Genomic DNA, 57541 nt, shown 5'->3' on the forward strand with positions numbered 1-57541 from the left:
CGCAGCGAAGAAAGCCGCCGCACCGGCGAAGAAAGCCGCTGTGAAGAAGGTTGCCGCGAAGAAGGTCGTGGCTAAGAAGGCTCCGGCAAAGAAGGTCGCGGCAAAGAAGGTTGCGGTGAAGAAGGTTGCTGCGAAGAAGGTTGCTGCGAAGAAGGTCGCGGCTAAGAAGGTTGCCACGAAGAAGGTCGCGGTGAAGAAGGTTGCCGCGAAGAAGGTCGCGGCTAAAAAGGCGCCGGCAAAGAAGGTCGCAGCGAAGAAAGTCGCGGTGAAGAAAGTGGCGGCTAAGAAGGTTGCCGCGAAGAAGGTCGCGGTGAAGAAGGTTGCTGCGAAGAAGGTTGCTGCGAAGAAGGCGGCGCCGGCGAAGAAGGCTGCACCGGCGAAGAAGGCCGCTCCCGCTGCGAAGAAGGCTGCGCCTGCTGCGAAGAAAGCCGCGCCGGCGAAGAAGGCTGCGAAAAAGGCGGTCGTGAAGAAGGCTGCGCCGGCGACCACTGCGTCGACGGCATCGGTTGCTCCGGCATCGGGCGTGAAGACGGCGCTCAACCCGGCAGCGGCGTGGCCGTTCCCGACCGGCAGCCGTCCGTAACACCTGCTGCGCTAAATCGGACACACTCGTTGTGTCTTGCTGGATCGAGTAAGGCTACTCGATCAAAACCCGCCACAGGCTCCGCCGGTGGCGGGTTTTTTATTGGCCGGTTGCCCAGCCGCGAAGGCGAGCACACGCAAAAAAACGCATGCGCGTTAAGCGCATGCGTTTTCAGCCGGATTGCCGCCCTGGCGCTTGCCGCGGCAGGACGTGACGCAGGCCCCCGTCAGTGTGTGACGCGGGTGACGCCGCTGCTCGACAGCAGACGCACGCGGTCGCCCGCGCGGAACACCTCGGCCGTCGCAGCCTGCGTGATCGAGCGCAGATCGCCGTTATCGAGGCGCACTGTGATTTCGACACCGTTCGCATTGCTCATGCCCTGGCCGATTGCGTTGCCCGCGACGGCACCCGCGAGGCCGCCCGCGATGGCGGTGAGGATAGAGCCCTTGCCGCCGCCGATCGCGCTGCCTGCCACGGCGCCGAGCGCGCCGCCGCCCACCGTGCCGAGCGCCGAACCGCCGCCGTCGCCCTGAATCCGAACCGCGCGCACGCTCTCGATCGTACCCATCCGGACGGTTTGTTCCCGTTGCGCCTGGCCGGCGCTATACACATCGGCGGAACCCGGTGTGTAGCAGCCCGCGAGCGTTACCGCAGCAGTCAGCATCGCGGCGAGCGTGAGGTTTTTCCTGGTCAACATGTTTCATCTTCTCCAAACGAATTTCACTTCAGGCTATAGCCGAACGCAGCCGCGAAGCGTGCATTGATTTCCTCGCGGGTCGGCGTATAAGTCTGTGGGCCCTGATGGGCGATTTTCAGCGAGCCCATCAAGCTGGCGAGGCGCCCCGTCGTTGCCCAATCGAAGCCTTGCTCGATGCCGTACAGCAAGCCGCCGCGGAATGCGTCACCGCAGCCCGTCGGATCGACGATACGCTCGGCAGGAACGGAGGGAATCTGCTCTTCGCCATCGCGATGGCGGATCGTTGAGCCATGCTCGCCGCGCGTGATGATGAGCGCCTGGACCCGGCTGGCGATTTCGTCTTCGGACCAGCCTGTTTTGTCGGACACCAGCTTGGCTTCGTAATCGTTGACAGCGACATACGTCGCAAGTTCAATGCTGCGACGCAGCGTCGCACCGTCAAAAAGGGGCAAACCCTGGCCTGGATCGAAGATGAACGGCACGCCGGCCTTCGCGAGCTCCTCCGTGTGCTGGACCATTCCTTCGAAGCCGTCCGGTGCGACGATCGCGAGTTTGATGCCGCGCGCTTCGCCGGCGTGGTTCACGTGCGATTGCATCATCGCGCCGGGGTGGAATGCGGCGATCTGGTTGTTGTCGAGATCGGCCGTGATCATCGCCTGAGCGGTGTACGTATCCGGCAGTACCCGGACGTATTCGCGCGACAGACCGAGCGCGTCGAGGCGCTCGAGGTATGGCTGAGCGTCGATCGCGCCGAGCGTGCCCATCATCCGCGCATCGCCGCCCAGCAGGTGCAGCGCATATGCGATGTTGCTCGCGCAGCCGCCGAATTCGCGGCGCATCGTCGGCACGAGAAAGCTCAGGTTGATGAGATGCAACTGGTCGGGCAGGAGGTGCTCGCGAAAGCGCCCCTGGAAGGTCATGATGTTGTCGTAGGCAATCGAGCCGCAGATCAGCGTAGCCAAGTTGGGCGTTCCTGTGAGAGAGGTGGACGGGCGCGGCCGCGCACCGGTGCGCGCAGTGGGCGTGCCGGCGGCGCGTGGCTGTTCGGCGGCGCTTATTTCAGTACGGCGAGTGCCGCGTCGTAGTTCGGCTCGTTCTTGATTTCGCCGACGAGTTCGGCATGCGTGACTTTGTCCTGCTCGTCGAGCACGACGACGGCGCGCGCGGTTAGGCCGTTCAGTGGGCCGCTCGTCACGTCCACGCCGTATGCGTTGGCGAACGCGCGGCCGCCGCGGAACGTCGACGCGGTAACGACGTTCGCGAGGCCTTCAGTCGTGCAGAAGCGGGACGCCGCAAACGGCAGGTCCGCCGAGACGACGATGACGACCGTGTTGTCGAGCTTGCTCGCCGCTTCGTTGAATTTGCGGGTCGACGTCGCGCAAGTCGGCGTGTCGAGGCTCGGGACGATGTTCAGCACCTTGCGCTTGCCGGCGAAGCTCGCCAGCGTCAGATCGGCGAGATCCTTGCCGACCAGCTTGAAGTCGGGCGCTTGCGAGCCGACGGACGGGAACGTGCCGGCGATGTCGATCGGATTGCCACCCAGCGTCACTTTGCTCATGTTCGTACTCCAAATATGTGCGCCGTAGCGGCGCACGGGTTGACGAGTGTCGCGCCGCGAGCGGCGCGCCATGTTGCGTTACGGATAAAAAATCTGCACGCGGAAATTCGATGCGGCCACGCCGGCGGTCTCGATCTTGACGACCATCGTTTGCGTTGCGCCGGCGGGCAGACCCGCTTCGATGGGCGTGCCGGGGCGCGCATAGTCGAGCGGGGAGAGCACGCGGCGCGTGGTGATGTTGTTTGCCTCGTCGAGCAGCGTCAGTTCGATCGACGGATACGCGAGCGCGACCCGGTAACGATTCGTGAGCGGCATTTTCAGCTCGAGCGTCTGGGGGCCGTCGAGTTGGCGCAAGTCCGACGCATCGAGCCGCAAACCGTCGATTGCGCGCGGCGGCGTGACGGCGCAGCCCAACTGTGCGCAGGCCGCGCTGAAGAGCGGCTGCGTCGAGGGCCAGTAGATCATCAGCGTTTCGCGTTGCCACCAGGCGATTTGCGCGACGAGGAGCGCGGCGAGCACGATGGCGGCGGCGACGCCGAGCGCGTGCGCGAAGCCGCCGCGCATCGCGCCGGCGCGCGTTTCGCGGGTGAGCGCGAAGTGCTCGCGGTTGTCGGGTTCGGGCGATGCCGCGAACGGTTCAGCCGTTGCGGCGGCGGGTGCGCTGAAATGCGGCTCGTGGCCAGGATGCGCGCTGGCTGGTGCGGACGACGCCGATGCCGCGGCGGAAGATACGAGCACAGGCTCGATCGAGTGTGGGCGCTGGGTGTCGGAGGCGTCGGCGGGCGTGGTGTGCAAAGCAGCGGTGGAGGCGGGGGGGCGGGACGGCTCGCGCGCATCGGCGGATGTATTGTCGTCCGCGCGGCGCTCCGGCGGTGCCGGTGCAGTTTCGTTGGTGGTGGCGTGATTGGCCGTCTCACCGCTACCCATTGCCTGGCGGTTTGAAGCAGAACCGTTCGTGGCGCAGAGACTCGATGCCGAGCGGTTCGATTCAAGGTGGTCTGCCGGCGAAGCGCTTGCAGTCGCAGTGCCGCTTGCCGCCGGATCGCCGGTCGCCAAGCCGCAAGCGGCTTCGGATGCGCGATTCGCGATGGCCGCGCCGGGCGGCGCGCCCTGGATGTTCGGGATCGGACCGTTTGCCGTCGTACTGCCCGCAGCTTCCCCTTTTGCAACCACGCGGCTCGCCGCCGCACCGATGCTCGCGCTCGTTACCTGCAACTCCGGTTCGACGTTGCCGTCGAGCCACGGCGCGCGCATGTCCCACGCGTGTGGCGCGAAGTCGCGATGACCGGCTTCGAGCAGTACGTGCCCGGGCGACGTGGCGGCAAAGAGGCGAGGCGGCTTGGCGGGCGCCGCGCCGCGCTCGGCTTCGGCCGCCAGCGCGGCGGCGACGGCCGGTTCGTCGGACACGAGCGAGCACGTCGCGTCGAACACCTGCTGGCAATGCCCGCAACGCACCAAGCCGCCGCGCAGCGCGAGCTGTTCGCGCTGTAGCCGGAAGACGGTTTCGCAATGAGGGCAGCGCGCCGCGAGGCGCGCGTGCGCCGGCGTCTGGCTGCCCCAAGCGCGCCGACTGTCTTCTTCGGGGGACGACGAACGAAGTGAGTTCATGTTAGCCGGGCCGCCAGCTAAGCCGTTAGGGTTGGACTGCGCCTATTCTAATGGCTTTCGCGCCGTGTTCCGGCGAGGCAGACCCAACCTTCGTGTTCGCGCCAGACGGCGATGTCGAGATAGCGCGCATAGGCGCTCGCGACTTCGTCCGCTTGCCGCGCGAGCACGCCAGACAGCGCGAGCCGTCCGCCCGGCTTCACTTTCGACGCGAGCATCGATGCCATCAGCTTCAGCGGATTCGACAGGATATTCGCGACGACGATATCGAATTCGCTGTCGGGGCAAGCGTTGGGCAGGCCATAGACGACCTCGGCGCGGTTGCGCGCGCTGTTCTGGCGCGCGGCTTCGACAGCTTGAGGGTCGATGTCGATGCCGGTCACGCTGCCCGCGCCGCATTTCTTCGCGAGAATCGCGAGGATGCCGGAGCCGCAGCCGTAATCGAGGACCGACTGCCCCGGTTGCACCGTTTGTTCGAGCCACTCCATGCAGAGACGCGTCGTCGGGTGGCTGCCCGTGCCGAATGCGAGGCCGGGATCGAGTTCGAGTACGAGCGCTTCGGGTTCTGGCGCATCATGCCAAGACGGCACGACCCAGATTCGTTCGCCGATATGGATCGGATCGAATTGCGATTGCGTCAGCCGTACCCAATCCTGATCCTCGACGTCGCGCACGTCGAAGCGCGGCGTCTTGGCGAGGCCGATTTCATTCGCGGCGGCGGCAAGCAGCACGGCGGGGTCGTGCGTCGCGTCGACGAGCGCGACCACGCGCGAGCGCTGCCACGCGGTGCGCTCCGGCACGAGGCCCGGCTCGCCGAAGAGCGGCTGTTCATCCGGCGTATCGGCGTCGGCGTCCTCGACGGACACCGACAGCGCTCCCAGCTCGACGAGCGCGTCGGACAACGCCTCCGCGTGCTCGCGCGGCAGCTCGACGACGAGTTCCCGGTAACTCATGACGCTGCTTCTTCCGGCGCGTGCTGCTGCCGCTGCGCGAGGCGGTGCTCGAGATAATGGATGCTGGTGCCGCCTTCGACGAACTTCGAGTCGAGCATCAATTCGCGATGCAGCGGGATGTTGGTCTGGATGCCTTCGACCACCATTTCCGACAGCGCGATCCGCATCCGGTTGATTGCCTGCTCGCGCGTCGCGCCGTAGGCGATCAGCTTGCCGATCATCGAATCGTAATTGGGCGGCACGAAGTAGCCGTTGTACACGTGCGAATCGACACGGATGCCGGGGCCGCCCGGGGTATGCCACGACGTGATCCGGCCTGGCGACGGCGTGAATTTGAACGGGTCCTCGGCGTTGATCCGGCATTCGATTGCGTGGCCGCGGAACTGGATATCGCGCTGGCGGATCGACAGCTTTTCACCGGCCGCGATCTTGATCTGCTCCTGCACGATGTCGACGCCGGTGATCAGCTCCGTCACCGGATGCTCGACCTGCACGCGCGTGTTCATCTCGATGAAGTAGAACTCGTTGTTTTCGTACAGGAATTCGAACGTGCCCGCGCCGAGGTAACCCATCTTCTTGCACGCGTCCGCGCAGCGGTCACCGATCCGGTCGATCAGGCGGCGCGGGATGCCGGGCGCGGGGGCTTCCTCGATCACCTTCTGGTGGCGGCGCTGCATCGAGCAGTCGCGCTCGCCCAGCCACAGCGCGTTGCGGTGCGAGTCCGACAGCACTTGAATCTCGATGTGGCGCGGGTTTTCGAGGAACTTCTCCATATAGACCTGCGGATTGCCGAACGCGCGGCCCGCTTCCTCGCGCGTCATGTTGACCGCGTTGACGAGCGCCGCCTCGGTGTGGACGACGCGCATCCCGCGCCCGCCGCCGCCGCCCGCCGCCTTGATGATCACCGGATAGCCGATCGAGCGCGCGATCTTCACGATCTCCTTCGGATCGTCCGGCAGTGCGCCGTCCGAGCCCGGCACGCACGGCACGCCGGTCTTGATCATCGTCTGCTTCGCGGTGACCTTGTCGCCCATCATCCGGATCGTGTCCGGGCGCGGGCCGATGAACGTGAAGCCCGATTGCTCGACGCGCTCGGCGAAATCGGCATTTTCCGACAGGAAGCCGTAGCCGGGGTGAATCGCTTCGGCGTCCGTCACTTCGGCCGCGCTGATGAGGGCCGGCATGTTCAGATAGCTGAGGTTCGACGGGGCCGGCCCAATGCAGACCGCTTCGTCGGCGAGCCTCACATACTTGGCTTCCTTGTCGGCCTCGGAATAGACGACCACCGTCTTGACGCCGAGCTCGCGGCACGCGCGCTGGATGCGCAACGCGATTTCCCCGCGATTGGCAATGAGGATTTTTTCAAACATAGCGAGTATTCGTCTCTTCGATGGGCACGCGCTGCGCGTGCCTTGAGGAGCAGGGCGGCGGCGCTCTCGACGCGCGCGCCGCGCGGGCAGACGTTAGCCGATCACGAAAAGCGGTTGGCCGTATTCGACGGCCTGGCCGTTCTCGGCAAGGATTTCCTTGATGACGCCGGCTTTGTCCGATTCGATTTCGTTCAGCAGCTTCATTGCTTCGATGATGCAAAGCGTCTGGCCTTCCTTGACCGTGTCGCCGACCTGGACGAACGGATCGGCGCCCGGTGACGGCGCGCGGTAGAACGTGCCGACCATCGGCGACGTGACGACGTGGCCTTGCGGCGCGGCCGGCGCGACCGCAGCGGCGGCCGGCGCGCTTGTGCTTTCGGGCTGCGCCGTGACGGCGGGGGCAGGGGCGCTCACATGCGGCGCAAAGCCGCCCGATTGCTGGACGTAGACCGGCGGCGCGTTCTTGACGATGCGAACCTTGCCTTCGCCTTCGGTGACTTCCAGCTCGGAGATGCCGGATTCGGAGACGAGGTCGATCAAAGTTTTCAGCTTACGAAGGTCCATCGGGAATTCCCCTTTCAATACGTGAAACGCCGGTTCGGAACCGGCGCTGAATCGAGTTCTTGTAAATCTCAGCCGCGCGCCGCCTGTTGCAGCTTGTCGAGCGCGTATTCGAGTGCGTACAGATAGCCTTTCCAGCCAAGGCCGCAAATCACGCCTTCGGCCTGATCGGAAAAATAAGAGTGATGCCGGAACGGTTCGCGCCGGTGCACATTCGACAGATGGATCTCGACAAACGGGATGCCGACCCCCGCGAGCGCATCCCGAATCGCGACGCTCGTATGCGTATACGCAGCGGGATTGATCAGAATGAATGCGGTGCCGTCGGTTCTTGCCGCCTGGATGCGATCAACCAGCGCACCCTCATGATTGCTTTGAAACGACTCGAGTGCCGCGCCCGCCTGTTGCGCGCGCGCAGCCAGCGCTTGATCGATCTGCTCGAGCGTGACGCGGCCGTACACCTCCGGTTCCCGGGTGCCGAGAAGGTTGAGATTAGGGCCGTGGAGCACCAGCAATCGAGTCATGGTCGCTTCTTTTTCTGCGCAATTGCGCGAACTTTATCGCCAATTAGAGAAATTTGTCTAGTTTCGCCGAATGGCTGGCGGCGCCGGCGCGTCGGCGGAGGCGTGCCACCAGGCTCAGAATCGGCTAATTTCAGGCAATTTTGCTTCAATCTACTCGAAATTGCTCGTAATGTGCCGAGAATCAGTTCGACTCGTCAGAGCGTGTCGAGGAGGCGTCTGAGCTCGTCCACATGAATTTGCCCGAGCTTCGTCATACGGATCTTGCCGCTTGCGTCGATCACGACTGTAAACGGTAATGCGCCCGCAGTATTGCCAAAATTTCGGGCCAGATCTGCGCCCGTATAGCCACTGACGAAGATCGGATAGTCGACCGGCACTTTCTTCAGGAAGTTTTTTACGTTTTGTTCCGAATCGACGCCTATTCCGACGAAATGGATGTCTTTTTTCGCGTATTCATGGGACAGGCTGACGAGTTCGGGCATTTCCGCCACGCATGGGCCGCACCAGGATGCCCAGAAATTGACGACAGTATTCTTGCCCTTATATGCAGCGAGCGCGTGCGATTTGCCGTCGACGCCGGGGAACGACGCAGCCCATAGTGCGTCGACGGGAGCGCCGGGCGCCGCGTTTACAGACGGCGTGGCCGCTTGGGCGTCTTCGTTGCCCGCGCTGCCGCGCCACCAATGGCCGGCGGCCAAGCCGCCGGCGGCCGCAATGGCCGCAACCGCGACGGCCGTGAAAATCCGTTTGCTGTTCGTCATCGATTCGGGTCGGTCGGTGAGGAGGGCGTGGCGTCGAGCAAGGCGCGCAAGGCCGGCGCATCGGCCCGGGCAAGCCGGCCGCGGGCATCCGCCTTCAGGGCGCCGCGCAGGTCGTTGCTCGTATAGAGGGTCAAATGGATGCCGACGGGCGTTTCGCCGCGCGTTCCGCGCCACAAGAAGCTGAGCGTTTCGACGTCGCCGCGTCCCGCGAAATGGCGGGTCTCGGAAACGTCGTATTGAACGTTCTGATTTAGCAGATAAATTGCGACATCTTTCTGATTATCGCAAAAGATCTGCAAATAAATATCGGAATGTGCGTTAGCGGTGCCGTTCAACACCGCGCCGGCGATGTACGGGTTAAACGGAGCGAGCCGCTCCATCCACGCGAGGGCGATCGTGCGCAGCCGCCTCAACTCGGCGGGCTGGGTGTCAGCCTGGAACAGGGCCAGATACTCGTGCAGTTCTTCTTCGATCTGGTCGTTATCCGGCAGCCATTCTCCGGCTATCCGGCTGTCGCCGCCCAGCACCTGTCGGGCGGCCTTGCGTTTTGCGCCAGCGTAATCGAGCCCATCTTCGGCGATCAGGCGCGCCGCCGCTAGCGCGATTTCGTCGCGCACGCGTTGCGGATCGAGTAGGGTTTTGCGAGACATGATCCGATAATCATACTAGAACGGCATGACGCGGCGGCCGCGCCTTGGCGGAGCCCCTGGTGACGTCAGTTACAATAGTGCGCTTTGGGCGGCGGCGCGAGCGCCCGCTCATGCGCGTATTCCCGGCAACCGGCGCACGTCGCGGCCGGCCTTCGGTTCGATTCGACGCCCATGCGGCGCAAAAAGCTCTATGCATATCCACATTCTTGGCATCTGCGGCACCTTCATGGGTGGTCTTGCCGTGCTCGCCCGCGCGGCCGGCCATACGGTGACCGGATGCGATGCGGGCGTCTACCCGCCGATGAGCACGCAACTCGAAGCGCAGGGCATTCAGTTGATCGAAGGTTATGGCGCCGAGCAGGTTGATCTGAAGCCCGATCTGTTCGTGATCGGCAATGTCGTGTCACGCGGCAATCCGCTGATGGAGGCGATTCTCGATCGCGGGCTGCCTTATGTATCGGGGCCACAATGGCTCGGCGAACACGTGCTCGCGGGCAAGTGGGTGCTCGCTGTCGCCGGCACGCATGGCAAGACGACGACGAGTTCGATGCTCGCATGGCTTCTCGAAGACGCGGGCCTGAACCCAGGCTTTCTGATTGGCGGCGTGCCGTTGAATTTCGGCGTATCCGCGCGACTTACCGATTCGACTTTCTTCGTGATCGAAGCCGACGAGTACGATACCGCTTTCTTCGACAAGCGCTCGAAATTTGTCCATTACCGGCCGCGTACCGCGATTCTCAATAATCTCGAGTTCGATCACGCTGACATTTTTCCTGATCTTGCCGCGATCGAGACGCAATTCCATCATCTGGTTCGCACCGTGCCGAGCATCGGCAGGCTGGTGACGAACGGCCGCGACGACGCGCTCGAGCGTGTGCTGGCACGTGGATGCTGGAGCGAGGTCGAGCGCTTCGGCGTCGACGGCGGCTGGCAGGCGTTGTCCGCGGATGACGGCGTGCCTGTCGACGAGCGCTTTGCCGTCTACTCGCGCAGCGAGCGTGTCGGCGTCGTCGAGTGGCAGGTGCAGGGCGAGCACAACCGAATGAATGCGCTCGCCGCGATCGCGGCCGCGCGCCATGTCGGCGTGCCGCCGCTGCGTGCCGCCGCCGCGCTTGCCACATTCCGTAACGTGAAACGCCGGATGGAGGTGCGCGGCAGCGTCGACGGCGTGACGGTCTATGACGACTTCGCGCATCATCCGACTGCGATCGAAACCACGATCGCCGGCCTTCGTGCGCGTATCGGCCGGGAAAATGGTCGCATCCTCGCCGTGCTCGAACCGCGCTCGAACACTATGAAACTCGGCGTGATGAAGGCGCAACTGCCGGCGAGCCTTGCCGACGCCGATCTCGTGTTCGGCTATGGCGCCTCCACGGGCCGCGACGCGCTCGGCTGGCATCTTGCGGATACGCTTGCGCCGCTTGGCGACAACGCGCGCGCGTTCGACGATCTGCATGCGCTCGTGAACGCGGTGACGCAGGCGGCGCGGCCGGGCGATCACGTGCTCGTGATGAGCAACGGCGGCTTCGGCGGAGTTCATCAGAAGCTCCTGGATGCGCTCGCCGCGCGCAGCCGGAGCGGCGCGTGATTCTCTATCTGCACGGCTTCCGCTCGTCGCCGCAGTCGTTCAAGGCGCGTGCGCTGGCCGCGCGGCTTGCCGAGCTGGGCCGTTTGGGTGAGTGGCGCTGCCCGGCGCTGCCGGTCGCACCGATCGATGCGGTTGCGGTTGCCGAAGCGCAGGCCGCAGGCGTGCCGGCGCACGAAGTGACCGTGATAGGCAGTTCGCTCGGCGGCTACTACGCGACCTGGCTTGCGCAGAAGCACGGCTGGCGCGCGGTGCTGCTGAATCCTGCGACGCAGCCGCAGCGCGACTTGCAGCGTTATCTCGGCGAGCAGCCGCTTTGGCACGGCGGCGGTACGATCGTTGTCGAGCCGCATCATCTGGACGAGTTGAATGCGTTGCGCGTGCCGGCGATCACGCGGCCGCAGCGCTACTATCTATTCGCGGCGACGGGCGACGAGGTGCTCGATTACCGCGAGATGCTGGCGCACTACCCCGGCGCACGGACTCGCGTCATCGACGGCAGCGATCATGGGATCAGCGAATTTGCCGACTATATCGACGACGTTCTTGCATTTTGCGATGCCGGATAAGCAGCGCCGGATACGAAGCCGGCGTTCGAAACCGTGACACAACACATGGCGCCGCTTCCGGCCGGAGCGCGGCGCACGACAGTCTGAACGAAAGACGAGAGTATTGAGTGAACGTTTTCTTCGAGGAATCGGGCAGTTTCAAGGCCGGCAGCGTGCTGTCCCGGCAAGGCGACGCGTTTCAGGTCGAGTTGCCGGGCGGCCGGCGCGCGAAGGTGCGCGCGAAGGATGTGCTGATCGAATTCGACAAGCCCGCCGCAGGCGAACTGATGCAGCAGGCGGACGAGGCGGCGCAGCAGATCGACCTGGATTTTCTGTGGGAGTGCGCGCCCGCTGACGAATTCGCGTACTCGACGCTGGCCGATGAATATTTCGGCGCGAATTATGGCCCTGTCGAGCGTGCTGCGCTTGTCCTGCGTCTGCATGGCTCGCCCATTTATTTTCGCCGCAAGGGGCGTGGGCAATATCAGCGCGCGCCGCAAGAGCAGCTCAAGATGGCGCTTGCCGCGCTCGAGCGCAAACGTCAGCAGGCGCTCGTGCAAGCCGGCTATGAGGAAGAGCTGAAGGCGGGGCGGCTGCCCGACGCGTTCGTCGGCCGCGCGCTGAATCTGCTGACGAAGCCGGACAAGAATTCGATCGAATACAAGGCGCTCGAGGCGGCCGCCGCCGCGCGTGGCGTGTCGCCCGCGCGGCTGATGCTCGATTGCGGCGGGATTGCGTCGGCGCGCGCGCTGCATGAGGCGCGTTTTCTTGCCGAGTACTTTCCGCATGGCACGGGCTTTCCGAGCGTGACCGTCGGCAAGCTGCCGGACGATCTGCCGCGCGCGGATGTCAGCGCGTTCTCGATCGACGATATCACGACCACCGAGATCGACGACGCGTTCTCGGTCGAGCATTTGGCGGACGCCCGCGTGCGGATCGGCGTGCATATCGCGGCGCCCGCGCTCGGCATTACGCGCGGCGACCCGATCGACGCGATCGCGCGCGCGCGGCTGTCGACCGTCTATATGCCTGGCGACAAGATCACGATGCTGCCGGACGACGTCGTCGACATCTTCACGCTGAAAGAGGGCGGCTATCGCCCGGCGTTGTCGCTTTACATCATCGTGAACCGCGACACGCAGGAGATCGTCGCGAACGAAACGCGCGCCGAGTTGGTGTATGTGAAAAGCAACCTGCGGCACAACACGCTCGACGAACTGGTGACCGAGGAGTCGCTGGCGGCCGGCACGGGCGACTATCCGCACAAGGACGATATCGCGGTGCTCTGGCCGCTCGCGCAGGCGCTCTTCGAGAAGCGTCAGGTCGCGCGCGCGGGCTATGGGTTGAAGCGCGAGGTGCAGCGCAACACCGATTTCAATTTCTACGTCGAAGGCGAGCATGTGACGATCACGCCGCGCCGGCGCGGCTCGCCGCTCGATCTGATCGTCTCTGAACTCGCGATTCTGGCCAATTCGACGTGGGGCGCGTTCCTGCACGATCATAGCGTGCCGGGAATCTATCGCACGCAGCGCGCGTTCGGCATGCCGAGCGGGCCCAAGCGCACGCGGATGCAGACGAGCGCCGCGCCGCACGAAGGGCTCGGCGTGCCGCAGTATGCATGGAGCACTTCGCCGCTGCGCCGCTACGTCGACCTCGTCAACCAATGGCAACTGCTCGCGTGCGTGCAGCATGGCGTGACGGCGAAGCTTGCCGCGCCGTTCAAGCCGAAGGACGCGGATCTGTACGCGGTCGTGCAGGGGTTTGACGATACGTATGCCGCTTATGCCGACCATCAGCGCCGGATGGAGTATTTCTGGTGTCTGCGCTGGATCAAGCAGGAAGGCCGCAAGCAGGTAAGCGCGACCGTCGTGAAGGGCGATCTCGTGCGGCTGGACGAAGTGCCGCTGCTGCTGCACGTGCCTGCGCTCGGCGTGCATGCGCGCGGCACGCGCGTGCTGCTCGACGTGATGTCGATCGATGAGCTGACGGTCGAGGCGTCGGTGCGGCTCGTGAGCGTGCTTGACGCGCCGACGGTATCGAGCGGCGAGCCCGCCGACGATGACGAGGATACCGAAGCGGCCGGCGATGCGTTGCTCGACGCAGCCGGCGAATCCGCCGAAAGCGACACGCAAGCGCTTGCCGAGGCGGGCAGCGTGGCGGGAGACGGCGGCGCTTCGGCCGACGGTGCGGAGCCCGCGCCGTGAGCCCGACAATTGCCGGACGCGGCGAGCGCGCGCACGACCGCTATGCGGTGATCGGCAATCCGATCGCGCACAGCAAATCGCCGTTCATTCACGCGCGCTTTGCCGAGCAGACCGGCGAGGCGATCGAATACGCGCACCTGCTCGCGCCGCTCGATGGCTTCGTGACGACCGTGCGCGAATTCGCCGCGCAGGGCGGCCGCGGACTAAACGTCACGGTGCCGTTCAAGCTCGACGCGCATGCGCTTGCCGATACGCTGTCGCCGCGCGCCATGGCAGCGGGTGCGGTGAACACGCTGCGCTTCGACGAAACCGGCGTGTTTGGCGACAACACCGACGGCGCCGGCTTGACGCGCGATATCGAGACCAATCTCGGCGTGAGCCTCGCGGGCGCGCGGATCTTGCTGCTTGGCGCCGGAGGCGCGGCGCGCGGCGTCGTGCTGCCGATGCTCGAGCGCAGGCCGGGCGTGCTGACGATCGTCAATCGAACGGCAAACAAGGCGCAAGGGCTCGTCGACCAGTTCGCACCGGCGGCGCGCGACGCGGGCTGCCTGCTTGCGGGCGGCGGCCCCGAGCAGGTGGAGCGCGAGCCTTATGACGTGATCGTCAATGCGACGGCGGGCAGCCTCGATGCGGCATTGCCCGAATGCGACGCCGCCGCGTTCGGACCGGCGACGCTCGCATACGACATGATGTACGGCGCGAGGCCGACCGTCTTCATGGAACACGCGAGCACGCTCGGTGCGCGCGTGGCGGACGGGCTCGGGATGCTAGTCGAGCAGGCAGCGGAATCGTTCCTGGTGTGGCGCGGCGTGCGGCCCGACAGCACACCCGTGCTTGCCGCATTACGCGCTGCGCTGGCGGCGCCGGCGTCGCATTGAGCGCGCGAGGCGGCCCGCAGATGCGCAACGACGCCGTTTCGCCCGTTTCGTCTGCCTCGCCGGTGCCGGAGGCCATGCCAACGGCATACGGAGCGGGCCGCGCGCGCAAGCATGGCCTGGCGCGCTGGCTTGCGTATGCGGGCGGCGTGCTCGGTGGCGCATGGTGTGCGACCCAACTCTATTATTTTGTGCAGATCGCGATCTGGGCGGCGCTCGATCCGGGGTCGAGCGCCTTCATGCGCGCGGACGCGTGGCGTCTGTCGGCCGAGCAGCCGGCGGTGTCGATCCGGCGTCAATGGGTGCCATACGAACGCATTTCGCGCAATCTGAAGCGCGCGGTGATCGCATCCGAAGATGCGGATTTTGCGAACAATTCGGGCTACGAGATTGACGCCATCCTGCAAGCATGGGAGAAGAACCGGGCGCGCGGCCGAATCGTGTCGGGCGGCTCGACGATCTTGCAGCAGCTCGCGCGCAACCTGTTCCTGTCGAGAGAAAAAAGCTATATCCGCAAGGGACAGGAACTCATCATCACGTGGATGCTCGAGACGCTGCTCGACAAGGAGCGCATCTTCGAGATTTATCTGAACTCGGTCGAGTTCGGCCGAGGAGTCTATGGAGCGCAGGCTGCTGCGCAGTACTACTACAGGTTGCCGGCGAGCCGGCTCTCGGCGTGGCAGGCGGCGCGCCTCGCGGTAATGCTGCCTAATCCTAAATATTTCGATGCGCATCGCGGCTCGCCTTATCTCGCGCAGCGCACGGGCGTAATCGTGCGGCGGATGGGCGCTGCGGAGTTGCCTGCATCACCGTGACAGGCTCGGCGGCCTGCCGCATCAAGCTTTCGGTGCCGGCATGCTGTGAATGCGGGTAATCCTTAATTTATTTCGCTTAGCTGATTAATTCGCTTGCGCGCTGCCGATCAGCTATTGAATCGGTAACACGATTACTTCTTTTCAATGCTGTTTCGTTGATAAAACGCGGCATAAAAACCGGTTTGGGATACAGTTTGTCAGAATGAAAAATAAAACTGAAAGAATTAAGTAAGCCTAATTTCTTTGGAAGATCGGGCTGTTTTCCAAATCGAAAGTTGTCGAGTATATTGGCCGTCACCTTGGCTTATCGAGCCGATGTAACAAGGTAGGGGGCGCCTATCCGGCTGCTCGACAAAAACTGAGAGAGAAGGAAAACGACTATGCCAGCACGTCAAGCGAAGCTGCTATTAGCCGCGACGTTCTCCACGCTGTTGCTTGCAGCGTGTAATGGAGACGATGCCGGGCCGAGTGCGAAAATCACCGCGAGTGCGGACGCATCGACGGGCGCCACCAGCATCACCAGCGTCGACCAGCCATATCAGGATCCCAACAGTTATTCTTCCGAGCCCGGCGCGTCGCTGCCGGCGTCAGCGGCGCTTGAGCGCGCCGCGCTCACGCATCATCAAATCACGGTCAACGGCAAGACGATCAGCTATACCGCGACCGCAGGCCATCTGATCGCGCGCAATCCGCAAACGGGCGCTGCCGAGGCGTCGGTTTTCTACGTCGCATATACCGCCGACAATCAGAGCGCCAGCAAGCGTCCCGTCACGTTCTTCTACAACGGCGGCCCCGGCTCGTCGACCGTGTGGCTGCACCTCGGCTCGTTCGGGCCGAAGCGCATCGTCACCGGCGATCCGAACGCGAACAACGCGTCGTTCCCGTTCGTCGAAAACCAGGAAACCTTGCTCGACACGACCGATCTCGTCTTTGTCGACGCAGTCGGCACCGGCTATTCGGAGGCGATCGCGCCGAACACGAACCAAACGTTCTGGGGCGTCGACCAGGACGCCGGCATATTCCGCGATTTCGTGGTCCGCTATCTGGCCGCGAACAAGCGCGGCGATTCGCCGAAATATCTGTTCGGCGAATCTTATGGCACGCCGCGCACCGACGTGCTCGCGAATCTGCTCGAGACCGCTGGCGTGAATCTCGCCGGGATCGTGCTGCAATCGTCGATTCTGAACTACAACAGCAACTGCGACATGGCGAGCACGAACAACGGCACCGTCAACAACAGCGGCAGCAATAGCTATTCGATGCAGGGCACGACGCCGATCAGTTGTGCTGGCTTTGTACCGAGCTACGGCGAGATCGGCGCTTATTACAAGCTCGACAATCCGAATCCTTCCGACATCGTGCAGTACGCGGACCAGATGCGCCTGCTCACGGCGGGCACCTATTCGCCGGCTGTCAATGCGTATCTCGCGAATCACACGCCGCCTGCGCCGACGCTGGTGACACAGATGTCGAATGCGACCGGCGCGTCGAGAGCGTTGTGGAACAAGGATTTCAACCTGCTGCCGACCTATTACGACAATAGCTATCAGATTGCGTTGATTCCGGGCACGCTGATCGGCCGCTACGATGCGCGCGTGAACGCGCCGATCAACAGCCCGCTCGCGGCCGAAGGCGATCCGTCTAGCACTTTCATCACGAAGCCGTTTACCGACACGATCAGCGCCTATTTGCCGAACGAACTGAAGTATTCGGCGCAAACGTCCTACTCGGTGGACAGCAACGCGATCAATACGTGGGACTGGAGCCACGACGGCCTGCCGATGCCCGACACGATTCCGGATTTGGCTGCGGCGCTTACGCTCAATCCTTCTTTGAAGATCCTGTCGTTGAACGGTTACCACGATATCGCGACGCCGTTTTATCAGACGGAACTCGATCTTGCCCGTCTCGGCTTGCAGCCCAATCTGACGATCAAAGATTATCAGGGCGGCCATATGGTCTATCTGGACGATACGTCGCGGCCGCAGGAAAAGCGCGATCTGGTGACGTTCTATAACGCGGCGCCGGCTGCGCGATGATGCCGGCTGGCCCATCGTCCGTCGCGCAAGCGCGCTCGAGCGCCGCGCGCGGCGGGCCACGACGACCCCATTTCTGATCGGAGCTGATATGAACATCCAATCGCTACTCGCCTGGACGGTGCTTGCCGCCGCGGGCTTCGCGCTGACGCAAACCGCTTTCGCCCAGCAGGCGGCAAGTAGCGCGCAACCGGCCCGCCACGGGCAGGCGCAATTGGGCGATCCATACGTGCCGCCCGCCGCACGCAAGCCGACGGCCGGCACGCAAACCACCGGCGACGAACTGCACGCGCAAGTCGTCCGCAAGCTGCAACGCCAGTTCGCGACGGCCGATGCGGGCAATGCCGGCTTGACCGAAGCGCAGGCGAAGGCCGCGGGCCTTGGCTATGTCGCGAAAAACTTCAAGCAGATCGATGTGAACCAGACGGGGCGCGTGTCGTTTTCCGACGTGCAACGCTATCTCCAGTCGCAAAGCGCGACGCGACAATAAGCACACCTAGCGACTGCGCGACGCGCACGAGGCGGGAGATAGGCAAGCGGGCTTGGCCGGACAACCGGCTCAGCCCGTTTTTTCATCCGCGTCCGGTTGTGCAACAGTGTACGAATCTCCCAATATATGAGACAAGCGCTCAAATGTTGGATATCACGACTACCCCCCCCTACAATCCGAAGCACATCGACATGCTTCGGCGGATGCGTGGCCTTCGCGAGATCGAGGGCTTGCCCATCCGGTTTGTCGGAGTTGATCGCATCATGAACAAATTGCCCATGACGCTTGCCCTGAACGACACGCCTGACGCGCATTGCGCGACGCCTGATGCCGCGCTTGCGGACAGCATCGGCGCAACCGGCACGCCGCTCGATCTCGCCGCTCAACAGGCGGGCACGCAGACGCTGCTGCGCGGGCTGGCGATTCTCGAAGCGGTGGCCGGCGGCGCGCGCGACATGCGCGCGATCGCCGCCGCGCTCGGCACGACACGCAGCACGACGCACCGGCTCGTGAGCAGCCTCGCGCAGGCGCGTTATCTGCGCCAGGTGCAGGGCGGCTATTTGCTCGGCCCGAAACTGATCGAGCTTGGTACGATCGCGCTCGAACAGATGCCGCTCACGGCGGTCGCCCGTCCGCATCTCGATGCGCTCGCTCAAGCGACGCTCGACACGATCCACCTGGGTGTGCGCGACGGCGATGACGTGCTCTACATCGACAAAATTCCCGGCACGCGCGGCCTCGAGATGCGCTCACGGATCGGCCATCGGATGCCCCTCGCGTCGACCGGCATCGGCAAGGCGCTGATGCTCGATCTCGATCCCGACATGTGGCGCACGCTGTTCGAAGCGGCAAAGCGTGCCCTATCGGGCGTGAATTTCAAGCCCGACCGCCGGCCCGACGTCGGCACGTTCCTGCAGCGTATGGCCCATTACGCGGCGGGCGGCTATACGTTCGATCTTGAGGAGAACGAAACATCGATTCGCTGCGTCGCGGCGCCCGTGCGCGATGCGTCGGGGGCGATCGTCGCCGGCCTGTCGGTCGCGAGCACGATTCCTTATATGTCGCTTGACCGGATGAACGAGCTGGTGCCGCTCGTGCACCGGACCGCGCGCGCGATTTCGGCCGATCTCGGCTGGAGCGCGCCGCAGGCCACGCGCCGGATCAAGCGATGACGGCGGCCTCGGATACGCCCGCGCTGATCGGGCTCGATTGGGGGACCACGTCGCTGCGCGCGTATCTGTTCGCCATTGACGGCTCCGTGCTCGATACGCGAGCCGATGCGGCGGGCGTGATGAGCCTGCCGGGGGGCGCAGACCGAGCACGAGCGTCGCAGGTGTTCGATGATGCGTTCGAGCGTGTGTGCGGCGCATGGCTCGATCGGATGCCGGACCTGCCGGCGCTCGCATCCGGGATGGTTGGCAGTGCGCAAGGATGGCGCGAGGCGCCGTATGTGCCGGTGCCGGCCGCAGCCGACGGGTTCGCGGCGGGTCTCGTGCGCGTGAAAACCGCGCGCGGCGCAACGCTTGCGATCGTGCCGGGCGCGCTGTCGCCGGGCGATCTGCCGGACGTGATGCGGGGTGAGGAAACGCAGATCGTCGGCACGCTCGCCGCCGAGCCGTCGCTCGCGCTCGCTCGTCCAGGCGCGTTGATCGGCCTGCCCGGCACGCATGCGAAATGGGCGTGGGTGTGCGATGGCCGGATCGAGTGGTTCCGCACTTATATGACGGGCGAGCTGTACGCGGCATTGCGCGAGCACACGATTCTCGGCCGCACGATGCAGCCGTCGGACGCCGCCGATTGGGACGCGTTCGCTCGCGGCGTGCGCACCGCCCGCGGCAAGCGCGACGAGGGCTTGCTCGCGACATTGTTCAGCACGCGCACGCTTGGCTTGACCGGCCGGCTTACGCCGGGCGCGCAAGGCGATTATTTGTCCGGACTGCTGATCGGTCACGAACTGAGCGCGCTCGACGTGCTGCTCGCCAAGCAGGGCGCGTCGCTGGCGTCGCTTGCGCCGCGTATCGTCGGCGCGAGCGCGTTGTGCGAACGCTATCTGCGCGCGCTCGCGGCCTTCGATTGCGACGGCGCGCGCGCTGTCGAGCAGGCCGCCGAGCGCGGCCTGTGGTGCATTGCGACGCGGGCCGGACTTGTCGGTCTGGCGGACGAGCTGCTTCGCCGGCCGTCATAGGCCAGGCCGCACGCGAGCCGATGGACTGGACCGCTGGAGGAAATGTCGCATGATGGATGCTGAAAAATATCGCTTTCCCGCGCCTTACGAGCCGCATCGCGGCTTGATGCGCGCGCTCGCCGAATGTCCACTGGTGGCGATCTTGCGCGGCATCACGCCCGCCGAGGCGGCCGCGCACGGTGCGGCGCTTTACGACGCCGGCTTTCGAATCGTCGAGGTGCCGCTCAATTCGCCCGACCCGTTCGACAGCATCGCCGCCTTGCGCGCGGCGCTGCCCGCCGATGCTATCGTCGGCGCGGGAACCGTGCTGCGCGCCGAGTACGTCGACGAAGTCGCGCGCGCGGGCGGCAACCTGATCGTGATGCCGCATGCGGATGCGCAAGTCGTGCGCCGCGCGAAAGCTCTCGATATCGCGTGCGCGCCCGGCGTCGCGACGCCGACCGAAGCGTTCGCCGCGCTCGCAAGCGGCGCCGACGTATTGAAGATGTTTCCCGCCGAACAGCTCGGGCCGGCGACGCTCAAGGCATGGCGCGCGGTGATTGATGCGCGGGTGCCGATCGTGCCGGTCGGCGGGGTCGCGCCCGACAACATGGGCGCGTATCTCGCGGCTGGTGCAAGCGGCTTCGGGATCGGCTCGGCGCTTTATGCGCCGGGGCAGCCGAGCGCCGTTACCGCGACGCGCGCGCAGGCGTTCGTCAACGGATGGCAGATCGCGCGCAACGGAGCGGTGCGGTGAATAGGCTCGCGGGCAAGGTCGCGCTCGTGACGGGCGCGGGGCGCGGCATCGGCGCGGCGATCGCCCGTGCGTTTGCGCGCGAAGGCGCTGCGGTGGTGCTTGCGGAACTCGATGCCGCGCTTGCTCGCGAGACGGCCGGCGAGATCGAACACGACGTTGCCGGCGCGCGCGTGCTGGCGGTGCAGACCGACGTGACGCGGGCGGAGTCGATAACGGCTGCGTGCGCCGATGCGCAGCGAGTGTTCGGCCCGCTCGACGTGCTCGTCAACAATGCGGGCATCAACGTGTTCGACGATCCGCTCACGCTTGCCGACGACGCGTGGCGCCGCTGCCTTTCGGTCGATCTCGACGGCGTATGGAACGGCTGTCGCGCGGCGTTGCCGGGCATGGTCGAGCGCGGGCGCGGCAGCATTGTCAACATCGCGTCGACGCATGCGTTCAAGATCATCCCGGGATGCTTTCCGTATCCGGTCGCCAAACATGGCGTATTGGGCCTCACGCGCGCGCTCGGCATCGAGTATGCGGCGCGCAACGTGCGCGTGAACGCGATCGCGCCGGGCTACATCGAAACGCAGGCGACGCGCGATTGGTGGGACGCGCAGCCCGATCCGGCGATGGCGCGGCAGCAAACGCTCGCGCTTTCGCCGATGAAGCGGATCGGCCGCCCCGACGAAGTCGCGATGACCGCGGTATTTCTCGCTTCGGACGAGGCGCCGTTCATCAACGCGACTTGCATCACGATCGACGGCGGCCGCGCGACGCTGTATCACGACTGATTCGCTCGCGCACGTTCGCCCCGGCGGACGATGCGCGAACGCGGCGCGCGACGGCTGCACGCGCCGCGTCGGGACAATGAAGCAGCCGGCACTCCGTCGACGGAGACAATCAGGAGACAAGCAATATGAAACGCAGAACGTTCATCACGTTGGCGGCCGCCGCGATGGCCGCGGCTGCAGGCGCGCCCGCGCACGCGGCGGACCCGGTGAAGATCGGCTTTCTCGTCAAGCAACCGGAAGAGCCGTGGTTTCAGGACGAGTGGAAATTCGCCGAGCTTGCCGCGAAAAACAAGGGCTTTACGCTCGTGAAGATCGGTGCGCCTTCCGGCGAAAAGGTGATGAGCGCGATTGACAATCTCGCCGCGCAGAAAGCGCAAGGCTTCATCATCTGCACGCCCGACGTGAAGCTCGGGCCGGGCATCGTCGCTAAAGCGAAGTCGCACAATCTGAAGATGATGACGGTCGATGATCGTCTCGTCGACGGCGGCGGCAAGCCGATCGAATCGGTGCCGCACATGGGCATTTCCGCTTACGACATCGGCAAGCAGGCCGGCAATGGCATTGCGGCCGAGATCAAGAAGCGCGGTTGGAATGTCAACGAAGTCGGTGCGCTCGACATCACGTATGAGCAATTGCCGACCGCGCATGATCGCACGGCGGGCGCGACCGATGCGCTCGTCGCGGCGGGCTTTCCGAAGGCGAACGTGATCGCCGCGCCGCAGGCGAAGACTGATACCGAGAACGCGTTCAATGCGGTGAACATCGCGCTCACGAAGCATCCGCAGTTCAAGCATTGGGTTGCATACGGCTTGAACGACGAAGCGGTGCTCGGCGCGGTGCGCGCGGCCGAAGGGCGCGGCTTCAAGGCGGCCGACATGATCGGCATCGGTATCGGCGGCTCGGACTCGGCGTTGAACGAATTCAAGAAGCCGCAGCCGACGGGCTTTTTCGGCACCGTCATCATCAGCCCAAAGCGGCATGGCGAGGAGACGTCGGAGCTGATGTACGCGTGGATTACGCAAGGCAAGGCGCCGCCGCCGCTCACGCTCACGACCGGCATGCTCGCGACGCGCGATAACGTAGGCCAGGTGCGCGAGACGATGGGACTTGCCGCGAAGTGAGCGCCGCGCGGCGCGTGCGCAGAGGGCGGGCGGCCGCGTGACGCGGTGAGCGTTGCGAACGTGCACGCGCGGCTTGGCGCAGCGGTAATGCACGGGGCAACCCGATTGATTGGATGGCGGCAGACGGAGGCGACGTGGCAGCGGTACTGCGTTTCGACAATATCGGCAAGGTTTTTCCCGGCGTGCGCGCGCTCGACGGTATCTCGTTCGGCGTGCGCGCGGGGCAGGTGCATGGTTTGATGGGCGAGAACGGCGCGGGCAAATCGACGCTGCTCAAGATTCTCGGCGGCGAATATCAGCCGGATTCGGGCAGTGTGCTGGTCGATGGCCGTGCAATGCGCTTTTCGAGCGCGGCGGCGTCGATTGCGGCAGGCATCGCGGTGATTCATCAGGAATTGCAGTACGTGCCCGACCTGACCGTCGCGGAGAACCTGCTGCTTGGCCGATTGCCGCAAACGCTCGGCTGGGTCAAGAAGCGCGATGCTTTGCGCTTCGTGCGCGAGCGGCTCGCGGCGATTGGCGTCGATCTCGATCCGAACGCGAAGCTGCGGCAGTTGTCGATCGGCGCGCGGCAGATGGTCGAGATTTGCAAGGCGCTGCTGCGCAACGCACGCGTGATCGCGCTTGACGAACCAACCAGCTCGCTGTCGCACAGCGAGACCGAGGTGCTGTTCAAACTCGTCGACGATCTGCGTCGCGACGGCCGCGCACTCATCTATATCTCGCACCGGATGGATGAGATCTACCGGCTCTGCGACGCCTGCACGATCTTTCGCGACGGCCGGCAGGTGGCCTCGCATGCGTCGCTCGCCGACGTGCCGCGCGAGACGCTCGTGCGGCAAATGGTCGGCCGCGAGATCAGCGACATCTATCACTATGCGCCGCGCGCGCTCGGTGACGTGCGCCTGTCGGTGAATGCGCTTGCGGGCGGCGCGCTGAGCGCAGGCGCGAACTTCGACGTGCGCGCGGGCGAGATCGTCGGTTTTTTCGGGCTCGTCGGCGCGGGGCGCAGCGAGCTGATGCGCGTGATCTACGGCGCGGATCGCAAGACGGGCGGCACGCTCGCGCTCGACGGCAAGCCGCTCGACATTCGCTCGACGCGCGACGCGATTCGCCACGGGATCGTGCTTTGCCCGGAGGATCGCAAGGAGGAGGGGATCGTCGCGCAGGCGTCGGTTGCCGAGAACATCAATATAAGTTGCCGGCGGCATACGCTGCGCGCGGGCCTGTTTCTCGATCGCAAGCGTGAGGCCGAAACCGCCGAGCGTTTCATCGACATGCTGAAGATCAAGACGCCTAACCGCCGGCAGAAGATCCGATTTTTGTCGGGCGGCAATCAGCAAAAGGCGATTCTCGCGCGCTGGCTTGCCGAGCCGGACCTGAAGGTCGTGATTCTCGACGAGCCGACGCGCGGCATCGACGTCGGCGCGAAGCACGAGATCTACGGCGTGATCTACGCGCTTGCGCAGCGCGGCTGCGCGATCGTGATGGTGTCGTCGGAATTGCCGGAGGTGCTCGGCGTGTCGGACCGGATCGTCGTGATGCGTGAAGGGCGCATTGCGGGCGAGCTGGCGCGCGCGAGCGCCACCGAAGAGGCGGTGCTCAATCTTGCGTTGCCGCAGGGCGGAGCAGCGCGCGTGGCATGACGCGAAATACCGCGATGCGCGGCGCGGCCGGTGAGCCGAATGTAGACAACGGCGGCGAAACTGCCGCCTGCAGAGGAGCAAACGATATGCAAATCAGAGAGAATCTTCAACAAGCCGCGCCGTCCGCGAGCATCGTGCGCGCCGGCGAGCAGCAGCGCTGGCGGCAGCAGATCACCGAATACAGCCTCGTTGCGATCTTCGCGGCGATGTTCGTCGTGATGTCGCTGACGGTCGATCATTTCTTCTCGATCGACAACATGCTTGGCCTTGCACTGTCGATCTCGCAGATCGGCATGGTCGCCTGCACGATGATGTTTTGCCTCGCGTCGCGCGATTTCGATTTGTCGATCGGCTCGACGGTCGCGTTCTCGGGCGTGCTGTGCGCGATCGTGCTCAATGCGACCAACAACACGTTCGTCGCGATTGCCGCGGCCGTGGTCGCGGGTGCGGCAATCGGCTTCGTCAACGGCGCGGTGATCGCGTATTTGCGGATCAACGCGTTGATCACGACGCTCGCGACGATGGAGGTCGTCCGCGGGCTGGGTTTCATCGTGTCGAAAGGGCAGGCGGTGGGGGTATCGTCGGAGACGTTCATCGCGCTCGGCGGGCTCACGTTCGCCGGGATTTCGTTGCCGATCTGGGTGACGCTCGTGTGCTTCGTCGTGTTCGGCGTGTTGCTCAACCAGACCGTCTACGGGCGCAACACGCTTGCGATCGGCGGCAATCCGGAAGCGTCGCGGCTCGCGGGGATCAACGTCGAGCGCACGCGCGTCTATATCTTCCTGATTCAGGGCGCGGTGACGGCGCTCGCCGGCGTGATTCTCGCGTCGCGGATCACGTCCGGCCAGCCCAATGCCGCGCAGGGCTTCGAGCTGAACGTGATTTCCGCGTGCGTGCTGGGCGGTGTGTCGCTCGCGGGCGGGCGCGCGACGATCTCCGGCGTCGTGATCGGTGTGCTGATCATGGGCACGGTCGAAAACGTGATGAACCTGCTCGATATCGATGCGTTTTACCAGTATCTCGTGCGCGGCGCGATTCTGCTTACGGCGGTGCTGCTCGACCAGTTGAAGAATCGCGGCGCACGCGATTGAGCGCCGCGGCACATCATGACGACAAGGATGACGAAATGAATATCGGCCGTTCGGAACCCGAAGCGCACGACGCGGACCATCGGCGTGACGCGAGCTATCCGAGCCTCGCGCAGCGCACGGTGTTGATCACGGGCGGCGCGACCGGAATCGGTGCGTCGTTTGTCGAGCATTTCGTGCGGCAGCGTGCGCGTGTCGCGTTCGTCGATCTCGATGCGCAAGCGGGCGACGCGCTCGCCGCACGGCTTGCGCATGCCGCGCACGCGCCGATGTTCGTCGCGTGCGACGTCACCGACATTGACGCGCTGCGTTATGCGATCGACACGGTCCGCGCGCGCATCGGCCCGATCACGACGCTCGTCAACAATGCGGCGAATGACGCGCGCCATGCGATCGACGCCGTCACGCCCGAGTCGTTCGACGCTGGCATCGCGGTGAATCTGCGCCATCAGTTCTTTGCCGCGCAGGCGGTGATCGACGACATGAAGCGCGCGGGCCGCGGCTCGATTATCAATCTGGGTTCGATCAGCTGGATGCTGAAGAACGGCGGCTATCCGGTCTACGCGATCGCGAAAGCGGCGGTGCAGGGTTTGACACGCGGGCTTGCTCGCGAGCTTGGACCGTTCGGCATTCGCGTCAATACGCTGGTGCCGGGCTGGGTGATGACCGACAAGCAGCGCCGGCTTTGGCTCGACGATGCGGGGCGCGCGGCGATCAAGGCGGGGCAGTGTCTGGACGCTGAGCTGCTGCCCGACGATCTCGCCAGAATGGCGCTCTTTCTTGCCGCCGACGATAGCCGGATGATCACCGCGCAGGACATCGTCGTCGACGGCGGCTGGGCATGACGCTTGCGTTCGGGCGCGCTGCCCGGGGCGAAGCAGGAGAAGCGAATCATGACGTCGACCCACATTCGGCCATCGGCTGACGATGCGATGCAGATCAGGCAGACGCGCCGCGCGCGACGCGCGGCCGTCTCGCATCAGGTGAGCGCAGGGCCGCAGACATCGCAGGTCGCGCGCGGCGCCGGCCTGGGCGCGGCCGACGCGGCCATTGCGACTCTGACGAACGACAAGCTGAGGCTAGACGTCGCGCCGCATCTGGGCGGCGGCATTACGCGTTTCGACTGGAGCGGCGACGGCGTGCTCACGCCGATCTTCCGCCGCTGCGAAGCGCCTGGGCCGCGCACCGATCCGAACGAGCTTGCCTGCTATCCGTTGCTGCCTTACTCGAATCGGATCGGCGCAGGACGTTTCCGGTGCGACGGGCGGCTCGTGCGCGTACCGCGCAATCGCAACACCGAACCACTGCCGATTCACGGCGACGGCTGGCTCGCGCGCTGGCAGCTCGACGATGCGACACCCCGGCAATTGCGGCTATCGCTCGATCTCAGCGACGGCGAACCGTATGCGCTGCGCGCAACGCAAATCTACGCACTCGACGGCGCAACGCTGACGATCGTGCTCACGGTCGAGAATGCCGGGCCGATGCGTCTGCCATTCGGGCTCGGCTTGCATCCGTTCATCGTACGCGATGCGGCCACCGAGATTGCCGCCGCCGCGAGCGGGCTGTGGCTATCGACGCCGGATTGGCTGCCGTCGCGGCATATCGGCGCGCCGGCCGCGTGGCGCTTCGGCATTGCGTATCCGTTGCCGAACACACTCGTCAATCACGCATTTACCGGCTGGGGCGGCGGCGCGACGATCGCCTGGCCGTTACGCCGTCTCGCGCTGACGGTAGCGGCCGACGCCGATTGTTATGTGCTGTACACGCCGCCCGGTCAGGCGTTCTTTTGTTTCGAGCCCGTCGATCATCCGATCGACGCGGTGAATCTGCCGGGCGGCGGCGCCGCGCACGGGATGACGCTGCTTGCGCCTGGCGAGCGGCTCACGCGCCGCTTTCGCTTTACCGTCGCGCGCACCGATGCGCGTGCCGCGCCGGTTGCGCGCCAGACGGCCGCGCGTGCAGACGGCTGACGCGCATCGGCGGTGTGCGGCATGCGCCGCTTGCCGCCGGGCGGCCCGGCTCGGATGGTGCGAGACTGGGGTGAGCCGGCCGTGCTGGCGGGTAGCGCCGCGGCGGGCGGCTGGCGCAGGCTGGATCGGGCCGCATCGAACCGTGGCGAATTGCGGCGACCGCGAAGCGGGCTGGGCCGGATTTTGATGAACCGTGCGTCATGTCGCAAGTCGCAAGTCGCAAGTCGCAAGTCGCAAGTCGCAAGTCGCAAGTCGCAAGTCGCAAGTCGCAAGTCGCAAGTCGTGCGATCGCGGCACATCGCGCTGCACGCGTTGCATTGCCGCCATCGGCCGCACGCGCTCCGTTCCGCGCCACGGCCAGCAAACGGTATCCGGGAACGGCGCAGGTAAAATACGCGGATTTAATCGCCCAGTCGCGAGTGAGCGCCATGTCTTCCACGTCTACCTTCATCGATTCGCTGCGCGCCGCCTGGCAGCGCACGAATTCGCTGCTGTGCGTCGGCCTCGATCCGGAGCCGACGAAGTTTCCCGCGCAGTTCGCGAACCAGTCCGATGCAATCTTCGATTTTTGCCGCGAGATCGTCGATGCGACCGCGCCGTTCGCGAGCGCGTTCAAGCCGCAGATCGCATACTTTGCCGCGCACCGCGCGGAAGATCAGCTCGAGCGGCTGATCGCGCACATCCATCTTCAGCATCCGGGGCTGCCTGTGATCCTCGACGCGAAGCGCGGCGATATCGGCAGCACCGCCGAGCAGTACGCGCGCGAGGCATTCGAGCGCTATCGCGCGGACGCCGTGACGGTCAATCCATACATGGGCTTCGATTCGATCGAGCCGTACCTGGCCTACGACGACAAGGGCGTGATCGTGCTGTGCCGCACGTCGAATCCGGGCGGCTCGGATCTGCAGTTCCTCGACACGGGCGGGCGGCCGCTGTATCAGGTCGTCGCGTCGCTGGCGGCGGACAAATGGAATAAGCGGACGGGGCAGCTCGGGCTCGTCGTCGGCGCGACGTTTCCGAAGGAGATCGAGATCGTGCGCGGGCTCGTCGGCGACATGCCGCTGCTGATTCCCGGCATCGGCGCGCAGGGCGGCGACGTGGCGGCGACCGTCTCGGCGGGCCGCACCGCCGACGGCGCCGGGATGATGATCAATTCGTCGCGCGCGATCCTGTACGCGAGCCGCGAAGACGATTTCGCCGACGCGGCCGCGCATGCCGCGCGCGCGACGCGCGACGCGATCAACGCCCAGCGCTGAGCGCTCAGCGTGCTCGACAGCAGCCTTGCAGTTGGCGGTGCGCGTGCCTCCAAGGCCCGGCGACGAAAAACGGCCCGCCGACGGATGAAGGCTGCGTGCGGTCGGAACGAATCGGCCGCGCGCTGCGCGCAAGCGCGGTTTGCCTGGCGGTGAATCCGCGCGGTGGCCCGTGGCTCATGAGCCGCTACCGGTTCGTGATCGCGCGTGGGGCATTCCAGCAAAGCAATACATTCGAAGCCACGAACCACGGCGCGCTCAGCGCTCCTGCTCGTCGATCAGCTTGATCAGGCCGCGCAGCGCGTGCGCGGCCGCTTGCGTGCGGATCTGTTCGCGATCGCCGGCGAACACGCACGTCTGAACCGACGTGTGCAGCCGGTTGCTCCAGCCGAACGATACCGTGCCGACGGGTTTCAGCTCGGAGCCGCCGCCGGGTCCCGCGATGCCGGTGACGGACAGCGCCACCTGCGCGCGGCTGTTGCGCAGCGCCCCTTCGACCATCGCGCGCGCGACGGGCTCGCTCACCGCGCCGTGCTTGTCGATCAAATCGGCGGGCACGCCGATCATCTCGACCTTCGCGAGATTCGAATACGTGACGAAGCCGCGCTCGAACCAGCCGCTGCTGCCGGCGATGTCGGTGATCGCGGCAGCGATCATCCCGCCCGTGCAGGATTCGGCGGTGGCGAGCGTCAGATGGGTATCGCGCAGCTTGTCGCCGGCGCTGATCGCGAGCTGATGGACGGCGGAATCGGTTGGCATGGCAAGAGATCCGGGCGAGCCGCGGTGAACTGAGCCGCGCGCGGCATTACGGGAAAAACGAGCGCCACAGCGCGATCACGAACAGCGTCATCACCGCGGCGATCAGGTCGTCGAGCATGATGCCGAAGCCGCCTTTCAGATTGCGGTCGAAGTAGCGGATCGGCGGCGGCTTGACCATATCGAAGAAGCGGAACACGACGAACGCCCAAAGCTGCTCGACGAACGTGGCGGGTGTGACGAACAGCATCACGAGCCAGATCGCGATGATTTCGTCCCAGACGGCGGGACCGGGATCGGCGATGCCCATTTTCCTCGCGGTGAAGCCCGTGAGCCAGATGCCGGCGAAGAAGCCAGCGACGATCAGCGCCCACCATTCGGGCACGGTCAGATAGCGGTTCAGCGCGACGAACGAGAGCCAGCCGAACAGCGTGCCGAATGTGCCTGGCATGAACGGCGCGAGGCCGCTGCCGAAGCCGAGCGACACGATATGAACCGGATGCGAGAACATGAAACGCACGGTAGCGCGGCGGCGCGCGATTTTCTGCGCGTCCTGCGGCGCGGGCGTGCTCGTCGGGCGGGCAGACTCGCCGGCATTGTCGGCCGGGCGGGGCGTCGGGTCAATTTGCATCGAAATGATCGAAACCGTGCAACGTGAGCGGAAGCGCCGCGCCCGACGCATCGCGCCATGTGATGGCGGGCGCGTGCGCCGGCGCGGGCAACGCGCGTATTGTACCGATCCGCGTGACGCGGACGCCCGCGCGCGCGCCGGCCGCCTCGATCGCGGTGCGCGCGCTGCGCGCGGCGGTAAAGCATAACTCGTAGTCGTCACCGCCTTCGAGCATGCAGCGACGCTGCACGTCGGCGGGCAGCGTCGCGAGCGCGGCCGAGCGCGGCACCGCATCCACGTCGATATCGGCGCGCACGTTCGAGCGGTGCAGGATGTGCGCGAGGTCGCCCGCGAGTCCGTCGGATACGTCCAGCGCCGCATGCGCGATGCCCGCGAGCGCGATGCCGAGCGCGACGCGCGGCTCAGGACGCTCGAGCGCCGCGCGGAATACGGCGGCCTCGCGCCCGCCGGCCTGCCATTCGCCGCGGATCACGCCGAGGCCGGCGCGCGCGTCGCCGAGCACGCCGGACACCCAGACGTCGTCGCCATCGCGCGCGGCGTCCCGGCGTAGCGCGTCGCTGGCCGCGACGTCGCCGAACACGGTCACGCACAGGTTGAGCGGCCCGCTCGTCGTGTCGCCGCCGACGAGTTCGCAGCCGTGGCGCTCGGCGAGCGCGAACAGTCCGTTGGAGAATGCGTCGAGCCAGCCGGCATCGGCGCGCGGCAGCGCGCAGGCGAGCGTGAATGCGCGCGGCGTCGCGCCCATCGCGGCCAGGTCGGACAAATTGACGGCGAGCGTTTTGTGCCCGAGCGCGTCCGGCTCGACATCGGCGAAGAAATGCCGGCCTTCGACCAGCATGTCCGTCGAAATTGCCAGCATCTTGCCGGGTTGCGGCGCGAGCAGCGCGCAATCGTCACCGATGCCGAGCGCCGCGCGCGTGCCTGGGCGTTGCGCGCGGCGCGCGAAGAAGCGATCGATCAGCGAGAATTCCGACAGAGAAAAGGTGGGCACGGGGGCGTTCGAGTGTTGCGATGACGCACATTGTAGGATGGTTCGAGCCGGCATCCGCAGCGATCGCAGCGGATTCGCCGCATTTCGGTCGCGACTGTCGAACCCTAATCGTCAAATTCGCGCGCGGGATTGGCGATACAATTGTGCCGAACAGATATTCTAATCCGCTTATCCCGCTAAGACTCATGTCCACCACGTCCTCCTCGCCCAAAGCCAAGCTTCGTGAAGCCGCCCTCGATTACCACGAATTCCCCACGCCCGGCAAAGTGGCGATCGCGCCGACCAAGCAGATGATCAACCAGCGCGATCTCGCGCTTGCTTACTCGCCGGGCGTCGCGTTCGCGTGCGAGGAGATCGTCGAGAATCCGCTGAACGCGGCGCGCTTCACCGCACGCAGCAATCTCGTCGGCGTCGTGACGAACGGCACCGCGGTACTTGGGCTCGGCAACATCGGGCCGCTCGCGTCGAAGCCGGTGATGGAGGGCAAGGCCGTCCTGTTTAAGAAGTTCGCGGGTATCGACGTATTCGACATCGAACTCAACGAATCCGACCCGCACAAGCTCGTCGACGTGATCGCCGCGCTCGAGCCGACCTTTGGCGGGATCAATCTCGAGGATATCAAGGCGCCGGATTGCTTCATCGTCGAGCGCGAATGCCGCAAGCGGATGAAGATTCCGGTGTTCCACGATGATCAGCACGGCACCGCGATCGTCGTCGCGGCGGCGGTCACGAACGGGCTGAAGGTCGTCGGCAAGCAGATCAAGGAGGTGAAGCTGGTCGCGTCGGGCGCGGGCGCCGCTGCGCTCGCGTGCCTGGACTTGCTCGTCGATCTGGGCTTGCCGCTGGAGAACATCACCGTCACCGATCTCGCCGGCGTCGTCTACAAGGGGCGCACGGAGCTGATGGACCCGGACAAGGAGCGTTTCGCGCGCGAAACCGACGCGCGCACGCTGTCGGACGTGATCGGCGGCGCGGACATCTTCCTTGGACTGTCGGCGGGCGGCGTGCTGAAGCCGGAGATGGTGAAGGGGATGGCCGAGCGGCCGCTGATTCTCGCGCTCGCGAACCCGACGCCCGAAATTCTGCCGGAAGTCGCGCTCGAAGTGCGTCCGGATGCGGTGCTTGCGACGGGGCGCACCGATTATCCGAATCAGGTCAACAACGTGCTGTGCTTCCCGTTCATCTTTCGCGGCGCGCTCGACGTCGGCGCGACGACGATCACGCGCGAGATGGAAATCGCCGCGGTCAACGCGATCGCCGCGCTCGCGCAGCACGAGCAGAGCGATATCGTCGCGACCGCGTATGGCATCCAGGATTTGTCGTTCGGGCCTGAATACCTGATCCCGAAGCCGTTCGATCCGCGCCTTATCGTGACGATCGCGCCCGCGGTCGCGCAGGCGGCGATGGACGGCGGCGTCGCGACGCGTCCGATCGAGGACATGGACGCATACAAGGTTCATTTGCAGCAGTTCGTCTATCACAGCGGCACGACGATGAAGCCGGTGTTTCAGCTCGCGCGCAGCGCGCCCGCAGAGAGAAAGCGGGTGGTGTTCGCGGAGGGCGAGGAAGAGCGCGTGCTGCGCGCGGTGCAGATCGTCGTCGACGAAAATCTCGCGAAGCCGGTTTTGATCGGCCGTCCGGCCGTGATCGAGCACCGGATTCAGCGCTACGGGCTGCGCCTCACACCGGGCGTCGATTTCACGGTCGTCAACACCGAGCACGACGAGCGTTATCGCGATTTCTGGCAGACCTATTACAAGATGATGGCGCGCAAGGGCATCAGCGAGCAGCTCGCGCGCGTCGAGATGCGCCGCCGCACGACGCTGATCGGCTCGATGCTGGTGAACAAGGGCGAGGCGGACGGAATGATCTGTGGAACGATCAGTACGACGCACCGCCATTTGCATTTCATCGATCAAGTGATCGGCAAGCGTGACGGCTGCAGTGTCTACGGTGCGATGAACGCGCTCGTGCTGCCCGGCCGGCAGATTTTCCTTGTCGATACGCACGTCAACGTCGATCCGAGCCCGGCGCAATTGGCCGAAATCACCATCATGGCGGCCGAAGAGGTGCGTCGCTTTGGCATCGAGCCGAAGGTGGCGTTGCTGTCGCACTCGAATTTCGGCACGAGCAATGCGCCTTCTGCGCAGAAAATGCGCGATACGCTGGCGATCTTGCAAGAACGTGCGCCCGATCTGCATGTCGATGGCGAGATGCACGGCGATGTTGCGCTCGATGCGGCGCTGCGCAAGGAAATCCTGCGCGAGTCGACGCTCGAAGGCGAAGCGAACCTGCTGGTGATGCCGAATATCGACGCGGCGAACATCGCGTACAACCTGCTGAAAACCGCCGCAGGGAACAATATTGCGATCGGGCCGATCTTGCTCGGCGCCGCGAAGCCGGTGCACGTGCTGACCGAGTCGGCTACCGTGCGGCGCATCGTCAACATGACGGCGTTGCTGGTGGCGGACGTAAATGCGTCACGTTGACGCATATTGGCGGCAGTTGAGCGCTTTTGTGCGTGAGTAAGTGCCGATAAAAAAACGGCGCGCCTGCTGCAGGCGCGCCGCCGGGCATGGCAGCAGAGAGGAGCCTTCCCAAATAGGCGACGCCTCCCTTGGGCCGCAAGGGACGGCGAGGAGGCAGAACCCGCCGCAGTGGACGTCGCTGCGCTCATATTACCCTATATGAGTGATTTTTATCTCGATCACGATAAAAAATTTATCGTGATCGCTGTTTTCGCCTTTCAATTTCCTAACTGGCATTGATTCCAGTTGGCATTAGCGCTACGCTTACGCCTTTCTTGGTCGTCAACTTATTGATTTAACAGCGGGAACCTTCGTTTATGGCACGCAAGTGGCTCCGCAACGGCGCGCTCGCGTCCGTCTTCGCGATCGCCGCGATAGGCAATGTCGGCGTCACGCCGGGCAGTCTGGTTTCCGCCGCATACGCACGGGAAGCCGCTCTCCTCAACGGGGCGGCAGCGCAGGTCGATATGATCCCCGCGTCCCAGTTGCCGCGTGAAGCAACGGCCACGCTGAGCCTGATCGCCGCGGGCGGCCCCTATCCGTATGAGAAAGACGGCGTGGTGTTCGGCAATTACGAACGGGCGCTGCCGAAGATGCGGCGTGGCTACTACCACGAATACACGGTGCCAACGCCGAGGGTGCGCAATCGTGGTGCGCGCCGCATTGTTTGCGGCGGCCCGTTGCGGCGTGTCGACAATTGTTATTACACCGACGACCACTACAACAGTTTCAAACGTATCGTTGATTGACTTCGGGATGAGCGGCATGAGCGACAACATCTACGCGCGCGATATGTCTGCTGCGGCGGATCTGTTCGCGGCTGGCGACGGTAACCTGTTTCAGCGTGTCATGCAACTGCGCATGGCGGCGCACGCGGGCCATGCGCCTGGCGGCGCGGCCAGCCCCGGGCTTTCATCCATCGAGGAGCCTATGAGCCTTTTTGCGACCGTGCGACCGAATCTCGTGCAGTCGATCCGCGCATTCCGTGTGCAGGATCTTGCTGACGAAGCGAATCAGCTCGGCCAGCATTTCCTGTATGCGTACTGTGGAAATGCCCAATCGAAGCAGGAAGTGCTGGAGACGATCGCAACCTCGTTCTTGTTTCCCAAGCATTTCGGCAAGAACTATGACGCACTGTATGACTGTTTGACGGATCTCGTGCACAAGGCCGGTTCACAGCCGGGGTTTGTGATCGCGCTCGAAGCGCTACCGATCGCGCATAAATTCGACAAGGAAGGGCGCGAAACGCTGCTCGACGTGTTTCGCGAAGCGGCGGAGTTCTGGGCGGAACGCCGGGTCGCGTTCCGCGTGTTCTACTCGTTCGCGTAATCCCGCACCGCACGATCCGCCGGAAAACCCGCCTTCGCGCGGGTTTTTTGCGTCTGCGGCGATACCGGAAGCGCGGGCGGCGCGCGCGTGCATTTTCCGCGTTTTCTGTCGGCGATGGCTTTTCATCGCGTGTCACCGGGAAAGATGAAGCTCGGCTCGCACGGCGCTTTGCTTTCGCCGGACGACCTTCGATTCGTCGGCGCAAGGCTGTCTTTCGATGCGCTTCATCCGTTTCGCGCGCCGCGCGATTGCGCGGCCCACGTTTTGGTGTGCCCGATCCGTCGCGCGCGTTGGCAGGCTCGTTGCGGCGGCATACGTCGCGCCGCGCCTGCCGGGGCAGACGGCCGACGTCTATCCGGACGTCTTCGTCAACGATGACGCAGCGAAAATCGCGCAATTCAACTAAATAGCGCCCCCCAGCGGTTGTGTCCGTCCCGGGGCGCCGTCCGAAGCCGCCTGCCGCGGCGGCGGCAGGCGGCTGTGCGTCACCAGCCGCCCCAGCGTGCCGCGAGCGCGGCCAGCACCGCCACGCCGGCCGTCTCGGTGCGCAGCACGCGCGGACCTAGCGACAGCGCGGCGAAGCCTCGCGCGCGCGCGGCCTGTTCCTCGTCGGGCGACAGCCCGCCTTCCGGGCCGATCAGCAACGTGATTGCGCCCGTGGGCGGCGTGCCGGGCAGCGATGCGAACGGCACGCTCGCGCGCGGCGACAGCAGCAAGCGCAGCTCGCCATCGGCCGGTGCGGCAGGCAGCGCATTGAGCCATACATCGAAGCCGCGCACCGGCGCGACGTCGGGCACGCGATTGCGGCCGCATTGTTCACACGACGCGCGCACGACGCCGCGCCAGTGAGACACGCGCTTGTCCGCGCGCTCGCCCGACAGCTTGACGACGCCGCGCGCGGTCCTCAGCGGCGCGACCGCCGCGACGCCTAGCTCGACCGCCTTTTCGATCATCCAATCCATTTTGTCGCCGCCGGCAATGCCCTGCGCGAGCGTGACGCGATACGGCGGTTCCGCCTCCGCGGGCTCGAACGCGCCGATCCGCGCGAGCGCGCCGCGCTTGTCGATCTCCACGAGCTGCGCGCGATATTGGCCGCCCGTGCCGTCGAACAGCGCGAGCGCGTCGCCCGGCTGCAGCCGCAGCACCTGGGCGTGACGCGCGACATCGGCCGGCAGCGGCAGTGTGGCATCGATGCGCAACGCCGCATCGACGAAGAAGCGCGGCACCGCCGCGGTCGTGGCGGCGCCGCCGCTCATGCGCCGATCCGCCGCGCGAGCGCCCAGCGGTAGCCGTCGAGATCCTCGATCTGCGCGAAGCGATCGCCCCAGAATTGATCCTGCGGCTCGCTCAGCGATTTCGCGCCGGCGTCGAGCGCTCGGCGATAGGTCTCGTCGACGTCGTCAACATACAGATAGAACGACTGCGGCGCGGTCGCCCCCGCGCTTCTCGGCGTGCGGGCCGTCGAGCCGAACGCGCCTTGAGGCGCGAACATCACGATCAACTGGCCGCGGTACGACATTTCGACATGCATGATCGCACCGTCTTCGTCGACCAATTCGCGCTGTTTGAAGCCGAATGCGGCGCTAAAGAACTGGATCGCCGCCCGCGCGTCGCGCACCGTCAGATAAGGGGTCAGCCATGGCACGTCAGCCGGCCGTGGGTCGGTCATACAAAGTCTCCTGCGGGAAAATGCGTGCGTTTGGCCGACGTTCGGCCCCGCACGCAGGTTCAGCGATGCATGCCGAGTGTATCGCGCAGCGAGCGCGGCAGTGTAAAAAGCGCCGGATGTAATTTCGCGTCGTAGAAGCGCAGGCCGTCGATGCGCCGCTGCGCAAGCCGTTCGTCGATATCGTGCGAAAACAACGACGCCGCGTCGAGCGTGTCGCTCGCGATCGCCATCAGCCACGGCGAGCCATACAGCGGCACGTGTGCGCAAAGCGGCGTCACCACCGCGAAGCTCGCGCGCAAGCCCGCGACTAGCGTGGCGATGCGCGGTTGGTGAAAAAGCGGCGAGCCCAGATGCAGCGATACGGCGCCGCGCGGCGTCAGGATGCGCTTCAGGCGCGCGTAGAACTCGGCGGTGTAGAGGCTGGCGGCGGGCGAATCGGGCGGCGTCAGATCGAACACGGCCAGATCGAAATGCTCGCACGCGTGATCGACGTAATGCGCGGCATCGCCGATCACGAGTTCGACGCGCGGATCGTCGAGCGCGCCTTGATGGACGTCGGCGAGATAGCGGCGCGCCATATCGACGACGGCGGGGTCGAGTTCGGCGATGACGATCCGCTCGATGCACCGATGCTTGAGCAACTGGCGCGCCGCGCCGCCGTCGCCGCCGCCGAGCACGAGTGCCTTTCGGGGCGACGGATGCGCGAGCGCGGCTGGATGCGTCATGCACTCGTGATAGACGAATTCGTCGCCCACCGAGGTCATCGGCCGTCCGTCGAGCGTGAAAAGCAGGCCCAACTGCGCCGTTTCCCAAACCTCGATTGTTTGATATCTGGACGCGACGCGCGCGACGCGGCGGGCGTTCGGAAAGCCATACGCGGTATCGGGGGTCGGATGAAAGAGAAGGGCGGTGCTCAAGGCGGCGGGCGGCGAAGCGGGGGATGATCGGAATTATAGAAGGCTGGCGCCCGGGCCGGAATCGCAGCCCGCGCCGGCGTGGCCGAAACCGCGCCGGGCGGCTCGTTGCGGCCGAGCTTGCGGCAGGTCATCTGTTAGAATGACAGGCTCCATAGCGGCGGAGCTGTTTGCAAGGCTGCCCGCTTTGCAGCCTTGTCCGTTTGCTCGTCCGCCCCGCGTCCTGTCGGCGCCGTACTGCGCGCCGGGAACGGTTGGCCAGCGAGCTGCCGGATGCCGCGCGCCACAGGTTTTCTCGACTCGTTTTCCGGACTCGACATGACGACTTCGTCTCCCGCCTCTCCCACTTTGATGGCCAACGCGATCCGTGCGCTTGCGATGGACGCCGTTCAGCAAGCGAATTCCGGCCATCCCGGCATGCCGATGGGCATGGCCGAGATCGGCGTCGCGCTGTGGGCCCGCCATCTGAAGCACAATCCGGTGAATCCGCACTGGGCCGACCGTGACCGCTTCGTGCTGTCGAACGGCCATGGCTCGATGCTGCTGTATTCGCTGCTGCATCTGACGGGCTACGATCTGCCGATCGACGAGCTGAAGCAATTCCGGCAACTGCATTCGAAGACGCCGGGCCATCCCGAATACGGGATCACGCCGGGCGTCGAGACGACAACGGGCCCGCTCGGCCAGGGCCTCGCGAACTCGGTCGGGATGGCGCTCGCCGAGGCGCTGCTCGCGGACGAATTCAACAAGCCCGACGCGAAGATCGTCGACCATCATACGTATGTGTTCATCGGCGACGGCTGCCTGATGGAAGGCATCTCGCACGAGGCGTGCTCGCTGGCGGGTACGCTGAAGCTGAACAAGCTGATCGCGCTGTACGACGACAACGGCATCTCGATCGACGGCGACGTCGTCAACTGGTTCCACGATGACACGCCGAAGCGCTTCGAAGCTTACGGCTGGAACGTGATCCGCAACGTGAACGGCCATGATGTCGACGCGGTGGACGCGGCGATCGCGCAGGCGAAGCAATCCGACAAGCCCACCCTCATCTGTTGCCGGACGACGATCGGCAAGGGCGCGGCGACGAAGGCGGGCGGCCACGACGTGCACGGCGCGCCGCTCGGCGCCGAGGAAATCGCGAAGACGCGCGAGGCGCTCGGCTGGACATGGCCGCCATTCGTGATTCCGCAGGAAGTCTATGCGGCATGGGATGCGAAGGAGGCTGGCAAGCGCCGCGAAAGCGACTGGAACGCGGCGTTCGCGCAATATCGCGCGAAATATCCGCAGGAAGCGGCCGAATTCGAGCGCCGCACGGCCGGCAAGCTGCCTGCCGACTGGGCGCAGAAGGCGGCGGCAATCGTCGCCGGCGCGAACGAGCGCGCCGAGACCGTCGCCACGCGCAAGGCGTCGCAGCAGGCAATCGAAGGCCTCGCGGCCGTGCTGCCGGAATTGCTCGGCGGCTCGGCCGACCTGACGGGCTCGAATTTAACCAACTGGAAGGCGTCGAAGCCGGTGCGCGCGAATCAGGATGGCCCGGGCATCCAGTGGGGCAACCACATCAATTACGGCGTGCGCGAGTTCGGCATGAGCGCTGCGCTCAACGGCCTTGCGCTGCACGGAGGCTACAAGCCGTTCGGCGGCACCTTCCTGACGTTCTCCGATTACAGCCGCAACGCGCTGCGCGTCGCGTCGCTGATGAAGGTGCCGTCGATCTTCGTATTCACGCACGATTCGATCGGCCTGGGCGAAGACGGCCCGACGCACCAATCTATCGAGCAGATCGCGAGTCTGCGGCTGATCCCGAACCACGACGTCTGGCGTCCGGCCGATACGGTCGAGACGGCTGTCGCGTGGACTCATGCGATCGCGGCGGATCGTCCGTCGAGCCTGATCTTCAGCCGCCAGAACCTCGCGTTCAATCCGCGCAGCGACGCGCAGATCGCGAACATCGACAAGGGCGGCTACGTGCTGCGCGACTGGAATGAAGAGATCGTCGCGCGCAAGATCATCCTGATCGCGACGGGCTCCGAGGTCGAGCTTGCGATGAAGGCGGTCGAGCCGCTCGCGCAGCAAGGGATCGCGGCGCGCGTGGTATCGATGCCGGCGACGACCGTGTTCGATCGGCAGGATGCCGAGTATCGCGAGCGCGTGCTGCCGCAAGGCGTGCGCCGCGTCGCGATCGAAGCGGGGGTGACGAGCTTCTGGCGCAAGTACGTCGGCCTCGAAGGCGGTGTCGTCGGGATCGACACGTTCGGTGAATCGGCGCCGGCCGGCGTGCTGTTCAAGCACTTCGGCTTCACCGTCGAGCACGTCGTCGAGACCGTGAAGGCCGTTCTCGCCTAATGCGACGTGCGATGCGCGCTGCGTCGCGCGTCGCGCCGTGAAGCTGCACGAAACGAATTTTTTCAGCCATCAGGAGATAGACATGACGATTCGCGTTGCCATCAACGGATACGGCCGCATCGGCCGCAACACGCTGCGCGCGTTCTATGAAAACGGCAAGAAGCATGACCTCGAGATCGTCGCGATCAACGATCTGGGCGATGCGAAGACCAACGCGCACCTCACGCAGTACGACACCGCGCACGGCCGCTTCCCGGGCGAAGTGTCGGTCGACGGCGATTACCTCGTCGTCAACGGCGACAAGATCCGCGTGCTTGCGAACCGCAATCCTGCCGAGCTGCCGTGGGGCGAGCTGGGCGTCGACGTCGTGCTGGAGTGCACGGGCTTCTTCACGACCAAGGAAAAGGCGAGCGCGCACCTGAAGGGGGGAGCGAAGAAGGTGATCATCTCGGCGCCGGGCGGCAAGGACGTCGACGCGACGATCGTCTACGGCGTGAACCACAACGTGCTGAAGGCCGAGCATACGGTGATCTCGAACGCATCGTGCACGACGAACTGCCTCGCGCCGCTCGTCAAGCCGCTGAACGACAAGATCGGCGTCGAAACCGGCCTGATGACGACGATCCACGCTTATACGAACGACCAGGTGTTGACCGACGTGTATCACGAGGATCTGCGCCGCGCGCGCTCGGCTACGCACAGCCAGATTCCGACGAAGACGGGCGCGGCGGCGGCCGTCGGTCTCGTGTTGCCGGAACTGAACGGCAAGCTCGACGGCTATGCGATCCGCGTGCCGACCATCAACGTGTCGATCGTCGATCTGTCGTTCATCGCAAAGCGCGATACCACGGTCGACGAAGTCAACGCGATCATGAAGGAAGCGTCGGAAGGCGCGCTGAAGGGCATCCTCGGCTACAACGCCGCGCCGCTCGTGTCGATCGACTTCAACCACAACCCGGCTTCGTCGACGTTCGACGCAACGCTGACCAAGGTGTCGGGCCGTCTCGTCAAGGTGTCGAGCTGGTACGACAACGAGTGGGGTTTCTCGAACCGGATGCTCGATACGGCTGTCGCGCTCGCGAACGCGAAGTAAGCGGCCGGGCTTGCCGTGCCGCCGGGGTTTGCAAGGCGGCGGCGCGCGCAAGCGGCAATGATCGGGACACGCGCCGGCGGATATCGCCGGCGCGTTTTTTTATACGCGCCGCCCGAGGCGCCGCGTGCATCGCATTCCGTTACCCTTTCGGCGTCGGGAAGAATACGCCGGCCCGCTGCGCGGCATTCGCGATATGCGCTTCGATTGCCGCGCCGGCCGCGGCGGAATCTTTCGCGATCAGCGCATCGAGAATCGCGCGGTGCTCGTGATAGGTCGACAGCACGAACTCACGCCGATAGAACGGCATTCGCTGGCTTTCTTTCATGATGTCCGCGCTGCCGCGCAGGATCGATTCGATCGCCGCGTTGCCGGCAAGACTGACGATGCGCATATGGAAGTCGAAATCGAGTTGCGACGCGTCGTCAAGCTCGTCATTCGCGAGCGCTTCGTGCAGCGCGGCAACATTCGTCTCGAACCATTCGAGATCCGCGTCGATGACCGCGAGCGCGGCCATGCGTGCCGCGAAGCCTTCGAGCGCGTAACGCATCTGGTACGTATCGGGCAGCGACGACTGCTCGGCAAAGCGCCATGCATGCGCGGCGTTTGCCTGCGCGCGCTCGACATACACGCCTTTGCCGGGGCGGATGCGCAGCAGACCGAGTGCTTCGAGTGTCGACAACGCTTCGCGCAGCGACGCGCGGCTGATCTCCAGTTCTTCGGATAACTGACGTTGCGCAGGCAGCAGGCTGCCGACGGGATAGAACCCGGCCTCGATCCGCTCGCGGATCGTGGCGATGGCGGCGTCGGTAACGGTGTGCGGAACGTTCTTCATCGATTTCGTCGGATGTGGCGGCGATTAAGCGGTCTGACCAGTATTGTAAACCGTCGTTCAGGCAATGCGCCGCAGCATCGGGAAAGCGATGATCCGGTGCTTTCCCGATGCTCGTCCGCCCGCCGGCCCCGCGGGAAATCCCTATTTTTGTGTGCTTGACGCGACTATATCGGCTTCCTACTATCGTCGATAACAACACTGGTCGGACCAGTATGAACAGAGGAATCGGCAATCGGTCCGCCACTTATCCGCAACTGCCGTGATGGGAGAGCGCCGTGTCGAAGTTCCTTAATTCGCTGTTTGGCCGGGTGGTCGCCGCGCTGTTGATCGGCGTCGCGCTCGGCGCGTTGTTCCCGCATTTCGCGCAGTCGCTGCGGCCGTTCGGCGACGGATTCCTCAAGCTCATCAAGATGGTGATCGGGCCGATCGTGTTTTGCGTCGTTGTGCACGGCATCGCGAACGCGGGCGATTTGAGGAAAGTCGGCCGCGTCGGGCTGAAAGCCGTCGTCTATTTCGAAGTGATGACGACGCTTGCGCTCGTGATCGGCTTGGTGCTCGCATTCGTGACGAAGCCGGGCGTCGGGATGAACATCGATCTGCACTCGCTCGATTCGGCGTCGCTCGCCGATTATGCGAAGAACGCGCAGAGCCTGAAGGATACGGCGGGCTACCTGTTGAAAATCATTCCCGACACCGCGTTCGATGCGTTCGCCAAGGGCGACATCCTGCAAATCCTGGTGTTCTCGGTGCTGTTCGGCTCGGCGCTCGCGTTGCTCGGCGACAAGGCTAAGCATGTGAACGTGCTGATCGACGAGTTCGCGCACGTGTGCTTTCGCGTGATGAGTTTCATCATCAAACTCGCGCCGCTCGGCGTGCTCGGCGCAATTGCGTTCACGACCGGCAAGTACGGCGTCGCGTCGCTCAAGCAGCTCGGCTTGCTCGTGATCGTGTTCTACGCGAGTTGCGCGGCGTTCGTCGCGATCGTGCTCGGCGCGGTGATGCGGCTCGCGGGCTTCTCGGTATTCAAGCTGATCCGCTATCTGCGCGAGGAACTGCTGATCGTGCTCGGCACCGCGTCGTCCGACGCGGTGCTGCCGCAGGTGATGCGCAAGCTCGAATGGCTGGGCGTCAAGGATTCGACGGTCGGCCTCGTGATCCCGACCGGCTATTCGTTCAACCTCGACGGCTTCTCGATTTACCTGACGCTTGCCGTGCTGTTCATCGCGCAGGCGACCAACACGCCGCTGTCGACGCACGACCTGATCGTCGTGCTTCTCGTGTCGCTGCTCACGTCGAAGGGCGCGCACGGCATTCCCGGCTCGGCGATCGTGATTCTCGCCGCGACGCTGTCGGCGATTCCGGCGCTGCCCGTGCTCGGCCTCGTGCTGATTTTGCCGGTCGACTGGTTTGTCGGCATCGCGCGGGCGTTGACGAATCTGCTCGGCAACTGCGTTGCAACGATCATCGTCGCGGTATGGGAGCACGATATCGACAAGGCGCGCGCCACGCGCGTGTTGAATGACGAACTGCGCTATGTGCCGTCGGGCGACGAACAGCCGGACGGCCCGATCGCGCAGGGCAACGCGCCCGCGCTCTGACGCCGCGCCGCCCGACATGGCGGCGGCGCGCCTCATGGGTTGCGCGCCGCCGCTTCGTTTTGAATGGACAAACAGCCGAACAAAGACAGGAGACGACATGGCCGCCCCGATTCTCGATCCGAACGCGCCCGCTTTCACGCGCCGCTACATGAATCTCGCCGATCCGCGCCTGGGCGCGAAAGCGCTTTTCGCGAGCGACGAATTCTTCGCACCGAAGGAGCGAATGCTCGATCCCGAGCCGGCCGTGTTCATCCCCGGCAAGTATGACGATCACGGCAAATGGATGGATGGCTGGGAGACGCGCCGCAAGCGCACGACGGGCCACGATTTCTGCGTGATCAAGCTCGCGCGGCCGGGCGTCGTGCACGGCGTCGATCTCGATACGAGCTACTTCACCGGCAATTTCCCGCCGGCCGCGTCGATCGAGGCGTGCGTGTCGGACAACGACACACCGTCCGACCATGCCGACTGGCACACGCTCGTACCCGCGACGACGTTGCAGGGCAATCAGCATCACTACGTCGCGGTGAGCGATCCGCGGCCGTACACGCATCTGCGCGTGAATCTGTATCCGGACGGCGGGCTCGCACGGCTGCGCGTGTATGGCCAGCCGCAGCGCGACTGGACGCGCGCGGTGCGCGGCGAACTGGTGGATCTTGCGGCAATCGAGAACGGCGCGTATCTGGTCGCGGCGAACAACGAGCATTTCGGGCCGGCGTCGCGGATGCTGATGCCGGGGCGCGGCGCGAACATGGGCGACGGCTGGGAAACCCGCCGCCGCCGGGAGCCCGGCAACGACTGGGCAATCGTCGCGCTGGCGCGCGCGGGTGTGATTCGCCGGGTCGAAATTGATACGGCGCACTTCAAGGGCAATTTCCCCGACCGCTGTTCGCTGCAGGCGGCGAGCGTCGTGGGCGGCACGGACGCGTCGCTCGTCACGCAGGCAATGTTCTGGCCGACGCTGCTCGACGAGCAGCCGCTCAAGATGGACAGCATTCATACGTTCGACGCGCAGCTCGCGGTGCTCGGCCCCGTCACGCACGTGCGGCTCAACATCCATCCGGACGGTGGCGTATCGCGGCTGCGTATCTGGGGGGAACCGGCATGACGCAGGCGTGCATGGACAGACTGCATACGTTGCGTGTCGAGCCGCTCACGCGCGACGCGTTCGCGCCGTTCGGCGATGTGATCCAACTCGACGGCGCGCGCCGTTTCCTGATCAACGGCGGCACGACCGAGCGCTTTCACGATCTCGCGTCGGTCGACGTTGGCGACGCGCACGGGCGGCCGCTCATCAGCGTGTTCCGCGCACAGCCGCGCGCATGGCCGGTCGAGATCGACATGATGGAGCGCCATCCGCTCGGCAGCCAGGCGTTCATTCCGCTTGCGTCCGTTGTCCGCTATCTGCTCGTGGTCGCGCCGGCTGGCGAATTCGACCCGGCGCGGATGCGCGCGTTTGTTGCGCAGCGCGGGCAGGGCGTCAATTACGCGAAAGGCGTCTGGCACCATCCGCTGCTCGCGCTCGACGCGGTGAGCGATTTCATCGTGGTCGACCGTGGCGGCGAACAGCCGAATTGCGACGAGATTTTGCTTGGCGCCCGGTGGCGGTTGATCGATGACAGCGAACCGATGCGTGTCGTCGCGTAACGCTTGCTTGCCGTCGCGCGCCAGGCGTTGACGGGTGCATCAGCCGGAGCGAGTCCGGCACGGGCCGCGCGGCACGATTTCCGTGCAGCACGGGCCGCACGTCCGGCCGCGGGCTGGCGCTGCGCGTGCGCTCATCCGGCCCCCACGCGCGGCCAGCCGTGGCCGTCGAAAGGCCGAGACCCTTAAGCTGCGCACCGGGCCGGCAGGCGTGAGACGCCGGGAAGCGGCTACCGTGAGCAGGGGGCAGGGGCACGAAATTGAACAGGCTGAACAGGCGCACGGCGCATGCTGCTGCGCTCGCGGGCGGCGGCTGGCCCGGTCCGAGCCGAAATTCGCACGGGGCATCCAACCGGCATGGCGCGGCGCGCGGACAATCCGCAAAAAAGTGCCCAGATCCGGCGGCGGCAAAATCCGCCGATGCACAAACTTCCGCAAGCAGGCCGTGCCCCGTCGAACAAAGGCCCGGCGAGCTTGCGCCTGCCGGGCCTATGCGATCTGCTTGCGCGGAAAAACACGCGCAGCGCGGCCGGTGCCGCGTCAGTGCTTGCCTTCGTGCTTGCGGTGTGGGCAATTTTCCGTTTTGCACGAACCGTACATCGCGAGCGAATGCTCTTGCAGCTTGAAGCCGCGTTCCTTCGCAATCATCTGCTGGCGGCTTTCGATCTCGGCGTCGAAGAATTCCTCGACGCGGCCGCAGTCGAGACAAACCAGGTGATCGTGGTGCGAGCCTTCGTTCAGCTCGAACACGGCCTTGCCGGATTCGAAGTTGCTGCGCGACAGCAGGCCCGCCTGCTCGAACTGGGTGAGCACGCGGTAGACGGTCGCAAGGCCGATGTCGAGTTCCTCATGCAGCAGGTTGCGATAGACGTCTTCGGCCGTCAGATGGCGCACCGGGCTCTGCTGGAAAATTTCGAGAATTTTGAGGCGCGGTAGGGTGGCCTTGAGCCCGATATTCTTGAGATCGGTCGGATTGGTCATGGCTAGGCGTCCCTAGAGTACAATGCTGAGCTTCAATAGTACCGGCTTTTTGCCATTTAGGTCACCTTCGACATCTATTCGCGCGCGGCCTGCGCCATGGCCGGCACGGTGAGGGAAATGATTCCAAGATCTCTTTTGCAACTTCAGAGGAGCCGCATGCGAAGCGCTGTCATCGCTGCTGCCGCCGTCGCCGGATTGGCTGCCTGCTCGTCTTATGACAGCTTGACGCAACGGGTCGCGCAAAGCATCACACCGTATCGGATTACCGTCGTCCAGGGTAATTTCGTGTCGCAGGAAATGGCGTCGCAACTGCAGGCCGGCATGTCGCGTGACCAGGTGCGCGCGTTGCTCGGCACGCCGCTGCTGACCGACGTGTTCCACGCGGATCGCTGGGACTACTTGTTCTATTTCAAGCGCGGCTCGACCTCGGTCGTCCAGCAGCGCGACCTCGTGCTGAATTTCGCGAACGATCGGCTCGTGAGCTGGACCGGCGCGGATAATCTGCCGTCCGAACTTGACCTGCTTGCCGATATCGACGGCGACAGGCGCGGCAAGAAGGCGAAAAAGGCGGCGCAGGCCGCAGCTAGCTCGGCCGAGGCCGCGTCGCAGGCCGCCGCTGCGGCCACCGCCTCGGCCGCTGCCGCCGTGCCGGCCCCGGAGCCGGCTGCGGACGCCGCGCCGGCGCATGCCGATGCGGGCACGGCGGCCGGGCAGCCGGCGCTGGACAGCGGCGCGAACGAACAGGCCGCGCGCGCGGCAAACCGGGCGACCGCGCAGGTGTCCGGCCAGGGCGGCGCGTCCGTGCGGTTCCGTCCGTCCGCACAGGCGGCGCCGAGCGCGCCGACGCCTGGGGGCCAGCCGCCCGGCGCGAGCCCTGCGATCCAGCCGCAGTTCCAGTTCCACCGTCCGCCGCAGCGGCCCGCGCCGGGCGCGGGCGACGCCGTCGGCCCGCAGGAAACGGGCAACTGAGCCGGCCTTTCCAGTCAAACAGGGCGGCGTGCGCCGCCCGTTCTTTATTCGTAGCAGGTAGCGCATGTCGTCCATGAAGATTGCGATTGCAGGCGCATCGGGCCGGATGGGCCGGATGCTGATCGAAGCGGTGCTCGACGCGCCCGACGCGACGCTCGTCGGCGCGCTCGATCGCGTGGGCTCCGAGCAGCTCGGCCAGGACGCGGGCGCGTTTCTCGGCAAGCAAACCGGGGTGACGCTCACCGACGATATCGAGCGCGTTTTCGTCGACGCCGATTATCTGATCGACTTCACCCGCCCGGAAGGCACGCTCGCGCATGTCGAGGCGGCGCTGCGCCACCGCGTGAAGCTCGTGATCGGCACCACGGGTTTCAGCGAACCGCAGAAGGCGCAGCTTCGCGCGGCGGGCGAGCGGATCGCCGTGATGTTTTCGGCGAACATGAGCGTCGGCGTGAATGTCACGCTGAAGCTGCTCGAGTTCGCGGCGAAGCACTTCTCGCACGGCTACGACATCGAGATCGTCGAGGCGCATCATCGGCACAAGGTCGATGCGCCGTCCGGCACCGCGCTGATGATGGGCGAGGCGGTGGCGGGCGCGCTCGGGCGCTCGCTGGCCGATTGCGCGGTGTACGGCCGCCACGGCGTGACGGGCGAGCGCGATCCGTCGACGATCGGCTTCTCGGCGATTCGCGGCGGCGATATCGTCGGTGACCACACGGTGCTGTTCGCCGGCACCGGCGAGCGCATCGAGATCACGCACAAATCGGCGAGCCGGGTTTCCTATGCGCAGGGCGCGCTGCGCGCCGCGCGCTTCCTCGCCGGCCATGACGCCGGTTTCTTCGATATGCAGGACGTGCTCGGCCTGCGCTGAGCGCCTGCCGTAAGCACCGCCCGTACCGAGCGCATCGATGGCGATCTCCACTCCGACCGGCATCCTGCACTACCTTGAAAGCGGCGACGCCGTCACGCATGCGGTTGCTTACGTGCTGCTCGCGATGTCGATTGCGAGCTGGTGTTTTCTGCTCGTGAAGGCGTGGCTGCTGGTGCGCGCGAAACGTCAGGCGCCCGCCGCGCTCGCCGCGTTCTGGCGGGCGGCGACGCTCGATGAGGGGGTAGCCGCGCTGCGCGCGGCCGACAAGGAGCGCGTGTTCGTGCCGCTTGCGCAGGCCGCGCGCGATGCCGACGCCATCCCGGATACCGGGCCGCGCACGCTTGCCGCCCGCGTCGAGCGCGGCGAGCGGATATTGCGCTCGTTGCGTGCCGCGTTGCGCACGTCGCAGCGGCGGCTCGAATTCGGCCAGGTGCTGCTCGCGTCGATCGGCAGCACGGCGCCGTTCGTCGGTCTGCTCGGCACGGTCTGGGGGATCTATCACGCGCTCGGCAGCATCGCGGCGAGCGGGCAGGCGCAGATCGAGAACGTGGCCGGCCCAGTGGGCGAGGCGCTCATCATGACGGCGTTCGGCCTTGTCGTCGCGATTCCGGCGGTGCTTGCGTACAACATTCTCGGCCGGCTCGTGCGGCAACTCGTCGAGGAGCTGGACGGCTTCGCGCGCGATCTGCATGTGTTCGTTTGCGGCGAATCGGCTGGGCAGCCGGTTGCGCGACGGGCTTCGTAGCCTTTGTTTCGCAGTCTGCCGCTGCCTCTTTCGCAGCCGGTTCCGTAGCAGGCTTTTACACGGCCGGGTGCGGCGGATTCCGCCAGCTGCGTTCGGTTGCGCCGATAGGCGCGCGCAGGGCGGCTGCGGCAAAGGGGCGCGAGGCGCGCGGCGACGGTGTCGGTCGCCGCGATTCGCCGGCGCGGCATGGCGCAACAGGCATTCAACGCATTTCACGCATTCGATCCGGCAACGGAGGGCAATATGGCGTTCGGCGGACTCGACCATCAGCAGACCTCGCAACCGATGGCGGACATCAACATGACGCCGCTCATCGACGTGATGCTCGTTCTGCTTGTCATCTTCATCATCACCGCGCCGCTTCTCACGCACGCGATCCGGCTCGATTTGCCGAAAGTCGCGGCGGCGCCCGCGCGCGATACGCCGCAAACCATCACGCTGTCGATCGACGCGGCGGGCAGGCTGTACTGGAACGACGAGCCGATCGCGTTCGGCGCGCTGGCCGCGCGCTTGCGCGACGCGGCGTCGGGCGGCAAGGACCCGCAGCTGCATCTGCGCGCCGCGCGTGACACCCGCTACGATGCGATCGCGCAGGTGATGGGTGCCGCGCAGCAGGCGGGCATCGCGCGCATCGGCTTCGTGACCGATTCGCCCAAGCCGGACGGGGCGCCGGCCGCGGGGCAGCCTGCGAGGCCAGCGGCGGAGCCGGCCGCGCTTGCGGTGCCGCACTGAGTCGGATTGCGGTTTGCCGTGCGCCCCGGCGCCGGGTGCGGCGGCGTTGCCTGACGGGGCGTGCCGTTCGCGAGCGTGTCCGCGCAGCTTCTCTCTCGGCGGCGACTCCGGCTGCTTTGCTGACCACGGCGGGTGTTGGCTTTGACTTCGGCGTTGGTTTCCGTATCGGTATTAGCATCTGCTCCGGCTCCGGCTCCGGCTCCGGCTCCGGCTCCGGCTCCGGCGTGGACTTCGCCCCCGTCCACCACTTCCACTGCCGTCTCATTTACGCCCGCAGCCAGCGCCATAAAATGCGCTCCGCGCGCCGAAACCTTTCCCGCTCACCGTCGCTCACCGTTCAAATGCGCACGGGTGCGCGACAGCGGCATGAGTCGCCGTGACGGACGGTATAATCGATCTTTTCTCCGCGCCGCCGGCGACGCGGGAATGCGCGATTGCCGATCCGCTCGAACGCGCTTGCCCAATCCGCCGCTGCGTGCTGCTCCAAAGCCCAGCCCGATCACACCATGCACGAAAGATACGTACCCGCCGACGTCGAAGCTGCCGCCCAAGGCGATTGGCGTGCCGCCGACGCCTACCGCGCGACGGAAGACGCGCAACGCAAGAAGTTCTATTGCGTGTCGATGCTGCCTTATCCGTCCGGCAAGCTGCATATGGGCCACGTGCGCAACTACACGATCAACGACGTGATGTACCGCTATCTGCGGATGAACGGCTACAACGTGCTGATGCCGATGGGATGGGACGCGTTCGGGATGCCCGCCGAGAACGCCGCGATGGCCAACGGCGTGCCGCCCGCGCAGTGGACTTACGACAACATCGCGTACATGAAGAAGCAGATGCAGTCGATGGGCCTCGCGATCGACTGGTCACGCGAAGTCACGACCTGCAAGCCTGACTACTACAAGTGGAACCAGTGGCTGTTTCTGAAGATGCTCGAGAAGGGCATCGTCTACAAGAAGACGGGCACCGTGAACTGGGACCCGGTCGATCAGACCGTGCTCGCGAACGAGCAGGTGATCGACGGCCGCGGCTGGCGCTCGGGCGCGCTCGTCGAAAAGCGCGAGATCCCGATGTACTACATGCGGATCACGCAATACGCCGACGAACTGCTGAGCGACCTCGACAGCCTCGGCTGGCCGGAGCGCGTGAAGGTGATGCAGCAGAACTGGATCGGCAAGAGCTTCGGCGTGAACTTCGGCTTCCCATACGAACTCGATGGCGAAAAGAAGCTGCTGCGCGTATTCACGACCCGCGCGGATACGATCATGGGCGTGACGTTCTGCGCGATCGCGGCCGAGCACCCGCTCGCCGCGCGGCTCGCGCAGGCTCAGCCGGAGCTGCTGGCGTTCATCGACGAATGCAAGCGCGGTGGCGTCGCCGAGGCCGATATCGCGACGATGGAGAAAAAGGGCGTCGCGACGGGCTTTTCCGTATCGCATCCGCTGACGGGCGAGCCCGTCGAAGTGTGGATCGGCAACTACGTGCTGATGAACTACGGCGAAGGCGCGGTGATGGGCGTGCCCGCGCACGACGAGCGCGATTTCGCGTTCGCGAAGAAATACGGCCTGCCGCTCAAGCAGGTGATCGCGGTCGAAGGCGAGACGTACTCGACCGACGCGTGGCAGGAATGGTACGGCGACAAAACATGCGGCACCTGCGTGAACAGCGGCAAGTACGACGGCCTCGGGTACGAGGCCGCGCTCGACGCGGTCGCCGCTGATCTGCGCGCGGGCGGCTTCGGCGACAAGCAGGTGACGTGGCGCTTGCGCGACTGGGGCATTTCGCGCCAGCGTTACTGGGGCACGCCGATTCCGATCATCCGCTGTCCGTCGTGCGGCGACGTGCCGGTGCCCGAAGCGGATTTGCCGGTCGTATTGCCCGAGGACCTGGTGCCGGACGGCAGCGGCAATCCGCTCGCGAAGTCCGATGCGTTCCTGAACTGCGTGTGCCCGAAGTGCGGCGCGGCGGCCAAGCGCGAAACCGACACGATGGATACGTTCGTCGATTCGTCGTGGTACTTCTCGCGCTACGCGGCGCCGGACGCGACGTCGATGGTCGACGCGCGCACCGATTACTGGATGCCGATGGATCAGTACATCGGCGGCATCGAGCACGCGATTCTGCACCTGCTGTACTCGCGCTTCTGGGCGAAGGTGATGCGCGATCTCGGCCTTGTGTCGTTTGGCGAGCCGGCGAAGAACCTGCTCACGCAAGGCATGGTGCTCAACGAGACTTTCTACCGCGAGGACGCGTCCGGCAAGAAGACCTGGTACAACCCGGCCGACGTCACCGTGTCGTATGACGACAAGGGGCGGCCCGTCGGCGCGGTGCTGCAATCCGATGGCCAGCCGGTCGTGCTCGGCGGCATCGAGAAGATGTCGAAGTCGAAGAACAACGGCGTCGATCCGCAGGTGCTGATCGATCAGTACGGCGCCGACACCGCGCGCCTGTTCACGATGTTCGCCGCGCCGCCCGAGCAGCAGCTCGAGTGGTCGGGCGCGGGCGTCGAGGGGGCGAGCCGCTTTCTGCGCCGCGTGTGGAGCTTCGGTTACGCGAACCGCGACGCGCTTGCCGCGCGCGCGACGTTCGACGCCGCCCAACTGGCTGACACCGACAAAACGCTGCGCCGCGAGATCCACGGCGTGCTGAAGCAAGCCGATTTCGACTACCAGCGCTTGCAGTACAACACGGTCGTGTCGGCGGCGATGAAGATGCTGAACGCGCTCGAAGGCGCGAAGGGTGCCGCGCCCGGCGTGGTGCGCGAAAGCTACGGCGTGCTGTTGCGCGTGCTGTATCCGGTCGTGCCGCATGTCACGTATCGGCTGTGGCAAACGCTCGGCTACGCGGACGAATTTGGCGGGCTGCTCGACGCGCCGTGGCCGAAGGTCGACGAAGCCGCGCTCGAGCAGGCCGAGATCGAACTGGTGCTGCAGGTCAACGGCAAGGTGCGCGGCGCGATCAAGATTGCGAAGGACGCGAGCCGCGACGCGATCGAGGCGGCGGCGCTCGCCGACGAGACATTCGCGAAGTTCGCCGAAGGCAAGCCGGCCAAAAAGGTGATTGTCGTGCCCGGGCGTCTGGTCAACGTCGTCGTCTGACGGCGCCCGGTGTCGGTCCGGTGTCGTTTAGCGGCGCATGGTGAATCAGCAAGGAGCGAAGGTGATCCGCAGATCGTTTTTGATGCTCGTGGGCAGCGCGGTGTTGTTGTCGGCGTGCGGTTTCAAGTTGCGCGGGCAGCAGGACTATGCGTTCAAGCGCCTGTACATCGTGGGCGGGCCGCCCGCCGCGGCGGCGCGGCTCACGCGTCTCGTCGAGGGAGGCAGCGACACGAAGATCGTCAAGTCGCCTGACGACGCCGACGCGGTGCTGAACCTCGCCGAAGCGCAGAGCCAGGGCACGCTCACGCTCGACCGTTACGGCGTGGTACAGGAGTATCAGCTCAACTACACGCTCAACTACACGCTTTTGGGCAAGGACGGCACGGCGCTGATTCCGCCGAGCGTCATCGCGCTGAACCGCGCGATGACGTACAGCCCGCAATATACGAACGCGAAGTCGCAGGAAGCCGAGATCTTGTACGCGGACATGCGCAACGATGCGATCGACCAACTGATGCGGCGTCTGGCGATCGTGCGCACGCTGAATCCGGAGCCGGGTCAGGGCGTGCCGGCCGTCTGGCCGCGCGCGCCGCTGCCGCCGCCGCCGCTGTGATCGGCCGCGTTCGCCGTTTCGTTTTCATCGATAGGCGCGTAACCGATGCAATTGCGACTTGACGCATTAGAGCCGCATCTGGCGAAAGGGCTCGCCGGCTTGTACGCCGTGTACGGCGACGAGCCGCTGCTCGTGCAGGAGGCCTGCGACCGGATTCGCGCGGCCGCGCGCGCGGCGGGCTTCGTCGAGCGTTCGGTGCATACCGTCGAGCGGGGCTTTGACTGGAGCGTGCTGATCGGCGCGAGCCAGGCGATGTCGCTGTTCGGCGACCGGCAGCTCGTCGAGCTGCGGATTCCGTCCGGCAAGCCGGGCAAGGACGGCGCCGATGCGCTGAAAACGCTCGCCGGCGCGCACAATCCCGATACGCTGATGCTCGTTACGCTGCCGCGGCTCGATGCGGCGACGCAGAAATCCGCGTGGTTCACCGCGCTCGCGAATGCGGGCGTTGCGATCAAGATCGATCCGGTCGATCGCGCGCAATTGCCGAAATGGATTGGCGAGCGGCTCGCACTGCAAGGTCAGCGGGTCGCGGCGGGCGACGACGGGCGGCGCGCGCTCGCATTCGTTGCCGAGCGTGTCGAAGGCAACCTGCTGGCCGCGCATCAGGAAATCCAGAAGCTCGGTTTGCTTTATCCGGCGGGCGTGCTCACGTTCGAGCAGATCCATGACGCGGTGCTGAACGTCGCGCGCTATGACGTATTCAAGCTCAACGAGGCGATGCTCGCGGGCGACGCCGCGCGGCTCGCGCGGATGATCGACGGCCTGAAGGGAGAGGGCGAGGCGCTGGTGCTCGTGTTATGGGCGCTCGTCGACGAGTTGCGCACGCTGCTCCGGATCAAGCGCGGCGTCGCGGCCGGCAAGCCGCTCGCGACGCTCGTGCGCGAGAATCGCGTCTGGGGGCCGCGCGAGCGGCTCGTCGGGCCGGCGCTGGCGCGCGTGTCCGAGGCGGCGCTCGAGCAGGCGCTCGCGTTTGCCGCGCGGCTCGACCGGCAGGTCAAGGGGCTTGCCGCGGTGCCGCGCGGCCGCGCGCATGGCGAGCCGCCGCCTGACCCCTGGGACGGGCTGTTCCAGCTTGCGATGACGGTGGCGCGCGCGGGCGGGCCCGGTGGCGATACGCCGCGCCGGGCCGGCTGAGCGGGCTTGCGCGCGGGCGCTTACAATCGAGCGATCGCGGCGAGCGTGACAGTAGCGGCGCGCGGCACATGGATGAACATTGTGCGGGGCGGCGGGAGTGCGTCTGGCGCGGCACGGGATGGATGTTGGTGCGCCATCCCGCTTCGGCGCGATCGCGCGATATGGCTGGTTCGGCGCCGGTCGCGCGGCAATCCGTGCGTCGATCTGGCGGCGCGGCGCGTTGGCAAGCGCCGGCGGAACGGCCTTTTGCGCTGGCTCATTTCGCAGCGGCGGCGGACGCCGGTCCGGCACCGATGACGCGGCATCGCGCGCAGCGATCCGGCGGCGCGACGTGACGCAACAGTACAGGCCATCGGCGTGCCCGTTCATCGCCGGGGTGAGCTGCGGTTCGCGCGCGAGCCGCGGCATTCAGCGTTTCACGCCACATGGTTTTTCCGACAATGTTTTTGCCGCTCGATACGGGCGGCTTGCATGGCGAGTCTCATGATGGATATCGATCAGTACATGACGGACGTCGGCCGCCGCGCGCGGCACGCATCGCGCGCGATCGCGCGCGCGTCCACCGCCGCGAAGAACGCCGCGCTCGAAGCTGTCGCGCGGGCGATCGAGCGCGACGCCGATGCGCTGAAGGCGGCCAATGCGCGCGACGTCGCGCGTGCGAAGGACAAGGGGCTCGACGCCGCGTTCGTCGATCGCCTGACGCTGTCCGACAAGGCGCTGAAGACGATGACAGAAGGGCTGCGCCAGGTCTCGGCGCTGCCCGACCCGATCGGCGAGATCAGCAACCTCAAGTATCGTCCGAGCGGGATTCAGGTCGGTCAGATGCGCGTGCCGCTCGGCGTGATCGGGATCATCTACGAGTCGCGGCCGAACGTGACGATCGACGCGGCCGCGCTGTGCCTGAAGTCCGGCAACGCGACGATCCTGCGCGGCGGCTCGGAGGCGCTCGAATCGAACACGGCGCTCGCGCGGCTGATCGGCGAGGGGCTCGATGCGGCGGGGCTGCCGCGCGACGCGGTGCAGGTCGTCGAGACGGCCGACCGCGCGGCGGTCGGCAAGCTGATCACGATGACCGAATACGTCGACGTGATCGTGCCGCGCGGCGGCAAGAGCTTGATCGAACGGCTGATCAACGAGGCGCGCGTGCCGATGATCAAGCATCTCGACGGCATCTGCCATGTGTACGTCGACGATCGCGCCGATCCGGGTAAGGCGCTGAGCGTTTGCGACAACGCGAAAACGCACCGCTACGGCACCTGCAACACGATGGAGACGCTGCTCGTCGCGCGCGGCATTGCGTCGGCCGTGCTGCCGCCGCTTGGCCGGCTGTATCGCGACAAGGGCGTCGAGCTGCGAGTCGATGCGTCCGCGCGTGCGGTGCTCGCTGATGCGGGCGTCGCGCCGCTCGTCGATGCGACCGAAGAGGACTGGCGCACCGAATATCTCGCGCCCGTGCTCGCGATCAAGATCGTCGACGATCTCGACGCCGCGATCGAGCACATCAATACATACGGTTCCGCGCACACCGACGCGATCGTCACCGAGGATCACGATCGCGCGATGCGTTTCTTGCGAGAGGTGGATTCGGCGAGCGTGATCGTCAACGCGTCGACGCGCTTTGCCGACGGCTTCGAATTCGGCCTGGGCGCCGAGATCGGCATCTCCAACGACAAGCTACACGCGCGCGGCCCGGTGGGGCTCGAGGGGCTGACGTCGATGAAATACATCGTGCTCGGGCACGGCGAAGGGCGTCAGTAACGCAAGCAGGCGCAAACGGGAACGCAAAAGATTGATGGCAATGCTTTGGGTCAAGACCTTTCATATCGTGCTGATCGCAGCGTGGTTCGCGGGGCTCTTCTATTTGCCCCGGATCTACGTGAACCTGGCGCTCGAGACCGATCCCGCCGCCGTGCGCCGCCTGCTCGTGATGGCGCGCAAGCTGTTTCGCTTCATGACCTTCATCGCGGTGCCGGCGCTCGCGTGCGGCCTGTGGCTGTGGCTCGTGATCGGCATCGGTCAGGGGCAGGGCTGGATTCACGCGAAAGTCGGCGTCGTGCTGCTGCTGATCGTCTATCACGCGTATTGCGGGCATTTATTGAAAGTCTTCGAGCGCGGCGAGAACCGGCGCTCGGACAAGTGGTATCGCTTCTTCAACGAACTGCCGGTGCTGGCGATGCTGGCGGCTGTCGCGCTCGTCGTGATCAAGCCGTTCTGAACTGAAGGCGCGCGGGCGGTTGCGCCGCGATGAGCGTGCCGGCAAGCCCCGGCCTTGAACTGCGTCCCAAAAGGTGGACATCGATCCAATCCTCGGGACGCAGTTCAAGGCCGGGGCTTTTTCGTTGCCGGTGATCGGCCGCTTTCGCGCCGGTTCGCGCTTTTGTGCCGCTATAGCGGCTCGTGGGCCGTATCCTTCGGCGCCTTCGGCTCCATCCCGATGCGCCGCCGCGTGATTGCCTCCTTCGCGCGGCCGAGCCGGTCGACGAGATCGGGCCCGCGATTGAGCGCGACGCCGACCGCGAGAATGTCGCCGATCGCGAGATGCGACATGCGCGAGGTCATCGGCGAGAACACGTCGGTTTCCTCGGCGACGTTCGACGCCAGACTGACCGTCGACAGTTGCGCGAGCGGCGAATGGCTATGCGTGATCGACACGACGTTGGCGCCGCATGCGCGCGCGGCACGCGCGGCGTCGACGATGTCGCGCGTGCGCCCGGTGTTCGAGATCGCGACGACGACGTCTTTCGCGCCGAGCAGCGCGGCCGACATCGAGAACGTGTGCGGGTCCGAGTACGCGACGCTGGGCACGCCGAGCCGGAAGAATTTGTGCTGGATGTCCTGCGCAGCGATGCCCGAGCCGCCCGCGCCGTAGAATTCGATGCGCGACGCGCGCGACAGCAGCTCGATCGCGTCGGCGACGCTGGTTGCCGACAGGCTGTTGCGCACCTCGATCAGCGCGCCGATGGTCCGGTCGAACACTTTGCCGATGATGCCGGGCGCGGGCTCGTCGGGCTCGACGTCGCGGTAGACGGACGCCACACCCGGCGCGATGCTTTGCGCGAGCCGGATCTTGAATTCGCGAAAGCCGCTGCAGCCGAGCGCCTGGCAGAAGCGCGCGATCGTCGGCTGACTCGCGCCCGCGCGCGCGGCGAGCTCGGTCATCGACAAATCGAGCACTTCGCGCGGCGCGGCGAGCACATAGTCGGCGAGCTTGCGCTCGGACGGGCGGAGTTGGGCGCGAATCGCCTCGATTCTGGGGAGCATGGCGTGAAAGGGCGCGGAAGTGGATCGAATGGACGCTAGTATTGCGGCGATATTGTAGAAAATCTACAGAAATTTTCTAGCGTCCGGCGCGATAAGGGCGATTGGCTGATTAGGGTTAACACTGAGCCAATATCCCTAATTTACAGGCCATAACGATGAATTTCCGGCGCTAATGCTGCGCCGCGAGATTGCGGGTGTGTAGTTTTTCTA

Annotated in this window: 55 protein-coding genes (1 of these 55 running past the window's edge); 36 read left to right on the plus strand and 19 right to left on the minus strand. The window is 65.5% G+C overall.

The window, feature by feature from the left end:
- Nucleotides 1-583 carry the 3' portion of a histone H1-like DNA-binding protein gene (locus tag WS68_RS00960; RefSeq protein WP_059569026.1) on the plus strand. 53 nt of this gene lie to the left of the window's left edge, so the window shows 583 of its 636 coding nt (coding positions 54-636); its start codon lies off the left edge, out of view; the stop codon is at nt 581-583.
- Nucleotides 584-809: 226 nt separating this feature from the next.
- Here WS68_RS00960 and WS68_RS00965 read toward each other — a convergent pair whose 3' ends face one another.
- The 10 genes from WS68_RS00965 to WS68_RS01010 form a co-directional block, all read right to left on the minus strand.
- Nucleotides 810-1280 carry a glycine zipper 2TM domain-containing protein gene (locus WS68_RS00965; RefSeq protein ID WP_059569027.1) on the minus strand — a complete coding sequence of 157 codons (471 nt, stop codon included), beginning with the start codon at nt 1278-1280 and terminating at the stop codon, nt 810-812.
- A 23-nt stretch (nt 1281-1303) separates the two neighbouring features.
- Nucleotides 1304-2242 carry a carbohydrate kinase family protein gene (locus tag WS68_RS00970; protein WP_059569028.1) on the minus strand — a complete coding sequence of 313 codons (939 nt, stop codon included), beginning with the start codon at nt 2240-2242 and terminating at the stop codon, nt 1304-1306.
- A gap of 92 nt (nt 2243-2334) precedes the next feature.
- Nucleotides 2335-2838 (minus strand): thiol peroxidase, encoded by a 504-nt coding sequence (gene tpx / locus WS68_RS00975; RefSeq protein ID WP_059515835.1) that lies wholly within the window; start codon nt 2836-2838, stop codon nt 2335-2337.
- A gap of 78 nt (nt 2839-2916) precedes the next feature.
- A complete protein-coding gene (locus WS68_RS00980) occupies nt 2917-4446 on the minus strand; it encodes a DUF3426 domain-containing protein (protein WP_082709737.1) in 1530 nt (509 codons plus the stop codon).
- Between the two features lie 47 nt (nt 4447-4493).
- Entirely contained in the window at nt 4494-5396 is a 903-nt protein-coding gene (gene prmA, locus WS68_RS00985; protein WP_059569029.1) for a 50S ribosomal protein L11 methyltransferase, read from the minus strand.
- Nucleotides 5393-6766, minus strand: coding sequence for an acetyl-CoA carboxylase biotin carboxylase subunit (gene accC / locus WS68_RS00990; RefSeq protein ID WP_059515840.1), 1374 nt, complete (start codon nt 6764-6766; stop codon nt 5393-5395). The genes prmA and accC overlap by 4 nt, the downstream gene beginning before the upstream one ends.
- A 93-nt stretch (nt 6767-6859) precedes the next feature.
- Nucleotides 6860-7330 (minus strand): acetyl-CoA carboxylase biotin carboxyl carrier protein, encoded by a 471-nt coding sequence (gene accB / locus WS68_RS00995; protein WP_059569030.1) that lies wholly within the window; start codon nt 7328-7330, stop codon nt 6860-6862.
- Between the two features lie 68 nt (nt 7331-7398).
- The gene (gene aroQ / locus WS68_RS01000) at nt 7399-7851 is read right to left on the minus strand and encodes a type II 3-dehydroquinate dehydratase (RefSeq protein ID WP_059569031.1); all 453 of its coding nucleotides are present in this window, start codon (nt 7849-7851) and stop codon (nt 7399-7401) included.
- Nucleotides 7852-8045: 194 nt separating this feature from the next.
- On the minus strand, nt 8046-8612 hold the full coding sequence (locus tag WS68_RS01005) for a TlpA family protein disulfide reductase (protein ID WP_059569032.1): 567 nt from the start codon (nt 8610-8612) through the stop codon (nt 8046-8048).
- The gene (locus WS68_RS01010; RefSeq protein WP_059569033.1) at nt 8609-9262 is read right to left on the minus strand and encodes a hypothetical protein; all 654 of its coding nucleotides are present in this window, start codon (nt 9260-9262) and stop codon (nt 8609-8611) included. The genes WS68_RS01005 and WS68_RS01010 overlap by 4 nt, the downstream gene beginning before the upstream one ends.
- Nucleotides 9263-9452: 190 nt before the next feature.
- Here WS68_RS01010 and mpl point away from each other — a divergent pair, with 190 nt between their 5' ends.
- The 17 genes from mpl (at nt 9453) to pyrF (ending at nt 28596) form a co-directional block, all read left to right on the plus strand.
- Entirely contained in the window at nt 9453-10850 is a 1398-nt protein-coding gene (gene mpl, locus WS68_RS01015) for a UDP-N-acetylmuramate:L-alanyl-gamma-D-glutamyl-meso-diaminopimelate ligase (RefSeq protein WP_059569034.1), read from the plus strand.
- The gene (locus tag WS68_RS01020) at nt 10847-11416 is read left to right on the plus strand and encodes a YqiA/YcfP family alpha/beta fold hydrolase (RefSeq protein WP_059569035.1); all 570 of its coding nucleotides are present in this window, start codon (nt 10847-10849) and stop codon (nt 11414-11416) included. The genes mpl and WS68_RS01020 overlap by 4 nt, the downstream gene beginning before the upstream one ends.
- Before the next feature lie 107 nt (nt 11417-11523).
- Entirely contained in the window at nt 11524-13599 is a 2076-nt protein-coding gene (locus WS68_RS01025) for a ribonuclease catalytic domain-containing protein (protein ID WP_059569036.1), read from the plus strand.
- Between the two features lie 8 nt (nt 13600-13607).
- On the plus strand, nt 13608-14477 hold the full coding sequence (gene aroE, locus WS68_RS01030) for a shikimate dehydrogenase (RefSeq protein ID WP_156429307.1): 870 nt from the start codon (nt 13608-13610) through the stop codon (nt 14475-14477).
- 20 nt (nt 14478-14497) lie between these two features.
- The gene (gene mtgA / locus WS68_RS01035; RefSeq protein ID WP_082709738.1) at nt 14498-15289 is read left to right on the plus strand and encodes a monofunctional biosynthetic peptidoglycan transglycosylase; all 792 of its coding nucleotides are present in this window, start codon (nt 14498-14500) and stop codon (nt 15287-15289) included.
- Nucleotides 15290-15669: 380 nt separating this feature from the next.
- Complete coding sequence (locus WS68_RS01040) at nt 15670-17328, plus strand: S10 family peptidase (RefSeq protein WP_059569038.1); 1659 nt, start codon at nt 15670-15672, stop codon at nt 17326-17328.
- Between the two features lie 88 nt (nt 17329-17416).
- A complete protein-coding gene (locus WS68_RS01045; protein WP_059569039.1) occupies nt 17417-17815 on the plus strand; it encodes a hypothetical protein in 399 nt (132 codons plus the stop codon).
- A gap of 263 nt (nt 17816-18078) precedes the next feature.
- Nucleotides 18079-18987 carry an IclR family transcriptional regulator gene (locus WS68_RS01050; RefSeq protein WP_059516104.1) on the plus strand — a complete coding sequence of 303 codons (909 nt, stop codon included), beginning with the start codon at nt 18079-18081 and terminating at the stop codon, nt 18985-18987.
- Nucleotides 18984-20000: a 2-dehydro-3-deoxygalactonokinase gene (locus WS68_RS01055; protein WP_059569040.1), complete on the plus strand. Its 1017-nt coding sequence runs from the start codon at nt 18984-18986 to the stop codon at nt 19998-20000. The genes WS68_RS01050 and WS68_RS01055 overlap by 4 nt, the downstream gene beginning before the upstream one ends.
- Nucleotides 20001-20052: 52 nt before the next feature.
- Nucleotides 20053-20736 carry a 2-dehydro-3-deoxy-6-phosphogalactonate aldolase gene (locus WS68_RS01060; RefSeq protein WP_059569172.1) on the plus strand — a complete coding sequence of 228 codons (684 nt, stop codon included), beginning with the start codon at nt 20053-20055 and terminating at the stop codon, nt 20734-20736.
- Complete coding sequence (locus tag WS68_RS01065) at nt 20733-21512, plus strand: SDR family oxidoreductase (RefSeq protein WP_059569171.1); 780 nt, start codon at nt 20733-20735, stop codon at nt 21510-21512. The genes WS68_RS01060 and WS68_RS01065 overlap by 4 nt, the downstream gene beginning before the upstream one ends.
- Nucleotides 21513-21637: 125 nt before the next feature.
- The gene (locus WS68_RS01070) at nt 21638-22633 is read left to right on the plus strand and encodes an arabinose ABC transporter substrate-binding protein (protein ID WP_059569041.1); all 996 of its coding nucleotides are present in this window, start codon (nt 21638-21640) and stop codon (nt 22631-22633) included.
- 134 nt (nt 22634-22767) lie between these two features.
- A complete protein-coding gene (araG, locus tag WS68_RS01075) occupies nt 22768-24279 on the plus strand; it encodes an L-arabinose ABC transporter ATP-binding protein AraG (RefSeq protein WP_059569173.1) in 1512 nt (503 codons plus the stop codon).
- 86 nt (nt 24280-24365) lie between these two features.
- Nucleotides 24366-25370: an L-arabinose ABC transporter permease AraH gene (gene araH, locus WS68_RS01080; RefSeq protein ID WP_059569174.1), complete on the plus strand. Its 1005-nt coding sequence runs from the start codon at nt 24366-24368 to the stop codon at nt 25368-25370.
- Between the two features lie 35 nt (nt 25371-25405).
- Nucleotides 25406-26212, plus strand: a complete 807-nt coding sequence (locus WS68_RS01085) for an SDR family NAD(P)-dependent oxidoreductase (protein ID WP_059569175.1) — start codon at nt 25406-25408, stop codon at nt 26210-26212.
- Nucleotides 26213-26260: 48 nt separating this feature from the next.
- Nucleotides 26261-27340: an aldose 1-epimerase gene (locus tag WS68_RS01090; RefSeq protein ID WP_059569176.1), complete on the plus strand. Its 1080-nt coding sequence runs from the start codon at nt 26261-26263 to the stop codon at nt 27338-27340.
- Nucleotides 27341-27768: 428 nt separating this feature from the next.
- Entirely contained in the window at nt 27769-28596 is an 828-nt protein-coding gene (gene pyrF / locus WS68_RS01095) for an orotidine-5'-phosphate decarboxylase (protein WP_059569177.1), read from the plus strand.
- A gap of 255 nt (nt 28597-28851) precedes the next feature.
- Here the strand turns inward: pyrF and WS68_RS01100 are convergent, their stop codons facing one another.
- The 3 genes from WS68_RS01100 to thiL are packed head-to-tail and all read right to left on the minus strand — an operon-like array spanning nt 28852 to nt 30941.
- On the minus strand, nt 28852-29352 hold the full coding sequence (locus WS68_RS01100; RefSeq protein ID WP_059569042.1) for a CinA family protein: 501 nt from the start codon (nt 29350-29352) through the stop codon (nt 28852-28854).
- A 46-nt stretch (nt 29353-29398) separates the two neighbouring features.
- On the minus strand, nt 29399-29980 hold the full coding sequence (locus WS68_RS01105; protein ID WP_059569043.1) for a phosphatidylglycerophosphatase A family protein: 582 nt from the start codon (nt 29978-29980) through the stop codon (nt 29399-29401).
- Complete coding sequence (gene thiL / locus WS68_RS01110) at nt 29970-30941, minus strand: thiamine-phosphate kinase (protein WP_442857139.1); 972 nt, start codon at nt 30939-30941, stop codon at nt 29970-29972. Before thiL ends, WS68_RS01105 begins: the two co-directional genes overlap by 11 nt.
- A 215-nt stretch (nt 30942-31156) precedes the next feature.
- On the opposite strand from thiL, the gene WS68_RS01115 reads away from it, so the two are divergent.
- The 4 genes from WS68_RS01115 (at nt 31157) to WS68_RS01130 (ending at nt 35234) form a co-directional block, all read left to right on the plus strand.
- A complete protein-coding gene (locus WS68_RS01115) occupies nt 31157-33460 on the plus strand; it encodes an NADP-dependent malic enzyme (protein WP_059569045.1) in 2304 nt (767 codons plus the stop codon).
- Nucleotides 33461-33816: 356 nt separating this feature from the next.
- Nucleotides 33817-34248, plus strand: coding sequence for a ribonuclease (locus tag WS68_RS01120; RefSeq protein ID WP_059569046.1), 432 nt, complete (start codon nt 33817-33819; stop codon nt 34246-34248).
- A 16-nt stretch (nt 34249-34264) separates the two neighbouring features.
- Nucleotides 34265-34828 (plus strand): barstar family protein, encoded by a 564-nt coding sequence (locus WS68_RS01125; protein ID WP_059569178.1) that lies wholly within the window; start codon nt 34265-34267, stop codon nt 34826-34828.
- Nucleotides 34829-35045: 217 nt separating this feature from the next.
- Nucleotides 35046-35234, plus strand: coding sequence for a hypothetical protein (locus tag WS68_RS01130; RefSeq protein ID WP_059569047.1), 189 nt, complete (start codon nt 35046-35048; stop codon nt 35232-35234).
- Between the two features lie 79 nt (nt 35235-35313).
- Here the strand turns inward: WS68_RS01130 and WS68_RS01135 are convergent, their stop codons facing one another.
- From WS68_RS01135 to speE, 3 genes are read right to left on the minus strand one after another with little or no spacing between them, the layout of a single operon-like run.
- On the minus strand, nt 35314-36084 hold the full coding sequence (locus WS68_RS01135; RefSeq protein WP_059569048.1) for a 16S rRNA (uracil(1498)-N(3))-methyltransferase: 771 nt from the start codon (nt 36082-36084) through the stop codon (nt 35314-35316).
- Complete coding sequence (locus tag WS68_RS01140; RefSeq protein WP_059569049.1) at nt 36081-36497, minus strand: VOC family protein; 417 nt, start codon at nt 36495-36497, stop codon at nt 36081-36083. The genes WS68_RS01135 and WS68_RS01140 overlap by 4 nt, the downstream gene beginning before the upstream one ends.
- 59 nt (nt 36498-36556) lie before the next feature.
- On the minus strand, nt 36557-37414 hold the full coding sequence (gene speE, locus WS68_RS01145; RefSeq protein WP_059569050.1) for a polyamine aminopropyltransferase: 858 nt from the start codon (nt 37412-37414) through the stop codon (nt 36557-36559).
- Between the two features lie 270 nt (nt 37415-37684).
- On the opposite strand from speE, the gene tkt reads away from it, so the two are divergent.
- Nucleotides 37685-39757, plus strand: coding sequence for a transketolase (gene tkt / locus WS68_RS01150; protein WP_059569051.1), 2073 nt, complete (start codon nt 37685-37687; stop codon nt 39755-39757).
- An 82-nt stretch (nt 39758-39839) separates the two neighbouring features.
- Nucleotides 39840-40850 (plus strand): type I glyceraldehyde-3-phosphate dehydrogenase, encoded by a 1011-nt coding sequence (gene gap / locus WS68_RS01155; RefSeq protein WP_059515897.1) that lies wholly within the window; start codon nt 39840-39842, stop codon nt 40848-40850.
- A 139-nt stretch (nt 40851-40989) separates the two neighbouring features.
- Here the strand turns inward: gap and WS68_RS01160 are convergent, their stop codons facing one another.
- Nucleotides 40990-41682: a FadR/GntR family transcriptional regulator gene (locus WS68_RS01160; RefSeq protein WP_059569052.1), complete on the minus strand. Its 693-nt coding sequence runs from the start codon at nt 41680-41682 to the stop codon at nt 40990-40992.
- Nucleotides 41683-41957: 275 nt separating this feature from the next.
- Here WS68_RS01160 and WS68_RS01165 point away from each other — a divergent pair, with 275 nt between their 5' ends.
- The 3 genes from WS68_RS01165 to WS68_RS01175 all read left to right on the plus strand — a co-directional run bounded on the left by WS68_RS01165 (nt 41958) and on the right by WS68_RS01175 (nt 44927).
- Nucleotides 41958-43280, plus strand: coding sequence for a C4-dicarboxylate transporter DctA (locus WS68_RS01165; protein ID WP_059569053.1), 1323 nt, complete (start codon nt 41958-41960; stop codon nt 43278-43280).
- A gap of 97 nt (nt 43281-43377) precedes the next feature.
- Nucleotides 43378-44388, plus strand: coding sequence for an allantoicase (alc, locus tag WS68_RS01170; protein ID WP_059569054.1), 1011 nt, complete (start codon nt 43378-43380; stop codon nt 44386-44388).
- An 11-nt stretch (nt 44389-44399) separates the two neighbouring features.
- Nucleotides 44400-44927, plus strand: coding sequence for an ureidoglycolate lyase (locus tag WS68_RS01175; RefSeq protein ID WP_059569179.1), 528 nt, complete (start codon nt 44400-44402; stop codon nt 44925-44927).
- A 537-nt stretch (nt 44928-45464) separates the two neighbouring features.
- On the opposite strand, the gene fur is transcribed toward WS68_RS01175, so the two are convergent.
- Nucleotides 45465-45905, minus strand: coding sequence for a ferric iron uptake transcriptional regulator (fur, locus tag WS68_RS01180; protein ID WP_059569055.1), 441 nt, complete (start codon nt 45903-45905; stop codon nt 45465-45467).
- Nucleotides 45906-46061: 156 nt separating this feature from the next.
- Between fur and bamE the strand changes: the two genes are divergently transcribed.
- From bamE to WS68_RS01230, 9 genes are all read left to right on the plus strand, one after another.
- Nucleotides 46062-46874 (plus strand): outer membrane protein assembly factor BamE, encoded by an 813-nt coding sequence (gene bamE, locus WS68_RS01185; protein WP_059569056.1) that lies wholly within the window; start codon nt 46062-46064, stop codon nt 46872-46874.
- Nucleotides 46875-46947: 73 nt separating this feature from the next.
- Complete coding sequence (gene dapB / locus WS68_RS01190; RefSeq protein ID WP_059569180.1) at nt 46948-47745, plus strand: 4-hydroxy-tetrahydrodipicolinate reductase; 798 nt, start codon at nt 46948-46950, stop codon at nt 47743-47745.
- Between the two features lie 43 nt (nt 47746-47788).
- Entirely contained in the window at nt 47789-48490 is a 702-nt protein-coding gene (locus WS68_RS01195; RefSeq protein ID WP_059569181.1) for a MotA/TolQ/ExbB proton channel family protein, read from the plus strand.
- A 243-nt stretch (nt 48491-48733) separates the two neighbouring features.
- The gene (locus tag WS68_RS01200; protein ID WP_059569182.1) at nt 48734-49222 is read left to right on the plus strand and encodes an ExbD/TolR family protein; all 489 of its coding nucleotides are present in this window, start codon (nt 48734-48736) and stop codon (nt 49220-49222) included.
- 506 nt (nt 49223-49728) lie between these two features.
- Complete coding sequence (gene leuS, locus WS68_RS01205; RefSeq protein ID WP_059569057.1) at nt 49729-52323, plus strand: leucine--tRNA ligase; 2595 nt, start codon at nt 49729-49731, stop codon at nt 52321-52323.
- Between the two features lie 61 nt (nt 52324-52384).
- Nucleotides 52385-52936 carry an LPS-assembly lipoprotein LptE gene (locus WS68_RS01210; protein WP_059569183.1) on the plus strand — a complete coding sequence of 184 codons (552 nt, stop codon included), beginning with the start codon at nt 52385-52387 and terminating at the stop codon, nt 52934-52936.
- A 45-nt stretch (nt 52937-52981) separates the two neighbouring features.
- The gene (gene holA / locus WS68_RS01215; RefSeq protein WP_059569058.1) at nt 52982-54070 is read left to right on the plus strand and encodes a DNA polymerase III subunit delta; all 1089 of its coding nucleotides are present in this window, start codon (nt 52982-52984) and stop codon (nt 54068-54070) included.
- 486 nt (nt 54071-54556) lie between these two features.
- Nucleotides 54557-55828: a glutamate-5-semialdehyde dehydrogenase gene (locus WS68_RS01225; protein WP_059569184.1), complete on the plus strand. Its 1272-nt coding sequence runs from the start codon at nt 54557-54559 to the stop codon at nt 55826-55828.
- Nucleotides 55829-55862: 34 nt separating this feature from the next.
- Nucleotides 55863-56285, plus strand: coding sequence for a CopD family protein (locus tag WS68_RS01230; RefSeq protein ID WP_082709743.1), 423 nt, complete (start codon nt 55863-55865; stop codon nt 56283-56285).
- 170 nt (nt 56286-56455) lie between these two features.
- On the opposite strand, the gene WS68_RS01235 is transcribed toward WS68_RS01230, so the two are convergent.
- A complete protein-coding gene (locus tag WS68_RS01235; RefSeq protein WP_059569060.1) occupies nt 56456-57331 on the minus strand; it encodes a MurR/RpiR family transcriptional regulator in 876 nt (291 codons plus the stop codon).
- Between the last annotated feature and the right edge of the window lie 210 nt (nt 57332-57541).

Origin of the sequence: Burkholderia sp. TSV86 (assembly GCF_001522865.1) — a bacterium.
In the GTDB taxonomy this organism is placed as follows: domain Bacteria; phylum Pseudomonadota; class Gammaproteobacteria; order Burkholderiales; family Burkholderiaceae; genus Burkholderia.

Bases quoted from the DNA above. Each gene is read 5' to 3' on its own strand.
- mtgA (WP_082709738.1), top strand. From the start codon at position 14,498: ATGCGCAACGACGCCGTTTCGCCCGTTTCGTCTGCCTCGCCGGTGCCG.
- aroQ (WP_059569031.1), bottom strand. From the start codon at position 7,851: ATGACTCGATTGCTGGTGCTCCACGGCCCTAATCTCAACCTTCTCGGC.
- holA (WP_059569058.1), top strand. From the start codon at position 52,982: ATGCAATTGCGACTTGACGCATTAGAGCCGCATCTGGCGAAAGGGCTC.
- WS68_RS01040 (WP_059569038.1), top strand. From the start codon at position 15,670: ATGCCAGCACGTCAAGCGAAGCTGCTATTAGCCGCGACGTTCTCCACG.
- WS68_RS01050 (WP_059516104.1), top strand. From the start codon at position 18,079: ATGAACAAATTGCCCATGACGCTTGCCCTGAACGACACGCCTGACGCG.
- WS68_RS01055 (WP_059569040.1), top strand. From the start codon at position 18,984: ATGACGGCGGCCTCGGATACGCCCGCGCTGATCGGGCTCGATTGGGGG.
- pyrF (WP_059569177.1), top strand. From the start codon at position 27,769: ATGTCTTCCACGTCTACCTTCATCGATTCGCTGCGCGCCGCCTGGCAG.
- tpx (WP_059515835.1), bottom strand. From the start codon at position 2,838: ATGAGCAAAGTGACGCTGGGTGGCAATCCGATCGACATCGCCGGCACG.
- WS68_RS01105 (WP_059569043.1), bottom strand. From the start codon at position 29,980: ATGCAAATTGACCCGACGCCCCGCCCGGCCGACAATGCCGGCGAGTCT.
- WS68_RS01115 (WP_059569045.1), top strand. From the start codon at position 31,157: ATGTCCACCACGTCCTCCTCGCCCAAAGCCAAGCTTCGTGAAGCCGCC.
- prmA (WP_059569029.1), bottom strand. From the start codon at position 5,396: ATGAGTTACCGGGAACTCGTCGTCGAGCTGCCGCGCGAGCACGCGGAG.
- accB (WP_059569030.1), bottom strand. From the start codon at position 7,330: ATGGACCTTCGTAAGCTGAAAACTTTGATCGACCTCGTCTCCGAATCC.
- araH (WP_059569174.1), top strand. From the start codon at position 24,366: ATGCAAATCAGAGAGAATCTTCAACAAGCCGCGCCGTCCGCGAGCATC.
- WS68_RS00980 (WP_082709737.1), bottom strand. From the start codon at position 4,446: ATGAACTCACTTCGTTCGTCGTCCCCCGAAGAAGACAGTCGGCGCGCT.
- WS68_RS00965 (WP_059569027.1), bottom strand. From the start codon at position 1,280: ATGTTGACCAGGAAAAACCTCACGCTCGCCGCGATGCTGACTGCTGCG.
- WS68_RS01090 (WP_059569176.1), top strand. From the start codon at position 26,261: ATGACGTCGACCCACATTCGGCCATCGGCTGACGATGCGATGCAGATC.
- WS68_RS01125 (WP_059569178.1), top strand. From the start codon at position 34,265: ATGAGCGACAACATCTACGCGCGCGATATGTCTGCTGCGGCGGATCTG.
- WS68_RS01230 (WP_082709743.1), top strand. From the start codon at position 55,863: ATGGCAATGCTTTGGGTCAAGACCTTTCATATCGTGCTGATCGCAGCG.
- WS68_RS01060 (WP_059569172.1), top strand. From the start codon at position 20,053: ATGGATGCTGAAAAATATCGCTTTCCCGCGCCTTACGAGCCGCATCGC.
- WS68_RS01200 (WP_059569182.1), top strand. From the start codon at position 48,734: ATGGCGTTCGGCGGACTCGACCATCAGCAGACCTCGCAACCGATGGCG.
- WS68_RS01140 (WP_059569049.1), bottom strand. From the start codon at position 36,497: ATGACCGACCCACGGCCGGCTGACGTGCCATGGCTGACCCCTTATCTG.
- leuS (WP_059569057.1), top strand. From the start codon at position 49,729: ATGCACGAAAGATACGTACCCGCCGACGTCGAAGCTGCCGCCCAAGGC.
- dapB (WP_059569180.1), top strand. From the start codon at position 46,948: ATGAAGATTGCGATTGCAGGCGCATCGGGCCGGATGGGCCGGATGCTG.
- WS68_RS01135 (WP_059569048.1), bottom strand. From the start codon at position 36,084: ATGAGCGGCGGCGCCGCCACGACCGCGGCGGTGCCGCGCTTCTTCGTC.
- WS68_RS01100 (WP_059569042.1), bottom strand. From the start codon at position 29,352: ATGCCAACCGATTCCGCCGTCCATCAGCTCGCGATCAGCGCCGGCGAC.
- WS68_RS01235 (WP_059569060.1), bottom strand. From the start codon at position 57,331: ATGCTCCCCAGAATCGAGGCGATTCGCGCCCAACTCCGCCCGTCCGAG.
- WS68_RS01070 (WP_059569041.1), top strand. From the start codon at position 21,638: ATGAAACGCAGAACGTTCATCACGTTGGCGGCCGCCGCGATGGCCGCG.
- WS68_RS01010 (WP_059569033.1), bottom strand. From the start codon at position 9,262: ATGTCTCGCAAAACCCTACTCGATCCGCAACGCGTGCGCGACGAAATC.
- WS68_RS01045 (WP_059569039.1), top strand. From the start codon at position 17,417: ATGAACATCCAATCGCTACTCGCCTGGACGGTGCTTGCCGCCGCGGGC.
- tkt (WP_059569051.1), top strand. From the start codon at position 37,685: ATGCCGCGCGCCACAGGTTTTCTCGACTCGTTTTCCGGACTCGACATG.
- WS68_RS01120 (WP_059569046.1), top strand. From the start codon at position 33,817: ATGGCACGCAAGTGGCTCCGCAACGGCGCGCTCGCGTCCGTCTTCGCG.
- mpl (WP_059569034.1), top strand. From the start codon at position 9,453: ATGCATATCCACATTCTTGGCATCTGCGGCACCTTCATGGGTGGTCTT.
- accC (WP_059515840.1), bottom strand. From the start codon at position 6,766: ATGTTTGAAAAAATCCTCATTGCCAATCGCGGGGAAATCGCGTTGCGC.
- WS68_RS01175 (WP_059569179.1), top strand. From the start codon at position 44,400: ATGGACAGACTGCATACGTTGCGTGTCGAGCCGCTCACGCGCGACGCG.
- gap (WP_059515897.1), top strand. From the start codon at position 39,840: ATGACGATTCGCGTTGCCATCAACGGATACGGCCGCATCGGCCGCAAC.
- WS68_RS01160 (WP_059569052.1), bottom strand. From the start codon at position 41,682: ATGAAGAACGTTCCGCACACCGTTACCGACGCCGCCATCGCCACGATC.
- WS68_RS01130 (WP_059569047.1), top strand. From the start codon at position 35,046: ATGCGCTTCATCCGTTTCGCGCGCCGCGCGATTGCGCGGCCCACGTTT.
- alc (WP_059569054.1), top strand. From the start codon at position 43,378: ATGGCCGCCCCGATTCTCGATCCGAACGCGCCCGCTTTCACGCGCCGC.
- WS68_RS01005 (WP_059569032.1), bottom strand. From the start codon at position 8,612: ATGACGAACAGCAAACGGATTTTCACGGCCGTCGCGGTTGCGGCCATT.
- WS68_RS01085 (WP_059569175.1), top strand. From the start codon at position 25,406: ATGAATATCGGCCGTTCGGAACCCGAAGCGCACGACGCGGACCATCGG.
- fur (WP_059569055.1), bottom strand. From the start codon at position 45,905: ATGACCAATCCGACCGATCTCAAGAATATCGGGCTCAAGGCCACCCTA.
- WS68_RS01225 (WP_059569184.1), top strand. From the start codon at position 54,557: ATGGATATCGATCAGTACATGACGGACGTCGGCCGCCGCGCGCGGCAC.
- bamE (WP_059569056.1), top strand. From the start codon at position 46,062: ATGCGAAGCGCTGTCATCGCTGCTGCCGCCGTCGCCGGATTGGCTGCC.